The following is a 57671-nucleotide window of genomic DNA, read 5'->3' as shown; positions in this document are numbered from 1 at the left end:
CGACATGCTAAACAAAAGTTAAATTTCTCGTAAACCAATTTTTGAATCACTTTCAGTATATCATCCCAACCAATAAACCCAGAATTAATGCTACAATAGACTCTATTATATACAGCATAGTAACCTACTTATTTCCAATAACATATTGTTTTAAAAAAAGTCTCGTATTATCTTCTTTTTAGACCCTACAGGGTCTACCAGCTCCTTCGTGCTTACCCCCTTTTCCTCCGATTTCTTTCAATGCATATTTAGCCCCAACTTCTTGGCTAACTTCAAATAAGCTTTCTTCTTTAAGAATATTATCGAATCTGTGTCTTTTCAAAAATTCGAACACGATAAATCGTCTCAGTTTGCTTGAAGGTTATTGTTTAACAAGTTCATTTTTTATTGAAGTTTTTCATATGGTTTGCTAAACATTTGTCAAATAAAATATTTAATACTCTAAATAGATCTAACGAAGGAAACTAAATGATTAGTAGTCAAAAGAATACAGTCAAATTTAAGGTGTTATCCTCTAAATCTGAAAGACTATTTTGGTGGGATGTTACGTTTTTTTGCTTCAATTAGGAATGCCTGATGAAAGCTATCTATTTATTGTGGGTGGTGTTCGGAATGATGGTATCTCTTGCATGTTTTGCTGATGATTCAGATACCCGCTTGACAGCAGAATGTGAACCGATAGCAACAGTGGCTGATTGTGTAAATGTTATTTCCGGCGATTACTTCGAAGCCCATGCTGATATCCGATTTAATGATAGTGATTCATGGGGACTTAGTCGCTTCTATGACAGCGGCCATTTAGTGGATCGATCTTTTTTGGGGTTTGGATTCGGCTCTAATTTTCCTTTTGAAGCGAAAGAACCTAAAAAGAACAATAAACATAGCGATGGATGGGTAGAAGAAAGAGAGGGATGCTGTATCCCTTATCGCAGTAGCAAGGGTGTATTATCAACTTATAAGATTGATAAGCGCATTTTACAAAAAGGGTACACGAACCTTTCAAGGCCAGCTCTTAAGCCTCATGTCAATATTGCCAATATGGAAGGGAAATTTAAAAAAGAAGGATGGGAAATCAAGTCGGGAAATGGATCTGAGCGCTTTTATGGAAAGTATAAAATAACGGACTCTGGAAATAATGAGACGACTTCTTATTACGATTTGAGGCAGGAAATTTTGCCCAATGGAAATCGAATGCTATTTAGCTATGCGAACATGGGTGAGATGCATTGGCCTTCTAGGATCGCATTGACAGATCCTAAAGGAGAAGTGATTCTAAGCGAACTTGTTTTTCAATATAGCAAAGACCTTGTTCGTGTTTCAAACGATCGTGGAGATACGGTTGCCTATCTAAAGAGTAAAGAAAAACGTAAATCTGTCACAAAGGCGGGGACAACATGGAAAACCGCTTTTTTTCTAACAGATGTGCATTCTCCCCAGCATACGCCTGTCAAATACCATCTAGCAGATAACAATGATAGCAGCGCTTTTTGTGTTGCAAAGGTCGAGAAGATAGATGGTCGGTATTTGAAAATTTCCTATAACGACCAAAGTAAAGTGAAGTCTTTGGCTGGTCCTTTAGGGGCTCAAGGCGAAGAAAAGATTTTTCAGCGCTTTTTTTATAAAAAACAGCATACACAAGTTTTGGACGCTTTTGATCAATTAACGACCTATCATTTCTGCTCTAATAAACGTTTGACGGCTATTGCTTACTATGACGTGAAAAATGGTAAACAGCCGAATATTGGAAAAGAGGGGGCTAAAGAAGAGAATTTTGATCTATTAAAGGAAGAGCGTTTTTCTTGGAAGACTGAGGAGGGGAAAGAAGGATGGTTAACTTCGAAAACGATTGTCGACGGAGCAGGGCATATTTTACAGAAAAATGCTTATCGTTACGATGATCATGGAAACTGTGTTAAAGAAATCTGGAAAGGCAATTTAACAGGTCGTGGGTTTGACGTTTTTTCAGAAAAAGATGAGCTAACATCTAACGGTGTCGAGAGCTATGAAAAACGGTATAAATATTCTAATGATGGTTTCAATCTTCTACTGGAAGAAACAACACCTGAAGGATTAACGACCCGTTATGCCTATATTCCTCGTACGAATAGACTCATCAGCAAACTTGTTTTATACGATGGTAAGATTCAAGAGAGAACATTCTATGAATACCATCCTTATGGAGTATTAATTCAAACAATCGAAGACGATGGAAGCTCGGATAAAGATTTCGATTTGACGGATGTAACGATCAGACGTGTTAAAAAAATCGAAGCTGATCTCCGCTCTCGCTCTCCCAGTTTTGGAAAGCCTCTCGCTATTCAAGAGAGCTATCAAAATCACCATACAGGCGGCCAGTTAGTCAATTTGAAAACTGTCCGCTTCACTTATAGTCCAAGGGGACTTGTCAGTTGTGAAAAAGTGTACGACGCAGAAGATCAATTCAGATATCAAGTGTTAACTGAGTATGATGAGAAAGATCGTCTCATCTTAAAAGTGGATCCACTTGGTCAACAAACGCGTTATGCTTACGATCACAATGACAATAAGACAGAAGAAGAACTCCTAGGTTCAGGCAAAAAGACGGTCTATGTGTATGATACTGCAAATCGCATGATCCAAAAGAAAGAGAGTCATAAAAATGAGAGAGATGAGGAGATCATTTTTAATCTCTTCTATACATATGACGCTCTTAATCGTCTTACATCTGAGCAAGATGCTTTTGGTAATGTGACTTCCTATACCTACGATAGACTTGGACGCCAAACAGGTTGCATTAAACCGACTGTGTTGGATTCAAACGGACAGGTGTTTTCCCCAACAGTAAAAAGGGTCTATAATCTCCTCAATCAATTGATAGAAGAAACGGATGAAAATGGGCATACGACAAAAACACGTTACACGGTCTATGGTAAACCGACCTATCTTGAACATCCAGACGGGACCGTTGAGCGGTTCGAATACTACTCAAATGGCCGCTTAAAGCAAGCGTGGCAAGCAGACGGAACCTCTTCTCATTATATCTATAATCCGAAAGGACAAGTCACTCTAGAAGAAGCATTTGATGCAGCAGGTATTCTTCTTTCAAAGCAAAGCTATAGTTATAAAGGATCACTTTTACAATCTAGCATTGATGCGATGGGCGTCAAGACCTCTTATTTTTACGACGGGGCAGGCCGTAAAATTCAAGATGTTTGTCGAGATCATCAGGTCACTTATCACTATGACCCTTTGGGGCGTATATACAAAGTCATTCATAGGGGCGAAGAGGGGCAGCAACGCGTTGAATGGACTGATTATGACTATTTAGACCGCATAGTCCTTAAGCAACAATTGGATGAACGCGGCATAGTGTACGGCAAGGAAGCATTCTGTTATGATAGTCAAGGCTATTGTACGAATCATACCATTTATCACCAAGATAACCAGCCTGCTAGTGAAGAGAGTGAGTTTTATCCTTGGGGGGCCTTAGCAAGGAAAAAAGATGCTCTTGGACAGATTACTGAATATACCTATGAGTTTAGCCATTACAATGCCCTCAATCAAAAAGTTCTCAAAAAAACAGTTAAAGAGCCATCAGGCCGTCATATCATTGAGGTAGAGGATGCTTGCCATCGTTTAGTGCAGCAGGAAACTTATCATCCCCATTTAATCGCTTTGACGCAGTTCAGCTATGATGGTAAAGACAATCTAATTGTACAGCGAGAAGCCGTTATCAACAAAGAAGTCATTGAAGGTTATTATACGATTGAGAGAAGCTATAATTCGAGAGACTTGCTTGAAAAGATAGTTGAAAAGCCAGCCTTGAAAACAACTTGTTATCAATATGATGCAAGAGGTCGTTTAGCAGCAAAAATAAAATCGGATGGGGTTCTTTTAAGTTATCGCTACAATCCCTTAGGTCATCTGATAGAGTTGACTGCAAGTGATCGTAGCCTATCCTATATCTATCACTATGATTTGCAAGGCCATTTACTCGGGATCCATGATGCGATTCACAATAAGCAACAAAAACGCTCTTATGATTGCCTCGGACGATTAGTAGAAGAAAATCTAGGTAATCAGTTAATCCTTCGCTATCGCTATGATCCTTTTGACCGGATTAAAAATCTGATTTTTCCCGATGGATCATCGATTCATTATACTTACAATGCCTTTCGACTTACACATGTTGAGCGTTTAAGCAAGGATGAAAAGAGCCTCTATACATGCCAAATCCCTGAATACGACTGGTGCGGCCGAATACGATCACGTCAATTGCCATTTGGCACAGTTGACTATACCTATGATCTCTTGGGAAGGCCCCTTTCTATTCAAGGCCCTGAGTGGAGCCAGCAGATTCATCGTTATGATGGATCTGGAAATTTGCTTTCACAATCCATTCAAGATACAGACGGTAAATGGAGCGAGCAATTTGGGTATGACGGCCTTAATCAGCTCATTTCAGAAAAAGGAGTCTTAACAAATGACTATTGTTACGATTCGCTTCATAATCGACGAGAGCATAATAAGCAGATTAATGAGATCAATTCGCTTAATCAACTTGTTAAAGATGCGGATAGCGACTATGCCTATGATGCCAATGGTAATCTTGTAGAGCAAACTAATCCTAATGCTCTTTATCATTATGATGCACTAGATCGCCTCTCTACTCTTGTTTCAGACGGACAAATCACTCATTTTATTTATGATGGGTTGGGACGTTGTCTTGAAATAAGCGATCAGAAATCTCATCGCTGTTTACTCTATCAAGGCGAACAAGAAATCGGATCTTGGGAGAATGGAGAGTTAAAAGAGCTTTGCGTCACCCATTCTGAAAGCATGCTTCATCCGATGTTGGCAATCGAGTTAGAGGGAAAACCTTTTGTCCCTATTCAAGACCATAGACGCAACCTATGTTGCTTATTGGACTGGAAAGGACATTACATTGAATCGCATCGTTATAGTGCTTTTGGCTTGGTTGCACCAACCTTTAAAAAAGCACAGACCCCTTGGCAATTTTCCGGTAAGCGCACAGTTGCTCATCTCGTTTATTTCGGTCATCGTTTTTATTCCCCACAAATGGGAAAGTGGTTGAATCCTGATCCAAGTGGCTTTGAAGATGGTCCTAATCTCTATGCTTATGTACACAACAATCCTTTAATGCACTTTGATTTGTTGGGGCTATTTGATTTAGATTTGACGGATAAGACCTTTTTAGAAAGAATGCAAGCACTCGATTTTGAAAGTTTTGCTTCGCAAGCAGAGTTTAGTCCGACTTATTTTTCAGGTTATTCAGCACAAGGAATGCGTCAAGGCTTGTGGAATGCTTACCGTTCTCCTTTTATAACCGCTAGCAATAACTACGATAGGTATGTTGATTTTAATGAAGGGGACTTCAATAAACGATTTGAAGGGCTAAGTTCTCAAGAGTATTTAAGTCAGCTTGGATTGATAAGCGGGGAAGCGCTCGGAACTGGAGTGCAAGTTGCTGCTATTCTTGTTTTAACAAAGGAAGTTGCAGCTTTAGCTGGAGCGTCATTGCTTCGCGCTGGAATTGGTGCGACAAAACTCTTTTGGAATAAGGCTATTACTCAAGCGGCGGCTGAAAATTCAACAACTAGAATTACAGAAATTGCCAAATCTCAATTTTCACATTTATCCGAAGCTTTTCTCTCCGCCAAGAAATCCTTGGGAGTAAATCAAGAAGCATTAAAGTTGGCTAGAGAATTAAATTTTACTTCCACAACAATGGAAAGAATGTCCAGGCCTCATAGATACGTCCCTCGACATATTCTTGCTAAAGCTATATTAAGTGGTAAGAGAGGGATCGATCCTCAAGGTTCAAAAAATGCCATTCAAATTGTTGAACAGGTGTTCATCAATAAAAAACCATACAGGCTTGAGATTATTTATAATGAATCAGAAAAAAGAATACTTCACTTTCACTATGAGAAATAAAAATGACTTTAGAAATTGCAGTTATTGAAAATAAAAATATAGAAGATGTCCATAGTAGCTACCAGCAGGGGCAAGCATACTATGATCAAAATGATTACGCATTAGTTTATAAAACTAATTACTACAATTATAATTATTTTGAGTTAGATAAAAATAGTTTTCAAGTTATGCAGGGTACTCTTGCAATAGTCTTCGATGTTAATAGTAAAAAGTTCAATTATTTAGATTCTTTTACTAACAAAGAAAAATGGAATCTTCAAGATGATTTAAAATTTAAAAAAGATGCCAGAGGACAATTGCAAATAGTAAAGGAATTTGATGATGATGATAGATATACTTTTCCTGAAGAACCACAATACTTCTATTCGAAAAATGGGATCTTAAAGATAGCATTAACCGAAAATGAAGGAGATGCCATTTTTTATGAGGTAGCGTCCAATTTGGTTGTTGGATTGCGTGACGGAAGAATAGTGTCTATTTATCTAGATAAAATTAATTTCATCTAAAATTAGAGATGCAAATGTTTCGTTGCCCTTGTTGCGGTTATTTAACATTGCCAGAGCCTGAATCTGGAACATTTGAAATATGTCAGGTGGATGATGATGTCCAATGAAGAAGAAAGCTTGAGAAAAGCTTGTTACAATTATAAGATTTTTGGGGCTTCTTATAGGAGATTTAAAAATGATATCAGACTTCCATTACCAGATGAATTCCTTAATTCTTTTGATATTTCAAAGATGGAAAGAATGCCAGGTCGCATAGGTACGTTCCTCTAGATATTCCGCTAAAGCTATAAAGTGGGCGATCCTGATTAAATTACCAGAAATAATTGAAGATCTGTAGAAATCAAAAAAAACCGCTAGTCTGAAAGATCGCATTCTTTGAAAGGATCTTCAAAGAGTATCTAGGTAATCAGGTTACTTGTTAAAGCAGCCGATCGATACCCTCTCAGGCTAACGGTTACGGATCTTGACCCATGCTTGCTGACCATCTCCAAGTAGGTTTGAAGTGGTTTGTTTTTATTAGTCATTTACGTTATAGCTAGCCTACCCTTTTCGGGTAACATCTCTCTGTTTTTTTCTGAATTCTATACCCTGTTCTTTAGCCATTTCTAGTTTATAATCTTGCGTATCTTTTTGTTTATCAATTGTTTGAGCGATAGCGCCTGGCGCGTTGATTTGGGGCTTCTCGCCAAACGTGGTATAGCGATAGGCCTCGCAAGGCTTGCCTGTAGTGGCATCAATAAGGTCAATGACATTGAATTTTTAAAGGACGATGTTAATTAAATAATTTTATCTGCAAACATTTATGTTTGTAGGCTAATGTTTTGAGATACCCAATTTTCTTTTGTAATACCAAATCCTTCTTCTGATTTTTGAAAAGCATCTTCCAGGGAGTCTGTCAAGTAGTCTTGGTTAGATGTTTCTGAATATGGATCTTTATAAACAATTAAATAAAAACCGATTACATCTTCTTCAATAATAAGTTTAATAAATTCATTTTTGTATAAAAATTTTAACATATTTATTACTCCGTACCAATGGAAATTTCAACTTAAGCAAAAGACCACATTGAAGAATTAGATAAGTTAGTCGTTGCTGGGGCTAGGGAATGAGCTCAGGTGCTATTAAAAAAGAGCTAACTTTTAAATCGATTGTAAACTTGCATCGTGCCAAGGTAATTTATCAAAATCAATCATCGTTATTAAAATAAATGGTCATGAGGGGCGGGGGTACGTCCTTTGATTCCGATGAAAATTACTATAAAAATTTCTTGATATTACCTAAGAGAATTTCACTTTCATTTCAGAAGAATTTACATCATTAATGATTATAATATTCTTCTCGTCCAGTCGTTTTTCTTCTTTATATAGCGCATACGCATTATGCTCTAAGTTAAGCGTTGAGCTGCTCTTTGAAACGGTCTAAAGTTTTAGAAGAGTAATATTACTCTTCTAAATACCTCTTCTTTGCTTTCTCTAAAACTTCTAATGCTACATCTAAAGGAAATTCCCAATAATCATTAACGGGATGAGAGTAAAAGTGAATAATTGGAGTATCTGTTTCTGTCGAAATTTCAACCCATTGAGCATTATTATAATGAATTTCACATACACAGTTTTCCTTATCAGGTAAACTTGCAATAACCACTCTAAAATTTTTTAAAATTTCGTTATTTGTTAGCATAAAATTAGGGCTCCAAAAATCCGATTAAATTGCCTTTTGAAGAAAATCTTGCTCCACCTTGGCCAGGAATTTGAATATCAACCAAGTCTCCATAGGTTCTGCTATTCCAGCTAATAATTTCTTGGTTAGGATGGGTTAAAATATTATCAAGAATGTCTTGTCCTTGAGAATTCACTTGAGAAATATTTCCTTTAGCCTTAGGAAATGCGGTTTTAGGTCTATCTCCATGTTTTTGTAAAGCACGTCCAGCTTTAGTCAGCCCGCCTCTGTCAATAACCTTTTCAGCTTCGGAGAGTTGATCTGATGTTAAATGAGAAGGTAATTTCCCGCTAGAAGTTGCTAACTTTGAATTTGAAGCGGATACTAGTTTTTTTGATTCTTTAACTTCTTGTTTAACTAAGCCTTTTGCCATTCTGGCTTCAAGCATTCCAACCCGCGCAGCTTTGACTACTCCAACTGCTCCTTTGGCTAGTCCATAGCCTCCCATCGCTATTGTAGCAACCTCTAGGGTTGTTGTGGTACCGCTTCGAAAGGCTTGATAGATGGCATTATTAGCATCGACTCCCATAGTTTGTTGGACGAACGCATCAGTTGCTGCTATCTGATTGCTTTGGGAAATCGCAAAGGCTTGCTGAATTTGCAGCCTTTCTTCTAACGAACACTCTAAATCATCACAGCCTGCTGCCAAGGCCAGCGATTGAAAAAGATAAGCATGGCTAGTTAGGAAATCGAAACAACCATGAACACAACCGGCAAAGGCTGCATAAAGGTTCTCTTTTCTTTCTTGCCATTGAACACTAGCCCATGCATCATTACCGGCATTATCGCCAAAAACAGGGGAATATTCATTGGAGATACCATCAAAATAGTTGGGATTGGTTGCTACATTGCAGCCATCGCGGTACGCTTCGCCGACGAAGCCATAGGCATCAAAGGCAGAAAGGGGACTGTGATGCAAGTAGGCATAGAGGTTGGGGCCATCGGCAAAACCGAGGGGATCAGTTGTTGTCCAGCGTCCGTTGCTTGGATCATAAAAGCGTCTGCCGAAGTAGACCCAGCCTGTTTCCGGATCGACCCGCTTGCTGGCAAAGCGCCATGGATTGCCCACTTCAGAGGTTTGAATGATAGCACCTTGCGCGTTGATGAGGGTTTCCTCACCAAACGTGGTATAGCGATAGGCCTCGCAAGGTTTGCCTGTATTGGCATCAATGAGGCCAACGACATGGCCTTGATGGTCATGAGTGGGCGCGAAGGCGCGTGGCGTACTCACTACTTTTACGATGGCAGTAGTTACACCCCCTCCAGCATATGCCCAAATTGGATTCAATGATATCGCTTTCTGGACTCGTTCTGAAGAGCTAGCAAAAAAAACTCTCTTAGAAAAAATTCAAGAAACACCATATCAAGAATATGAAATTAACGAGCTTTTAAATTTAAACATTCCGTATTTTTATCAAATTCCTGGGAAAAAGCATTTGTATAATGGAAATGGGCAAGAATATTCAAATGTTTTCAGTGAAACGGCTGTTGAAATAATTGAAAGTCAATTTCTAAGTCGTTCAAAAAAGAAAAAAGAATTTGATCTTGAGATTATATCTCGTCACTTACCTCTTAATACTGCTTAACAATTTAAAATTGAATGGATTTATTTTGATTAAAACGTTTCAAACAGTTTTTTGGTCTTTAAAGCAATTATGGAAGGCTGCCCCTATAGAATTAATGGTTGTAAGCTCTTTCGTTTTAACCCAAGGATTGACTCCAGCTGCATCTCTATTCGCTATTCAGGGGGTTGTTAATTGGATAGACTCTACCACTTCTTTTCCAACTCTTTTTGTCATTTTATGGGGTGGAATGTTATTTATCGAAACTGTTATGACCCCTATTATTTCTATTTACCGTCTAAATTTAAATGAAAAGATTTTAGAGCGCTGTAATTTACTTCTTATGGAAAAGGCAAATGCTCTAGATAGTCTCGAACCATTTGAAAATCCAAAATTTTACGATGAAATGCAATTTCTTAAAAATGAAAGTTCTCGAAAGCCTTTGAATTTTGTTTACATTATTACGGGATTTGCAAGAGATTTTATTACACTTATATCTATTTTAGGAGTTTTATTTTCAATTGCTTGGTGGATTCCTTTTTGTATGTTATTGGCTGGCATTCCTCATGCCTTATCGACCTTTTGGTTTGAAAAGCAGGCTTGGGATCAAATGCTATTTAACAGTCCTGAATCTCGCAAAATGGCGTGGCTTGCATCATTACCTTTGGACTCAAGAGCTGCAAAGGAGATCAGACTTTTTGATTTTGGAAGTTTCTTATCAGATAAGTATAAGGAAATTGTCAAAAAGACTCATGAAGCGCTTTCTAAGGAGCGATGGGAAAAATCGAAATTATTTATTCTTTTATCAGCTTTAACAGTGATTGGGAATATCGTAGTTTTGAGCGTAGTACTATTACAAACCAAGAATGGTGGACTATTGTTTGCCGGATTCATTGTAGTCATTCAAGCTATTTTTATGACTCAAACGCAATTAGCAAACTGTATTGCCAATTTTGGAATGTTCGCACCGGCACTTCTTTTCTTCTCCAAGCTGCGAAATTTTCTTAAAAATCATCTTAATCAAAATTTAAGAATAAACAAAGAACCTTTGCCAAATTTTATTCACGAAATTCAATTTAAGAATGTGACTTTTAGATACAGCGATGGTAGAGAAGCTCTCTCAAATGTCTCTTTTACGATTAAGCATGGAGAAAAGATTGCCATTGTTGGTGAAAATGGGGCTGGTAAGTCAACTATTGTCAAATTGCTTTTGCGTTTTTACGATCCTACAGAGGGCAGCATTACAATCAATGGGCAAAATCTTTTACATCTTGAAGCCAAAGAATGGCGTTCTAAAATTAGTGGTGTGTTTCAAGATTTTGGGCAGTATCATTTTAGTATTAAAGAAAACATTTCTCTAGCTTTGAGGGATTGTAGCGAAGATTCAATCCTTCAAGCCACCCGAAAAGGAGGCTTTTTTCCCATTCTAGAGCGTCTTCCCTTGAAATTAAATACATTGTTGGGAAAAGAATTTGGAGGCACAACTTTATCTGGTGGAGAATGGCAGCGTTTAGCAATGTCTAGAGCCTTTTTAAAAAACGCAGATCTGCTTATCCTGGATGAACCCACAGCTTCTTTAGATCCTCCAAATGAACAAGAAACGTTTAAGAAGTTTGCGGAACAGGCTGATACATGCACAACCCTTTTAATTACACATCGACTTGGATCCATTAAAATGGCAAACCGAATTCTCGTATTAAAAAAAGGTTGTTTAATCGAACAAGGTACCCATACCTCTCTTCTTAGTTTAAAGGGAGAGTATGCCCATCTTTTTAATATTCAAGCAGATCAATATCTATCGAACTAGTTTGCATTGTCATTCAACAGTCTGATCTGGTGCTAATAATGTGCAGTTTGGAAAGGCCAATACATTGAATCGCCTCGTTATTGTGCTTTTGGCTTGTCTGCACTAACCCTTAAAAAGACTATATGCCTACGTACGCAACAATCCTTTAATGCACTGAGATCTGTTAGGACTATTTGATTTGGATTTGACGGATAAGACCTTTTTCGAAAGTACATTTCCTCGCTGAAACAACTCTTCGGTTGACAATAAGCCGTTCATCAATCTCTTTAAGTATGTCCGAGCTAATCTTTCAGTTTTGTACAACAAAGCTTGCATTTCAATTTTGGTGAAGAATCAAGAGAAGTTCAAGAACATCTTACTATTGGATCGGCCACAGATGCACTTTTGTGGGGCCATCCATAAGACAAATCCTATTATCAAAATAATTTGCCCCACATCATCACTGTGTTCTTAACCTAAGTTCCAACATTTATGTAATTTTGCATCACATTCCTTTAGTTTTGATGGGGTAATGTTGAAAACAGATAGAAAGAATCCAAGAATTAACAATTTGATTTGAAAAAGGCATAACCAATTTGTTTTGATTATTTTCTATCTTTTTCCTGTTGATCTTCTTTGCCATTGTTATATCCCTCAACAACAAAAAAGACTCCTCCCATTGCTAATTCTTTTCCTGTTTGCACACAAACAGGAATTTTTAAAACATTTCCCGCAATGACTAAAAATCCGCCACCTAATATCATTGAAACTCCTACAGCTAAACGCCAAGGTAAATCTTTTAATTCTTTTTCTTCTTCTTCCTTATCATGATGGCCACGTGCTTCGTTATAAATAAATTCGTATTCTTGAAAGCTTAGATTAGGAGCATCTTCAAGGTAAGCCGCTATACATAAAGCTCTATTTTGAGCTTTCTTTTCTTTTTTCTTGATAGCCTTTCGTACTTTATCAAATTCTTTATCAAGATCAATTTTTGCCCTGTATAGTTCTCTACTTCGAGCTTCATTTCCACATTTTTTCGATAAGCTTTTCCATACGAGTCCAGAAAGCGATATCATTGAATCCAATTTGGGCATATGCTGGAGGGGGGTGTAACTACTGCCATCGTAAAAGTAGTGAGTACGCCACATAAAAGTATGCGGTTAACATTAGAAGCATTGAAAAGACTAGCCATGTTGCTGCTCTCTTTATTTTTTTTTCCGGTTTAATTTCTATTTTTTCCAAAAACATAAATATTCGGCCTGTTATTGCAGACGAGAAGATCAATGTAGAGGCGACTAAGATAGATCCATTTAGAAGATTTAACATTCATTTTCCTCTTATTTAACGATTGATTTTCATTCCCTTGTTTTCGATAAGGGATGAGCCAATCCTCTGAAAGCTAAAATAGATTTTAGTGATCTGTAATTTTATTTCTGTTAGTAAATTCATTAGAGTTTTAGAAAGAATTTAGTAGCTTTAATAGCTTTTTGTTGTCAAAAACTGAATTTTTTTGGTCAGCATATGCCCAAATTGGATTCAATGTGGTATGGAAAAGCTTATAAAGAAAATTAAATTCATCTATCATCGATTTTTATTCGATAAAGTGAGATTGTATTTTTTTATCACCTAAATAAAAACCATGTATTAAAAAAAATAGTTTATCACCACTAGACCAAACGAGAAAAATAAATGATCTCAATATTAATTAACTTATTAATATTATCCTTTTTAATTTTTTTTATTCTTTGCTTCTAAACCATAGTATATTTGCATTTTTAAAGATCTTTGGAATTGAAGCCACTAAACAACAAAAAAAGACAGGTCTATACATCTCTTTTGTCTTCCTCGCAAACTTAATCATGCTCTTCTTTACAGCATACTCGGTACTGTTTCACTTTCAATGGTAATCCCACCATCTGCGTATTCTTTTGATTTTAACCTAAAGACGCCAGCTTTGTCATTAAAATGGAAAAGCTGGTTGATAAACTTGTGAAATACAAGGATAAGCTCGATTCCGATAAAGTCATCGATATCATGCTTGATATTAAACATGAAATTGAAAGCTATACTGGAAAAAATATTGATCTAAAGAAAGGACTCGAAAAAAATGTTTGGATGCCCTCTGAACTTCTCTATGGAACGATGAGTAATTGTTTGTTGAAGCAATTCTTTTGATTATCCATCTCCTGCAAAAATTGGCATAATGGAGTATTTTGCAAAGCTTCTGCGCGTCTCGCATACATTTCATGGTATGGTGGAAGCTGAATGGGGAGAGGGTGAATAATCATTTTTTGTTAAATATTTATAAATTGAAAATCAAAAAATTAAAAAGGAAGTTTTTTTATGAGCATTCGTCTTTTTTGATCTCTTATTCTTTCGTGACTTTCTAATCGTCTCCATAGCCTATAAGAATTCACAAAGCCCGATCAGTTGATTCGTGTGTCACAATTACCATTTTGGTTCATAAAATCACCAAATCAGCCTTTAAATATAACAATCGTCTCTTAAATGTTGGCAAAACTAGGGGGTGAAGATAGCGTCCTTTTTCTTCCCTGAGGTTTGTTATGAACATAGTTGGGATTTTTCTGGTTCTTCTTCAATGTCTTAATTTCACCTGATAGTGATTGAATTTTATCATCTTTCTCATCAAGGAGGCTTTGTTGTGTCTGAATTGTGACTTCTTGAGCTTGAATTTTGACTTGGTGTATCTGAATGATTTCTTTTTGTTCCTGCTCTTTATCTTGCAATTCACGAATCCTAGATTTAACACCACCTATAGGCTCTATGAAATTTAGCTTTTCTCCATTTCGCGGAGGCTCTTCTACTTTTTCTTTTGAATCACTCTCTTTTTGTTCATTCTGTATAATGCGGCCACTCTGCTGTATAATCGTTACAGGTCCAAAATTAAAATTAAAGCTGGCATACAAATTGCCACTCTTAATGCATATCCCTGTAAACTTTTTCTCAAAAATTTTAATTAAAGTTTTAAAAAAAGTACACTCCTGCAAATCAATAAAGAAGTACCAGACTTTTCTTACTTTGGATAAACAGGACAGGGATAATCCGGTTGTAGCCAAAGAAATCGATCGGCCCAAAAAAATAACTGAATCACAATTATTTTTTGCTCTTATGTCCTCACGATTTACGGCAGGAGTCATGACCTCTCTTGCAATCAGATTACCGTCGCATCTATTATAATGAATATTTACCATAAATTCATCACCCTTTCGAATTAGTCAGATTATTAAAACACGCCAAATTTCTCTTTACATTTTTCTGCACGAATTTCTTCTATAACCCGGAGAAAAACTTCTGTTACTTTGTGAAACGTGAATTTTTGCATTTCTGGAGAAATAATCAAAGGTTGATATCCGATTTTATCCTTGATTTTATCACTAACAGAATAGTGATGCTTCCTTATTAAAATACAGTACGGTGTTCTATAAGGTACTTTAAAAATCAGTTCTCTAATAGGATCAGTAGAATCTTCATTAAAATCTTCAAATTCGATAGGTTCCGAACAAGGCTCTAGCTCGTCTCTTGGTGTACCAGTCTTCAGCTGGTAGTAATTTCCTATTGCTTCAATACAATCAGTTACCTCCCACAGCGACCGTGCTATGTTATCCTCAAGTGCTTGAAAAAGACCATTCCATCGCTTCTCATCATTACCAAAATATGGATCGACCATGGCTGTATAGCCGAGCTCAGCCAACGCATACCTATTGCAATGATTAATAGCTGCCTCGGTCAATACATCAGACACACGCTTAGCTTTTGAGATTGCCTCAGTCCGTTGTTCTCTCATATATTCTGCAAAGGTTCTTTCTGTTTTTTGTTCAGTCGAATTTCTCTGAGCTGCTTGATTACTACCTGAGAAAAAAAAAGTGGAAAGCGTGCTCAAACCTGAAGACAAATAAGAGATTAATCCCATGTGATTTCACCTAATTAAAAGTTAAAATTTAATTTTGCCGACAATATTCGATATTTTCTTATATAAATCAAGAAAAAATTATCCTATTAAGTTTTTTTATTCCTAAAGAGAATCGGCAAAAAAATGCTATTATTGATTTTGTGAATTGAAAAGGCCGAATGAATCTTAGATTGAGAGAAAAATATTTAAGAGAATAGAAAATAGCCTGTGGGCTACTTCATGAATGGAAGCAACGTTGCTCATATTAAATTAATTTAAAAGAAGACGGACGTTAAAATGGCTGCGCCATTCTTATGAGATATAATTTTCATCCCACAGCTTTATTTAAACAGTATTTTGGGCAAGCCCTAAGGGTTTAAAACTATGCTCAAGACGCATATGATTTTGCTCTGAAAGAGCAATTGCTTCAGATTCATGGCCCGTTTTGATGCGTTCTTGAAACAAATCAAATAGTTTGATGCTTTTTTGAATGATGACGTGTTTTTTATCTAAATTTTTTCTCTCTAATTCGATCTCTTCTTTTTCTTTTACCCTCTCAGCTTCGACTTTTTTGGCAATTATCGACTTGGTTGTGGGAAAAAAACGATCGATTTTTTCTTGCCAACTCTTGAACTTTTGGATCGACTGACTCATTATCCCTTCTTTCAATCTTTTCTTGTGTTGTTATTTTTGTGACTGATTTAAGACATGTTGAAATAAAAGGAGTTCTTTCTTCAGCTGAATCACTCTCTTTCTGTTTTAAAAGTGGAGCTATATGAGTTTGATGGAATTTATCTAAAGCAATCTGTAAGCGATCTTGAGTACTATTATTGATAACAACAAAGCTATAGCGCCTTGTTTGCCCATTTGCATCAACATATGTAAGATTTTTATTTCGAAGCAAACTTAATTGGTCTTGGGTAACAGCTAACGCCAACTCACCATTTTGTTGCTTTAAAACGAGTAATTTAGAATCAATCTCACTTGGATCTTTTTCAAGCAGTTCAGGAGAATCGGCTCTTAAAACCTTGTCACCACATAATGCAGAGTAATTATCATGAGAAAGGCCATTAGAAAAGATCAAATTAATTTTATCCAATAAATACTCTTTATCAGAACCTTCAACTATTACTGCATCTTTTATTTCTTCTTTTTGAATTGGTTTTTTATGTATAGATGAAGCTTTTATGGATTTTTCAGATTGCGTTTGGGGTGTCAGTTTTGCAAATTGGCTATTTATTGAATTTGCGGACTTCGCTACATCTGTACCATTGGTAAAAGTATTTATAATAACTGCTGGCCGGGTGTTTATAGCCCCTGTTTGAGGGCTCGAATGCGCATGTTGATTATCAACTGCTAAATCAAAAGAAGAAGATATTTGGTTATTATTGACATGCATAAATCCTCAAATTTTCAGGTTTGAATATGTTCTACATGTTAATTAGATTATAAAATATTTTTTATAATTTAAACCACAACTTTATTAAGTTGTATTAAGCTAATATGAATATCAACTACAACTTCATCTGGATTCAAAATAGAACCCAGATGAAGAGTAAAAACAGTATGGTTATTTTTTTGAAGAATGTTTTTGAAGCATACTCTCTATACTTGAAGAATGTTTTTCTTTAATCCTACCTTCAATTATATCTAATTTTTCATAGTATTCTGGACCAACACCAAGAATATGAAATTCTTGAGTAATGCCATTTTCATCTACATACTTACGATTCAGTTTTTTTACAGCTTCAACTTCATAATCTCTAACAGCTAAAACTTTTTCGCCATTTTTTCCATCTAGAATAAGAAAAACACGGCCATCGATCAACCTAGTAGTGCCTTGTAAAGGAACTGAAACAGACGGAGTACTTTGTACTGGCTTGCTTTGTAAAGAAGAATCCGTTTTTTTAACCTCTAATTGTGGTTGAACTTTTCTAATTGGACTTTGAGAATTGATACCAAATAAAATAAATTCGCTTTCGCTTTTATTTATTTGTGTGCGGCCTGCAAGAAAAGTCTTTTCATCAAAAGCTATTGTTTTATCTTCATGAAAAGCAGTTGTTAAAGTAATTAGATCGTCTTCATTACCTAACAAAACTGTTAGATCCTGCTTCTCAACAATAAGGTTTTTGATTAGATAAGCATGAGATGGTGTTATGATTGCATCAGCCGACTCTAAAACGAGAGTTCTCGCAAGCGGACTTGTTCTAGCTTTGTTAATACAAAGCTTCAAATTTTCAGTATTAAATGTCTGATTGGGTAGTTCAATCCATCCGGCAGTTGGATATCTAGAAAGAAAATCACTTGCAGAGGCAAGATGGGGGTATTTTTTTAATAAAGCTTCAGGCGCATCTTTAACTTTTTTGAAGAGCTCGGGATTCTTAATGAATTCATCCCTGAAGGGGTCTTCAGTCAAAATTTGCTTTAGCTGCTCATTTAAGAGCTTATACGTTTCTTTATCTAGTTTGCCTTCTTCTTTCAGCTCTTTCCAGCGTGTTTCAAAGAAAGTCACAACTTCTGTTAATTCCTTTGAACCATTGGAAGAGAGAATATCAGCTCTTCTTAGATTTAATAAAGTATCTCTAACCACATTCATATCTAAACAGCTAACACCATCAAGAACCTTTAATAGATAGGTTGCCATTTGTGTAAAACAACTGAAGTAAGCGACTTGCTGCATATAGTTGATCTGATTAAGAGCATCTTCTAAACACGTTTGCCTTCCTGACTCGGAACAAAATAATGATCTTTTTAAAATATATTCAACCAAACGAAACCTAATATTCATCTCTATTTTTATATCAGTCAGGTTCCCATTCAATTTTTGTAAGCACTCAGAAATTTGAGTTTTAACTGCCTCGAGATTTTTTTGTGTTCGTTTGACTTTAAAAAAAGAAGATTTGTAATCATCAGTCCTCTCAAGCATAGTTTCCACAACTTCTTTCTCTACTTTTTTCGTTGTTAAAGAAGAAGAAGTATGAGATTTACCGCTCTCTAAAATTGCTTTAGGAAATAAATTCTCTTTACCAGAGATTGTCGTATTTACATGACTTGGGTTTGTTGGCCAATTTGGCTGCGATGGAACATGAACAGGACCATTGATACTCATCATATTTACCTTTATTTAGTTAACTTTATCAAAAGTTAATGAAATAATAAAAATTAATCACATTTTTGACAAGCTCTTGCGAGGTTAAAACAAGTCTCGATCCCCTCTAAAGTTCATTTTACCCTTTATTTCATTAAAACATCAAAATTTTTTTTATCAATTCAATAACTTTTCGTTTGTATCCGACATGGTTGTTAATATATAATTAAATTATCAACTAATAATACTACTAATTTTTATAGTTGAAAAGGGGGAATTATGTCTTTAGGCATGAATCCACATTTGAACCCACAATCCTTCATAATAGAAGAAGTAGCTCAGAATGAGCTACAGCCAGTCGATCTCTCGACGCAAAACAGAGTAGAGAGTGACCATACGATTATAATTAACGAACGCGATGCTAAAGTAAAACATGTTTCGATAGAAGTCTTTCAAGAATCACCGCCCACGAGTAGTTCAATACTCTTAACTGATAGAACAGTTACAAAGCCGAGTGAAAACACAACTTTATCCAAAACGAAAAGTATAGGCCCCGAAGTACTTTTAGATGATACAATACTTTTAGATGGTACAGATGATAATCTAGGCAATTTTGATGATATTGATGATACAAGCTCCGTTTGCAGTGATGACGAAGACATTGAAGACGCAATTGATCAGGATGACCTCCAAACGATTACTACCCCTCAAAATCCACTGAAAGGAGCAGAAAATCGACTCGAAGGTGAAAATCCACAGCCTGAAGGCAATGAACGCCTGGAAGGTGGAGGAGAGCGAGTTCAAGAACGAAATCTGGATGAAGTGAATCCAGGTCGGGTTGAATTGGGCTTAAGACAGGCGAATGCGGTGCCTTTGAAAGTAGGTGAAGGCGAAGTTAATGATATTGGCCAGCGAAATGATATTGATAGTGATGTAAAGGTACCTCCACAAAAAATTTTAAGAAACGCGATTGCTTTAGCCAAGCAGACACCAGGCTTTGAGAATGCAACCGTTAAGGTTAAATCGAGCTTGGATCAAGAACTGCGTAGCGATGATGCAACCTTTAAGGTAGAAACTGCAGTAAACGATAAGGGGGTCTTGCTCTATAAGGTCAGCGTCGACTATACGATTGAATTGAAGGGAGACAATGACGAAGTCATGACCATGACTTTAAACCGCGTCTTTTATAGCAACGCTGCCAATGAAAAAGAGGCTCTTTTGGCGATCTATAACGTTGCCAAGTCAGTTAAGCAGCAAGCCACAGCCGACAATTTGCCCAATGGCTCTTTGGAACAAGGAGTCTTTAACATTTCCCTGGCGCGCGATCCTAAAACCAAGGCGATAACAGGTATAAGAAGCATTAAGAGTGAGAACGGCATTGATTTCACACCACGTACCTCTGGAAAGACAACTTTTGGTCGCGACATCGATGAAAGAGGACAAGTGAGACTGAGATCAGCTAAGGAAGGCGAAGTAGAAGAGGGACATGCTTTGTCAAAGCAGACTCGCTTACTCAGAGCAAACATTCAATTCACCGATGTACCTATCCTTGATCGCCTCAAAAAACAAAAGATAGACACTAAGAGATATATCGACGATCAAGCCGATCGTACACGTCATTTAAACGATCAATTCAGTACATTAAAAGACCAGCTAGTCAAAGATGATCTCTTAAAATGGATTGTGAAGAATAAAAAGAATTTCAATACGCAAGTCGACAATATCCTGTCTGGAAAGGTTGACCCAAAAGGCCTGCCTCTTTCTGAAAAGATGCAGGAGTATCTCTCGCTAAGACAGCAGCATGTTAAAATTAAGCCCCTTGTCGAAGAGTTTACTGTCAATCATGACACGCAAGAATCTTTGAAGCAGATGAAAGAAGATTTAAGAGCAGGCCGTGAATTAAAGCCTGAAGACAAAAACCTGATTAACTCTATCAAGAATAAGTTGGGTGTAAGTTTAGAGACTCCTTCTGATGCCGCTGCAATCAATGCCTTGATCGATGGTGTAGAGGTCAAACAAAACGCTCTTCGCCGACAAATTGGAAGCCCTAATCCTGAAGGCAAGCTTGTAGAGCTCGAGACGGCTTATGCAGAGGCTAGGGTAGGGGCTCTTAAAGAGCATCAGGACTTATTTGCTAACTTGGGTCAAATGCAAGATATTCAAAGAGAGTTGAAGGACAAAAAAAGTAAGCTCGAAGAGCTGCGTGCAGCCATCAAGGCTGATGGCAACATACCTACAGACGTTGCTCAGTGGAGATTGGCGATGATCGAGGAGACTGTGGGCAAAATTGATAAGCAACTCGAGGCCAATGCGAAAGTTCTCAATGTAGAGAGCCATTTAGGCAAGCTCTTTGAGCAGGAAGTTGTTTCTACTCCGGTGCGTCAAACAGTTGTATCGTCCGCGCCAGATCAGATTGAATAGGTCTGAGCGCTTAACCGTTAGTTTGAGATCATTCTGAAAGGAATAATGTTCGGACTAACGGTTTTTTTATCACTCTTTAAGTCGATTTTCTTTCCTGTATAGCTCTCGACTTCTTTTCTTAGCTCTAACATTGTCTCAATAGCTTTTTCAGAGTCCAACCTGTCTTTGTATTTTTTGAATTTTTCTACAAGCTTCTCTATCTTAATCGCAAAGTTAATATTACCAGGGTTTACTTCAAACGCATAAGCTGGAGAGGGAGTTATGGCAGATATCGAAAAAACAGTAAGTAAACTAGAGAAGAAAAAAGAATTAAGTTTGTTAGAATTGCAAAAAGTATCCATGTTGTACTTATCGTTTGTTGTTTTGTAATTTTAAATCCAAATGCAGACAAATAACTAATAATCCATCTATTCAGTAAAAATGCGTTAAATAATGTAAATGCAAAAAGTAAAATAATATCTATATACCCAGGTCCTTGCATAGTCGTTATTCCAGTCACTAAAAGTTGTTAATTAATATTTTTATAAATTTATTTGCTAAAATTTCAATTTTTTAGCAGAATCTACTAAATACATTCAATATAAATTGATTTTTTCTATAAAGAAGTTAATCAATAACTACATTGAGTTGACAAAAGGTAAGCCAATACAAATTGTATGCTTTTAGCTCAATCTTGAATAAGTTCATTCCTTTAATGCCTCATAGCTTTCTTTAAAAGAAGAACCATCCAGAGAAATTTATCGGTCGGAAAAAAAATTATCGCGCTTGAATCATTTGATAGACAAAGACGACATAGAAATTGGATATACAAAACAGTAGAAGAATTAAAATCGAAGGACTCCCTAAGGTAACAACCATCAAATCTTGACGTGAGAATATTAATAGCAATAAAATCTTTTTTTCTGGGATATAGGTATAGTAAACACGTCTTCCATCGTTTCAATTTGAAAGAAAAAAGTCGCTTAACCTAACGTAGGGTGTGCCAAGTGAGAAAAGTGCACGATTCTTTTAGCAAAAGAAAATCATGCAAGATCTTGATCTAAAATGTTTTATGTGTTGCCCAAAGCCGGATTCAAACCGACGACCTTCGCATTACGAATGCGCCCTATCCAAGCAATGTCAAAGTATCTCACAGTAGCTGACACGAGAGCAGGATAACCCATCTTTTCTTAATAATCTATCGCCATTTAATGCAATTTCAATTGGTTTGTCGCCCCTATTTGGTCCACCGTTGGTCCAGGGAATTCCATCCTTTCCTCTTGCGCAATATATGCTCATTTAAGCATAATAGGATTAGAAAGAGACATAGGACAGTTAATGAAACGACTTTTCTGGATTGGATCGAGCCGCGAAGACCTCAAGCAATTTCCCGATGAAGTTCAAGATGAAGTGGGACATGGTTTATATCTTGCGCAAATGGGCGATAGGCACAACCATGCAAAAACTCTTAGCGGGTTAGGTAATGCTAAAGTTATCGAGCTTCGTGAAAACGACAGATCGGGAACCTACCGCGTGATTTATACGGTTGAAATGGCTGAATTCATTTTTGTACTGCATGCCTTTCAGAAAAAATCCAAAAGTGGCATATCAACGCCAAAACAAGAAATTGATTTAGTTAAACGCCGTTTAAAAGATGCAGAAGCTCTCTGCAAAGAATTAAAAGGAGAAAAGTAGTTATGAAAAAAAAGATCGTATACGAAGAAAGCTCCGGAAACGTGTTTGCGGATTTAGGTATTGAAAATCCTGAAGAAGCTTTAGCAAAATCCGAGCTTGCTCGTCAAATTGCAAAGCTTATTAAGAAGAAAAAACTCACACAAAAGCATGCAGCTGAAATTTTAGGGATCGACCAACCCAAAATCTCCGCTTTGATTCGTGGTAGATTAAGAAGTTTTTCTTTAGAGCGCCTGATTCGTTTTCTAAACGAACTAGGACAAGACGTAAGTATCATGATTAGCCCAGCAAAATCACAAGCTGAGCGCGGTAGTACATGGATTGGTGAATCTCATTCCAACACTCGCATAGCTGCCCTAGGAAGATAAAAAGGAAAAAATGACAGCTGAAGTTTTAAAGAACAAACAAGTTGATTCGGAATTTTACAACATTTTTACTTGTAATTCGAATATCAATGCCCGCAGGCAAGCTCTTTTTGAGTGCTTCGAGATCTTTCACTCTAACGACCCTATTTTTAATGGTAAAAATTGGGTCAACTACTGAACTGTTAATGAGACTTGTTGTAGATTGTTGCTGGTTGCTTTCCTCATTTGGTCCACGGCAGTGGCTTAGCCGATTGGTCCAAAAGTGAAGTGCCAAATGAATCGCTTTTTGGCATACCTCTCAACAATTAAAAATGAATTGCCCAAAGCCGGAGTCGAACCGACGACCTTCGCATTACGAATGCGCCCTATCCAAGCAATGTCAAAGCATCTCACAGTAGCTGACACGAGAGCAGGATAACTAATCAAATGTTGAGAGAATGATTTTCTAAGATACTACCAATGAATTTAGTGGCATCTCAGAATTCGTAAAACCGACTGATGTCTCTATTTAAAATTCGGGATCGCTCTAACCATGAATTCATCGAAAAGAGGAACTGTAAAAGATAGTTCTCCATGAGCAGGGCTATAGATCATTCCCTTTTTGATTAGTTTTGACCTAACAGGAGCGAGACTCGTTATTTTGAAATTCAATATGTCCGCAATATCTCCACTTCTATGAGAGCCTGGGCCTAACTCAGCCATTGCTCTTAAGAAATTCTTTTCACTAGGAATTAGACGATCAAATCTAACTCGGAAGAAATTCTTATCCAGGCGTTGAATGACCATACTTGTGGCTTCTTGAATGACTTTTAGAGTAATTGGACTTGCTTTAGCATGATTCCAAGATTGATAACCCCACTCTTGAAGAAAGTAGGGATACCCTTTTGTCATTCTATAGATTTCAGCTAACGCATCAGGTTCAAAAACTACCCCTTCGACTTGAGCAGGGTCATTTAGAGCTTTGGCGGCATCAGTTTCTGATAATGCTCCAATATTGGGAAAGTTGAAAAGTCTTTCTGCATACGATTTGGAGTCTCCTGCTAATCCCGGTAAAATTGGTAAGCCGGTTCCTAATAGGACTAAAGGAAGTTGACGTTGCTGGATTTTGTGCATCGCCATGATTAACGCGCCGAGCTCTTTTTGAGAGAAATATTGAATTTCATCGATAAAAATTGCAATGGCACTTTTACGGTCCTCAGCAGCCTCCGCAAGAGCTACAAAAAGATTAGGAAGGTCGATTTCCAAATCTCCACTATCCGCTGCCCCTCTTTCAGGTTCAATATCTAAACCAATCGTGACATCATTAACCGTTACGTTAAGAGCTGAAATAAAGCTGCGTAAGACAGATAAGCCACGTTTAACTTTATTACCAAGACCAGCAATTCGATCCAATTCAAAAAGCAACTTCCAAAGATGAGGCGCAATTAATGCTCCCAATGTTTTACCTTCATGAGCTTCGATTAAAATTGTTCGATAGCCTTCTTCCCTTGCTTTGTGTTCAATTTCATTTAGCAAAACGGTTTTTCCTACGCCCCGAAGTCCTGTAAGTAGCATGCTTTTTTCAGGTCGCTTTAGTTTGATTCGCCCTAAAAGAATAGCAGCTTCTTCAAGAATTGGGTCTCTGCCAACCAATTCAGGAGGCGGCGCACCAGCACCAGGGGAGAAAGGGTTTTTGATACGATCCATGCATTTATTCCTGTTTATACTCGTTTATACCTGAAATTGCGAATAAATTGGTATAAATACATTGTTTCCTTGTAAAAATAGGCTTAGTTGCTTGAAGTGGTGTTTTAAAAGCGAAGAAAGATCAGCAGTTTATAAGAAATTATTTCAAGTTGTAAAGTCCTTTACTTCTTAAAAACAGGAAACTTCTTATTGTCATGTTAAATAATATTTTAATTTCCCTCTTAGTGTCTATTCTTATTCCGACTTTTATTAATCTAATCGTGAATAGATCTCGAAAAGAGAAAGTAAAATTCGATCAAGCTTACTTTATAAAAATTGCAATTGTATTTGTACTAGCATTGTTAGCCCTAACTTTATTGGATTACTTATGAAAATCTGATCTCTTAAGGAATAACAGTCATATTCGTCATGGCAAACAAAACTATCGTTGTATTGAATGTGATAGACAATCTTTTCAAGGTTCAGAATCTAATTTAATTTCCTAACAAACGAAAGAATTGGTCAAACGAGATTTATTAGAAAAAGTGTCATTAAAAGCAAAGCGTGAGGGAATCAAAAATGTGGCTGATATGCCTAGAGAAAAGGCTCAGTGGAAGATGGGCCTGATCGACGAAGCTTTAGGCAAAATTGAAGCACAAATCAAAGATAATGCGAAATTTCTTAATGTAGAAAGCCATTTAGGTAAGCTCTTCGATCAGGAAATTGTTATCCCACCATCAGTCCAGCGGACTGGTGTTTCATCAGATCCTGACATCGTTGGACAGGACGCGCCAGCTTAGTACTAACCGTTAGTCTGAGAGGGCATCTAGCAGTTGCTTTAAAAATTAACCTGATTACCTAGATGCTCTTTGAAGATTTTTCCGAAAGGGATGTGATCTTTCAGGCTAACGGTTTTTGATTTTATAAGCTATTCGGGGCAGACAAGCAAGCCAGTCTTTATGGTGCAAGTTACCGGGCTAAGTCAAAGATCTTTACTAACTGCCTTTTGTCGTTTTAAAAAATGCTGTGAAGATTGGTTGTTTTCTCAAACATTTAACCATCAATGACTATGAGTGAAATATCGAAGACTAAGCAAAGGCTATGAATATCACACAGAAAGTGGTAATACCTAACAGGTATATACTGAGGAGAATAAGTTGGTATGCATAAACTTTTCAGAATCTCTTCTCAGCATTACATCTTTAGGACTACCAATATTTCACAAATTCTAATAATTTTGAAATAATCGTGAAATCTTTCATTTTGAAAGCTAAAATATTTTTTAAATTCATATTAGGAAAGCCAGAATTCAACTCTTTTTATAGCATCTTATTTCTGACTTTTTTCAAAGAATAGAGTAGATTTGAAGGTTCCACAAAAATAAATGCTATCGATTGCTAACAATAAAAGTTTATAAATAAAAATAATTGAATTAGGAAACGTTATGAATCCAACCACTTTAGCCACAAACAGATTTGATAATGAAAATAGAGAAATAGTCAGGCTTAAACAAAATAGCTCTTCTGTATGCGCCAAAACAAAGGATTCAACTAAAGGCATATTTTCCAAATATCCTTCAGATTCTAACATAACAAAATTAGATTCAACCTTTGAAATCAAACAAACTTGGCTTTACAGCGAGTGGGCAACAGAATGCCAGTTTTCAAAATTCATCCGCCCAAATTTTCCCAATAGATGTGACCTTGATCCTGAAAACCCAAATCCCAATAAACAATTAATCCTGTCAACTTTTGAGAATGTAAGAGGAAAATGGAGTCTTTGGCAGTCTGAGAGAGAAAATGCAAGATGGAAGAGAGTTGAAGTTACTAATCTTAAATTGGATTGGGTTATCCAAAATGTTGAGGTGCTTTATCCAAGTAAAGAACAGTTTGAAGTTGCTGAATTAAAGGGTATCGTTTTATGGATGGATAAAACATCGAATGCCAACAGTAAAAGGTATAAACTTTATGAAGGCAATCATCGCATTTCAGCATGGTTAGCAACCCAAACTCCAAAAAGCCTCCCAGCAATTATTTATATAGGCAAGCCTTAAATTATCATTTGGCCTAGACGTTAATATCTTTAAGATGTTCAAAAAACTTTTCGATCTTTTTGTTTCCAGAGCAAAACTTTTGTTCTATTTTCTTTGTTTGAGGAAATTGAGACTATTCCCATTTCCGAGAAGAAAAAACATGAGGAATGGATTATGTTTCAATATTTAAACCTCTGAAATTATCCCTATATAGGAAAAAAAACATAATGCTTGTAAACATTATGTTTTTTTGCATAATAATTTACGAGGTGGAAATTATGAAATTTATCGATCGAAAAAAAGAATTGTCGCGTTTGAATCATTTGATAGACAAAGACGACTCTGGAATGGCAGTAGTGATAGGGAGAAGGCGTCTAGGAAAAACCCGTCTCCTACTAGAATGGGCTCATCCCCATAAGCCTATTTATTATATGGCAGATGAATCTTCACCTACATTGCAAAGAAAATACTTTGCATTAGCTCTTCAAGAAGTTTTACCTAATTTTGCCTCTGTCGAATACAATGATTGGCACTCTTTATTTACGAGATTAGCAATTGATGCTTCTTATATTGGCTGGAAAGGTCCACTAATAATTGATGAACTCCCCTATTTGATATCCACCTCCCCGGAAATTGCTAGTATTTTACAGCGATTTATTGATCATGACGCCAAGAAATCTAAAATGGTAATTGCTTTGAGTGGATCAAGTCAACGCATGATGCAAGGAGCTATATTAGATGCTTCAGCACCTTTATTCGGAAGAGCTAAGGAAATTATTAAATTAGGTCCAATTCCTATTGGATACATGCAAGAAGCTTTAGATATCCAAAACTCTAGGGATATTGTTGAAGCTTACTCTGTATGGGGAGGAGTCCCTCGCTATTGGGAATTAGCAGCGAATCAAAAAGCAAGTTTGCTCGAACAAGTTAATCATCTTGTTCTAGATCCACTAGGAGCTTTAAATGATGAGCCTAACCACCTGCTTCTTGAAGAATCTGCAAGCTCATTAAGACCTATTTTAGATGCGATTGGATTAGGAGCTCATCGGCTTTCTGAAATTGCCACAAAAGTCGGGCAACAAGCTACGTCTTTAAATCGTTCAATACAACGACTTATAGAGCTAGATCTCATTGAACGCGAAATTCCTTTTGGTGCCGAAGAATACAATTCTAAGCGTACACTCTATAAGATTAGCGATCCTTTTATGCGTTTTTGGTTCGAATTAGTAGCTTCTCAAAGAAGCTTTCTTACTAAAGCTAATGATAGCCAACGTATTAAATATCTCCACGATTCAATTCAAAGGATATTTTCTCTTTGTTGGGAAGACTTATGTCGATTGGCTGCTCCCATTTTATCCCAACAATTCGAACATGAATTAATCTTCGGTACTGCAAATCGATACTGGCATAAAAGTAATCCTGAGTGGGACATACTATCGGAATCTATGGATAAAAAGGCATTATTCATCGGGGAAGCAAAATGGGTTATCAACCCTCCTAATACAAATTGGATATACAAAACGATAGAAGAATTAAAAGCGAAAGGGCTTTCTGCTTTAGGTAAGGGAACTTACCATCAAACATTTTATGGTTTATTTGTACCAGAAAAACCCCATTCTTTATCACTAAGCTCCAATGTCAAAGTATTTGATGCTAGTGACGTGATAAACGCTTTAAAATAGATGCTAAATTCAAAAATGTGGCTGATATACCTCTTCTACCTAAAGATCTAGAGATAAGTTCGTACAGAGCTTATCAAGAAGGAAACAAAATAATTTTAGAACCGCTAGTGGAAATTTCAGCAGAAACCATTTTTCATCTCCATTTGGGGCTGAAGTTTTTGAATCTTATGCGCAAAATAAAACAGCTGGAGCTTACCGCGTGTTTTGGTGTTATGGCCCCGAAAGAGAATTCTTATATATTATTGCTATTACGCCTCATCCATAATGTATACATACAACCTATCACAAGAATAAAGCACACTCTATAGCGTCGATTGTGCTTTGAATCATCATTGGATGACTATACTTTGCTTTTTTGACTTTCAACTAATTTTTCAAGCAATGTCTTGGCTTTATGCTCATCCCTTTCCAACTTTTCATAGAAAGCCTCTTCAAACCATTTCTTTTTTGAATAGCTATAGCGAAATTTCTTAGTAATTTCGACCTGCCCTTCAATTGCTTTGATTAAAGGGTACTCTAACTTAAAAGTAAGGACTCTTTCGCGTGAAATTGAGCCAGGAGAAACATCTTTCTCTTTCTCCAATTTTTCCTTAACAGCTTCTCTTATCCAGTTTTGTTTAGTAATTTTTTTATCTTCTAAAGATTTTACAACATGAATATATTTATTGATTCTCGTATAAAGGTCTTCTCCCACTCGAAGAGCATAATTCCCTAGCTTGGATAGCTCTGGTGAGATTTTTTCTTCCACTATTTCTTCCATTTTTATCCTCATGATCAGTTCTGTTTTCGGCTTGGACTTTTAACATTTCAGGTGCGTGAAGAATGATTGTTTATAGACAGTTTGAATAGGATTAATCTTAACGGTGTTAATTTCGCTCTGATTTGACTGTGAACTATGTGCAGATGGCTTTAGCTTGATTCAAAACAGCCAATTTCATAAGAAAAATTTCATTCTCACAGTGATTTATACCTGTAAATTCATTTTTACGCTTCCGATTTCAGAGTTTTTTATCTTTTTCATATAAAAATTCTAAAGTCGACAGATACTTTACATGAGAATGTTAAAGGCATGTTTAACGCTATGTTAAAATCACATTAAGACTTTCTAATTGAAGTTTTTCCGCTATTTTGATAGAAATTCTAAAAACTTTAAAAACCAAGCCAGATAAAGTTTTTAAAAAGATAAATGCTAATCACAAAAGCCTAGTGAGAGATTAAAATGTTTTGCCGTTGGATGACCTGTTTTTTTTGTCTATGGAGTCTCGTCTGTTTCGCTGAAGAGGATGAATCTCCTATCGATCCTTTCATCTCTCCACAAATTGAGCTTGCAACGTCTCTCCCGACTGTGACGAATCAATCTGTGTCAGTCATTACAGGCGACTGGCTAGTTTCAGTATCAGATTTTACGGTAGCCGGACCCGAACCTCTCGTTTTTCAACGCTGCTATTCCAAAGAACATCTAAAGAACGATCATTTGGCCTATCATTGGAACTTTATTCAACCGCCAACCGTCTACGTTGATCGGCACAATCCAAAACATGAGCATTCAAACAAGGTCCATGCGCACTTTGCTCAAGTTACGGGTGTAAAAACGCTCCATTACGTTCATTCAAGTGGACCCGTTTTATCGTTTGAACTCACCCCGACTCCAGGCTTGAATAATTGCCGCAATGAACTTAGCGGAAGGACCAATCTACATAATATTGCCTTAGAATTAGATGACGATGCCTCTCATGCCACTTCCCTTTCGGGTGCCGGACATTTGACTTACTTCCGCACAAAAAAAAGCAAGTCTTACATCAAAGGACACTTAAAAGCGGAATTTGAGCGTAAAGCCAATGGTAATTATATCCTTTATAAGGAGAATCGCATCCACACGCTCAATCCAGCACAATCTCTTGAATATAACTGGTTGAAGTGGAGTTCCCCTCAAAAAGAAAGACTTGAAGTCGAAGCAAGCGATGGCAAGTCCGCTGTTTACCATTTCACGTGCTATCAGCATGGCCAAGAGCCTCGTAAAGATGATCCGATGGAAGATCTTGGCAAAGAGGTCGATCCAAATGCTCCTGAAGTCGGCAATGCCCCCAAGCCACAGCCTGCCCCTCCACAGACCAGACGTTATTATCTGAAGCGCGTCGATTACAGTCATAAACCTCATGAGGAATATGAGTACGATCGTGAACCCCCAAAAAAGCTAACAACGAGTCCTGCTAATTTTAAGCTGCTATGCAAGCGAGGGCCTAATGGACGCTTCCTGAAAACGAGCTATGACAGTCATGATCGAGTCAAATCCCAAAAGGCGCCAGTCGGAACAGATGAGACGCCGATTACCACCCATCGCTTCGTTTATCATAAGAACCCTCAGACGGCTAGCGGCGAAAATCGTAGTGGGGAGACAGACGTATTCGATGCCTATGGGCGCAAAACGGTCTATGCCTACAACGAAGATCTTCTTTTAACCGAAGTAAGAACATTTGTTTCCGATCAAATCTATCACACAACTCATTACATTTGGGATGATCACTATATTCACTCAGACAATCATTGGATGCTGCAAACGTGCCATCACATTTTAAAGCACATCTTTCCCCATCTGTATGACAAACCCAAAAAACCTGACACCAGCGTTTTAGATCGCGGCCATGCCCCTCCCCCACCCAATTTAAATGAATTAGCGGAAGAGGTTAAACCCGCTCCTCAGGATGAACCGAAACCTACAACGATTCCTGTCACAAAAGGGCATTTACCACCTCATAAATCGATGCAAACGCTGCTCGATCAGTTGGAACCGCTTGAAAAACCGCCTGTCGCAGATTTTCCAACGCTGGTGAAAGCCTGCTTGAAATCTCACGTATTAAAAGTGTCTGGAAAAGGCAATTTAAAAGGGACTTATAAACAAGATGCCACTGGATACATTGACTCAGCTCGTCTGTTCACCTACGACAAGAAGGGCAATGTGCTCCAAGAGCGGTTATATGGAAACTTAACAGGCACCTGTCATTCTCCACTTCTTTTAACCTATCACAGAAACGTGCAAGAGAATGGAGTAGAGGCCTATTCAAAGACCTTTGCCTATAGCGACGATCAATTCAACCTTCCTGTCATTGAACAAGAAGACAATGGCAAAGGGAAACTTTATAGCTATATTCCAGAGACAAACCTTTTGGCAGCCCAGTATGTCACGAATAATGGCCAAATCGCTTTTAGACGTTTTTATGACTATGACGATAACACTACCCTTGTCAAAATCATTAAGGACGATGGCAAAGGCTTTGACCGCAATGATTTATCTGGTGTAACTGAGCGGCATATCACCTATATGACTCCAAGAACCCAAGCACCATTTGGGCTGCCAGAACGTATAGATGAGATGTACTTGAATGCTCATACAGGGCAAGAACAACTGCTCAAGCGCGTGATTTGCGACTATACGCCTCAAGGGTACTTGTCTCGCCAAGATCACTATGACAATGAAGGACAGTATCGCTATTCTTTAGCATGGGAATATGATAGCCACGGAAATGTGATTTCTCAAACAAATGCGATGGGACACGTCATCATAAAAGAGTATGACGTCAACGACAACCTCATCAAGGAAAAAAATCCCCTTCAAGACTTTAGCACGCATCATACGTATGATTACTCCAATCGCCTGGTTCGTTCTGATGAAATTCACGATGATGGAGCTTCGTTTGCGATTTCTCACCGCTACGATTACATCGGCAATCGCGTCGCAACCATTGACCGCTACGGCCAAGAAACGCTGTATGTATACGACGAGCTCAATCGCTTGGTTCAGACCATTTTTCCTCCCGTTCTCAATGGAGAAGGACAAGTTATCTCTCCCTCCACACAAACAACCTATGATGCATTTAATCGTCCTGTCAGCTCCACCAATGCCAATGGGGAGACTACAACAACGAGCTACAATGCACGCGGTAAACCAGTTTGCGTGTTACATCCCGACGGCACAAAAGAACGATTTGAATACAATTTAGATGGCACCCTTGCCAAATCTATTGCTGTCAATGGCACAGAAACTCGTTATCAAAGAGATTTTCTAGGGCGTATTGTAGTTGAAGAGGTTTGGGCTGATAGCAAGCTTCTCAGTTCGCAGTCTAAGCACTATGAAGGATTCCGCCTTGTTTCCTCAACCGATCCGGAAGGATTGACTACTCATTATCGCTACGATGGGGCCGGTCGACTCATATCAGAAATGAAAGGAAATCAATGCAAAGAATTAGCCTATGATTCTTTAAGCCGTCTTTCAACAGTCACAATCTGGTTTGGCGAGAATCAAACAGACAAGTCCATTCAACAATTTACCTATGATCTGCTCGGCCACGTGATAGAAGAAAAGCTATCCGATGGCAATGGAGCCGTTTTACAGCACACCTCTTATGAATATGACAGCCTCGGTAATCGCATCACTGTTGCACAAATGACAGAAGCTGGCCCGAGCATCACCCATACTGAATATAATAGCGATCGTAAGCCAATTACTTTTACCGATGCAGAGGGAAATAAGTCTTATATTGCCTATGACTATGCCCATCGCAATGCATGGGGTCAACTGGTTTTAAAAACCACTCAAACCGATGCCTTAGGAAAAAGCGTAGAAAGCGTTCACGATGCCATGGGACGAGTTGTCACAGTCACAAGTAAAGATGCATTTGGAGCCGTGATATCCAATCAGCAACGCTATTTTGATCCATCCGGTAACCTAAAAAAAGTCGTTGAAGATGTCATCATTGAAGGAACTGTTAAAAGCCAATACTGCTATGCTTGGCATCACAATGTCATGGGTCAAGAGACAGCGATGATTGAAGCGCTTGGAACTCCCCAGCAACGCATTACACGAACCACGTACAATTCATTTGGTCAAAAAGATCAAACTATCAAGCCAAGCGGCACCAAGATCCTTTACAACTATGACTCTCAAGGACGATTGAGCCACTTTAGTGCAAACGATCGCTCCTTTTCTTACGCCTATAGCTATAACCGCAATCACCTCGTGACCGAAGTTCGCGATCTTAATAATAAAACTGCGACCAAGCGCCACTATGATGAGCTTGGGCAATTGATTCAGGAAAATCTAGACAATGGACTTAGCGTGGGTTATCACTATGATCGTGCGGGACGCATCAGTGTCATTCAGCTACCAGATGGTTCCACTATCGACTATCAGTATGACGCAGCTTACTTGCGCAGCGTGACGCGTCTTAAACTGGGAACTCCTCTTTATAACCATAGTTATGAAACCTACGATCAGGCTGGCAGCCTTCTGCATTCACAACTGATTGGACAAGCTGGTCAAGCAAACTACCAATACGATCTTTCCAAAAGACAGCGAACGATTCAAACACCCGGCTATTCACAAACCATTCCCGATAATGGCTATGACAAAATTGGTCGTTTGAGTGTGAAACACATAGATGATTTGTTAGGACAGCAAGACTATCGCTTTGGCTATACACCTTTAAATCAGCTTCAAAGCGAACAAGGACATCGCAAACATCTTTATCAAGTCGATTCCATTGATAATCGCCTCTCTAAAGATCAAAAGAGTTATACCCTTGATCACCTGAATCAGCTTTTAAAAGATCAGGATAGCTCTTACAAATATGATCTCGATGGCAATTTGATTCAGAAGAAGCAAGGGGGTCAAACAACCACCTATAAGTACGATGCATTAAATCGCCTCATTCAAGTTAAGTCGCCTCAAGGAACGTTTGACTATCGCTATGATTCCTTAAATCGCCGCCTCAGTAAGACGTCAAAAAAACTCTCAGAACGTTACTTCTACCAAGGGCAAAATGAAATCGGCATGGTCGATGCGAAAGGCCAGATTCAAGAATTGCGTATTCTTGGAACAGGCCATGGAGCAGAGCTTGGCGCAGCCATTGCCATCGAAATCAAAGGACGCGCCTTCGCGCCCAATCATGACCATCAAGGCCATGTCGTTGGCCTCATTGATGCCACTACAGGCAAACCTTGCGAAGCCTATCGCTATACCACGTTTGGTGAGGAAACTCTAATCAATGCGCAAGGCGCTATCATTCAAACCTCTGAAGTGGGCAATCCATGGCGCTTTGCCAGCAAGCGGGTCGATCCGGAAACAGGCTGGGTCTACTTCGGCAGACGCTTTTATGATCCAAGCAACGGACGCTGGACAACAACTGATCCCCTCGGTTTTGCCGATGGCCCCAACCTCTATGCCTACTTGCATCACAGTCCCCTTTCTGCCTTTGATGCCTATGGCTTCGTCGGCGAAGCGTACCGCGATGGCTGCAATGTGGCAACCAATCCTAATTATTTTGATGGTATCTCTAATGAATACTCGCCTGTGTTTGGCGATAATGCCGGTAATGATGCATGGCTTAACGTACAAAAACAGGAATGGTTTGAGTCTGCAGTGGCTGGCTTTGTACATGGCTGCGTTAATTTTGTTGCTAATACTTGCCAAGATTTTCACTCTTTATTCTTAATTATTGGCATGGACAATTTAGATGTTTCTATGGAGGAAAAACTACTCATCTATCAAGCCCATATTACCTCACAAAACACTCAAATAGCTGCTCTCGATGGATTTGTGCAAGAAACCATGGGTATTGATGCAAAAAATGCCACTTATCAAGCAGCACGAGATACAAGTTTACTTGGCTTAGAATTAGCAAGTTTGGCTGTAGCTGTTACTGGAACTGTCAAGGCTGTTACTTATTGTGCAAGACTTAGTAGACTAGCGCCTCTTGAAGCCAAAATGGCAAAATGCTTGATGAAACAAGAAGTAAAAAGCGTTTCTAAGACAGGAATGTCTTCTAACCAAGGTGCAACAACTGCTATCAAAGTATCGGAAGCTTCTTCAAGTACCAAAAGTGCAGCTGATGATCGTATCTGGACTTATGCAAGTCCCTTTAAAAATAAGACGGCACAAGAACTACATGACATGTTTGTAAAAAAAGGCTATATTCCTAAAGGTACAGATCCAATGAATGGTAAAGGAAGATATATAAATTCGATAAATAATCGTGAATATCATATCGATCCTCAAAGCAATGGACGTTATCGAGAAATCAACCATGTAGATGTAATGCGATTAGAAAATTATGAAAGTGGTTTGCCTAAAAAACGCATGGCTTACCAACAAGATTAAAAGAGTATTTCATGACTATTGTAAATCAACAAATCGAGCACTTTAGACAATTTTTAATTGCTGCATGGCCCTCTCTAGACAATTTGATGGAAAATCATGATTGGGATGATGATGGTGATTTTATTGATAAATGGCTACAGGTAAATTGGGAGTTTCTTGTAGAAAGAGAACTTTTAGGTCCCAATAATTATTTGAATAGTTATGGCTTTTTTAAAGCATTAAGAGTTACAAACCCAGACGCCAGAGCTAATTATCAAATTATATGTAAACCAAAAAACAACCTCATTTTGATTGATAATAAAACAAAAATACCAATTTCGAAAGAACATGAATTAATTTTTAAAATATTTCTCAGCCAATATGAGACGACTTATGGTCTATACCCACCCTTCGATTACGCATGTTTAAAAAGTATTGGAAACAAAGAACACTTTTATGTTTCGATTCAGGACATCGAATTTAATTTAGAAAAAACAAATTAAAATTACATGTTTTATAATTTATAAATTTAAAACAACTATTAAAATCAGTAATTTCTTTATCGCTTCATTATCAAAACATAAATTATTGAAAACGGCAGTACACACTAATAGGTTAAAATCGAGTTCGCCCAAAAAACATAGACGGACAAAAAATTAATGCGCCACACTACCCACCTACTTACAAAGATAAACTATTAGGATATTAAAAAATGCAAAATAAAACAATTGATGAACAAGTTATTGGAGAAGCATTAAAATCAGAATTAAAAAAAGGTTATGATATTGCAAGGCTTTCTAGTTGGGCTTTTGATGTTTATTCAAATAATATTCGTTCGTTAACTACTTATTCGAAAGAATTATTACAATATTTATTCAGAATGGAAGATGATCCCCAATTTGAATACACAGAGGATGAATTATATGAAATTTCTGAAATGCTGATTAAAGGTAAAAAAGACCCTATTAAAAAGATTCACGATAGGCATCAACAAAAGCCCAAAGTAGAAAACAACGAAAGAAAGTAACAGAATATAACTCTAAAACAGATTCAAAAGATCAAGCCCTCAAGCCAAGCGACAATAAGACCCTTTATAGCTATGGATTGAGTTAATTCACAGCCAGCAACTAAGCATCATTATAATGAATTAGATCAACTGACCCGTGAAGCCCTGGAATGGACTTAACTTAGACTGTCAATATGATCTCAAGGGACGTGTCACCTACATCCAATGACCGGACAGTTCTGGCATTGACTATCAGAAGGAGGCCAGACAATCACCTATAAGTGCGATGCGTTAAATCGCCTCATTCAAGTTAAGTCGCCTCAAGGAACGTTTGACTATCGCTATTATTCCTTCAATCGCCGCCTCAGTAAAACGTCAAAAAAACTCTCAGAACGTTACTTCTACCAAGGGCAAAATGAAATCGGCATGGTCGATGCGAAAGGCCAAATTCAAGAATTGCGTATTCTTGGAACAGGCTATGGAGCAGAGCTTGGCGCTGCCGTTGCCATCGAAATCAAAGGACGCGCCTTCGCGCCCACTCATGACCATCAAGGACATGTCGTTAGCCTCATTGACGCCACCACAGGCCAGCCTAGTGAAGCCTATCGCTATACCACGTTTGGTGAGGAAACTCTAATCAATGCGCAAGGCGCTATCATTCAAACCTCTGAAGTGGGCAATCCATGGCGCTTTGCCAGCAAGCGGGTCGATCCGGAAACAGGCTGGGTCTACTTCGGCAGACGCTTTTATGATCCAAGCAACGGACGCTGGACAACAACTGATCCCCTCGGTTTTGCCGATGGCCCCAACCTCTATGCCTACTTGCATCACAGTCCCCTTTCTGCCTTTGATGCCTATGGCTTCGTCGGCGAAGCGTACCGCGATGGCTGCAATGTGGCAACCAATCCTAATTATTTTGATGGTATCTCTAATGAATACTCGCCTGTGTTTGGCGATAATGCCGGTAATGATGCATGGGCTAGTGTTCAATGGCAAGAAACAAAAGAGAACCTTTATGCAGCCTTTGCCGGTTGTGTTCATGGTTGTTTCGATTTCCTAACTAGCCATGCTTATCTTTTTCAATCGCTGGCCTTTGCAGCAGGCTGTGATGATTTAGAGTGTTCGTTAGAAGAAAAGATCCAAATCCAGCAAGCTTTCGCGATTTCTCAGAGCAATCAGATAGCAGCAACTGATGCGTTCGTCCAACAAACTATGGGAGTCGATGCTAATAATGCCATCTATCAAGCCTTTCGAAGCGGTACCACAACAACCCTAGAGGTTGCTACAATAGCGATGGGAGGCTATGGACTAGCCAAAGGAGCAGTTGGAGTAGTCAAAGCTGCGCGGATTGGAATGCTTGAAGCTAAAATGGCTAGCCAAGCTTTAAAACAAGAAGCCAAGTATATTGCGAAACCTGGCATGTCTATTAATCGTGGTGCAGAAAGTGTTAATGCAGGTATTAATTTAAATAAGAAGCTTTCACAATTAGAACAATCTCAACAAACAGCTGCAAGAATACGTGAATTACCTGATGATAGAATTCGTTATTATGGTATAGAAAAAAAAGCTACAAATTCAGGTCCAACTCGAGGGGCTTGTTATGTGGTTGAATATACTCCTCATAATGGACAAACAAGAGGTTGGTATGAATGCTATGATCACACAGGAAATGTTAATAGAGTTCATCCAAAGAGCATTAATGGGCAAACTGTTACTTCTCCTCATTATCCACTCATAGCTTCGGAACTATAAAATGAAATATACAAGAAAACAATTAGGCATCAAATTAAAAAATGAATTAGATAAAGGTTATGATCCTAAACGAATTGCGAATTGGGCTCACGACTTATTTTATTTTAGTCATAATCAATTCAGTGATGAAGTAGAACAAATATTACAAAATCTATTGCTAATGGAAGCAGGACCCGAATTTGAAGAAAGTGAAGAAAACATAAAAAAGTTAATTGAAAATCTTACAAACGAAGGAAACACTTAATTTAAACCATTTTAAATTATGATTGATATTAATCAATTAAATTAAAATGACACGATTCTTTTAATTTTTTAAATATATAAACAGAAATATTCCTGCTAAAATAATTGTATAACGGCTGTGTTGAATAATTATGGATTGAAGAGGTTAGAGCCTTTTTCATGGCTAAAATTTAAATTTTTACTGGATTCCATTGATAATCGCCTCTCTAAAGATCAAAAGAGTTATACCCTTGATCAGCTGAATCAGCTTTTAAAAGATCAGGATAGCTCTTACAAATATGATCTCGATGGCAATTTGATTCAGAAGAAGCAAGGGGGTCAAACAACCACCTATAAGTACGATGCATTAAATCGCCTCATTCAAGTTAAGTCGCCTCAAGGAACGTTTGACTATCGCTATGATTCCTTAAATCGCCGCCTCAGTAAGACGTCAAAAAAACTCTCAGAACGTTACTTCTACCAAGGGCAAAATGAAATCGGCATGGTCGATGCGAAAGGCCAGATTCAAGAATTGCGTATTCTTGGAACAGGCCATGGAGCAGAGCTTGGCGCAGCCATTGCCATCGAAATCAAAGGACGCGCCTTCGCGCCCACTCATGACCATCAAGGCCATGTCGTTGGCCTCATTGATGCCACTACAGGCAAACCTTGCGAAGCCTATCGCTATACCACGTTTGGTGAGGAAACTCTAATCAATGCGCAAGGCGCTATCATTCAAACCTCTGAAGTGGGCAATCCATGGCGCTTTGCCAGCAAGCGGGTCGATCCGGAAACAGGCTGGGTCTACTTCGGCAGACGCTTTTATGATCCAAGCAACGGACGCTGGACAACAACTGATCCCCTCGGTTTTGCCGATGGCCCCAACCTCTATGCCTACTTGCATCACAGTCCCCTTTCTGCCTTTGATGCCTATGGCTTCGTCGGCGAAGCGTACCGCGATGGCTGCAATGTGGCAACCAATCCTAATTATTTTGATGGTATCTCTAATGAATACTCGCCTGTGTTTGGCGATAATGCCGGTAATGATGCATGGGCTAGTGTTCAATGGCAAGAAACAAAAGAGAACCTTTATGCAGCCTTTGCCGGTTGTGTTCATGGTTGTTTCGATTTCCTAACTAGCCATGCTTATCTTTTTCAATCGCTGGCCTTTGCAGCAGGCTGCGATGATTTAGAGTGTTCGTTAGAAGAAAAGATCCAAATCCAGCAAGCTTTCGCGATTTCTCAGAGCAATCAGATAGCAGCAACTGATGCGTTCGTCCAACAAACTATGGGAGTCGATGCTAATAATGCCATCTATCAAGCCTTTCGAAGCGGTACCACAACAACCCTAGAGGTTGCTACAATAGCGATGGGAGGCTATGGACTAGCCAAAGGAGCAGTTGGAGTAGTCAAAGCTGCGCGGATTGGAATGCTTGAAGCTAAAATGGCTAGCCAAGCTTTAAAACAAGAAGCCAAGTATATTGCGAAACCTAGCATGTCTATTAATCGTGGTGCAGAAAGTGTTAATGCTGGTATTAATTTAAATAAGAAGCTTTCACAATTAGAACAATCTCAACAAACAGCTGCAAGAATACGTGAATTGCCCGATGGTAGAATTCGATATTATGGTATAGAAAAATCAGCCAAGAATGCAGGAACAACAAGAGGAAGATCTTACGTAACTGAATATAACCCCAAAAATGGGAATACTAGAAGCTGGATGGAATGCTATGACCATTCGAGCAACGTAAATAGAGTACATCCCAAACAAATCAACGGACAAGACGTCTCATGCCAACATTATCCTCCAACAGCAGAGGAGCTGAAATTAGGTTACAAGTAAATGGAAAATAAAGTAATAGATGGGCCTCTTCTTGGAGAGGCTTTAAAAGCTGAATTAAAAAAAGGTTATGACATTGTAAAGCTTTCTCGTTGGGCTTTTAGTGTTTATTCAAATAACATTCGGGCTTTGACTCCCTGTACAAATAATATATTGCAATACTTATTTAGCATGGAAGATGATCCCCAATTTGAATACACAGAGGATGAATTATATGAAATTTCTGAAATGTTGATTAACGGTGAAAAAGACCCTATTAAAAAGATTCACGATAGGTATCAAGAAAAACTCAAAGCAGAAAACGACGAAAGAGAGCAACAGAATATAATCTAAAACAGGTTCAACAAAACCATCAAGCCAAGCGACAACAAGATTCTTTACATCTATGATTCTCAAGGACGATTGAGTCAGTTTACAGCAAGCGATCAATCGTTTTCCTATGCCTATAGTTATAACTACAATCATTTAGTTGCGAAGTCCCGCGATCTCAAAAATAAAACAGCAACCAAACGTCATTACAAAGAATTAGGAACCTTTAAACACTGGAAGAAAGCCCATTCCTTTTCAAATTATTATGCCATAAAACTGGAAATAAAACATGTTTGAAGAAAATTACCTAACAAGACTTTCCAATAATAGTTTCAACAATAATACCGTATGTTTAGGTAGGCAAGTTGTTGAAATTATAGAGTTTTTAGAGGATTTTTTACCCTCTCTAATTTGGTATGGTTCAGATATTTCTATAACAGCAAATGCAGACACTATTTTATTGGATGAAAAATTTACCCTTTACACTCCTACTAAAATTGGAACTTCTTACGACTTTAAAAAAGAATCGGATAAAGTTGTCCAATTTCTATCAGGAGTTTTCATAGCCAGTGAAAAGAAAATTCTTTGGCCAAATAATCTAAAAATTGGTACCGAAGATTTATTTAGACCTATAGAAATGAACGATATTATTCTAGAAATTCGGGCATTCGATACATCATATTTTGAAGTTTATTCGGACGACTATGAATTAATAAAGAAAATAGCAACTCATTACAAATCTGAAATTGAAAGTACCATAAAAGAAATCTGACTCACAAATGAGTGATTTTAATTTCAAACAATTAAAATTGATAATTCAAAAAATAAATGACTACAGGAAAGGAAAAATATATCTTGCCTGGTTGATCTCAGATATTGAATCATTAATTAATATACTAGAGGATCCCAATGAAGATTGGAAAGCAGATCTTAGAACTAGTTGGCTTGATTTAGAAGAAGTCTACGCATTTGCTCTTGCCGATGAAAAAGAACATTTAGATCAAAAAGACATTAGAATCATCGATGAAGGCCTTCATAAACTTGAAACGCTTATTGGAGATCAATTAAAAACAATCAAATCTCCTGAAGACGATTGCTGATTTTTCTTTAGAAAATATCCACGAGAATTTCAGTATAGCTTGGCGCTGCCGTTGCCATCGAAATCAAAGGACGCGCCTTCGCGCCCACTCATGACCATCAAGGACATGTCGTTGGCCTCATTGATGCCACTACAGGCAAGCCTTGCGAGGCCTATCGCTATACCACGTTTGGCGAGGAAACCCTCATCAACGCGCAAAGCGCTATCATTCAAACCTCTGAAGTGGGCAATCCATGGCGCTTTGCCAGCAAGCGGGTCGATCCGGAAACAGGCTGGGTCTACTTCGGCAGACGCTTTTATGATCCAAGCAACGGACGCTGGACAACAACTGATCCCCTCGGTTTTGCCGATGGCCCCAACCTCTATGCCTACTTGCATCACAGTCCCCTTTCTGCCTTTGATGCCTATGGTCTTGTCGGCGAAGCGTACCGCGATGGCTGCAATGTAGCAACCAATCCTAATTATTTTGATGGTATCTCTAATGAATACTCGCCTGTGTTTGGCGATAATGCCGGTAATGATGCATGGCTTAACGTACAAAAACAGGAATGGTTTGAGTCTGCAGTGGCTGGCTTTGTACATGGCTGCGTTAATTTTGTTGCTAATACTTGCCAAGATTTTCACTCTTTATTCTTAATTATTGGCATGGACAATTTAGATGTTTCTATGGAGGAAAAACTACTCATCTATCAAGCCCATATTACCTCACAAAACACTCAAATAGCTGCTCTCGATGGATTTGTGCAAGAAACCATGGGTATTGATGCAAAAAATGCCACTTATCAAGCAGCACGAGATACAAGTTTACTTGGCTTAGAATTAGCAAGTTTAGCCGTAGCTATTACTGGAGCTGTCAAGGCTGTTACTTATTGTGCAAGACTTAGTAGACTAGCGCCTCTTGAAGCCAAAATGGCAAAATGCTTGATGAAACAAGAAGTAAAAGCAGCTTCTACCTCAATTAAACCTTCAATAAAAAGCATTGGAAATAATATAACTGACTATGTCCCCAAATCAACAGAAACAGGTAAACCCTTACCTCTGCCAAGAAATAAACATGGAGCAAATATACCGTCATCTAATTCTCCTCATACACAAATTGGTATTAGATCCAGTGATAAGGGAGATTATAAACAGACAAGACAATGGGGATATGACGGAAAAGAAATTAAAACCACTGATTGGACTGATCACGGAACACCCAACATACATCCAAATCCTCATGATCATTTAGCAACGCCCAACCCAACCGGTGGAACACCAGGACGGGGAGATGCCGTTCCTTTTCAAATTATTATAAATCCATGAATCCGACAATATTATCTATGTTTAAAGCTAATTATTTAACAAGACTTTTAAAAAATAATTTTAACAGCAATATCGTATGTTTAGGCATACAACTTGTTGAAATTGTAGAATTCTTAGAGACTTTTCTACCTTCTATCGTATGGTATGGTTCAGATATTTCCATAATATCAAATACAAACAATCTTTTTGTTGATGATAAATTCTCCGATTATATCCCTATAAAAATTGGTAGTTCTTACGAACTAAAAAAACAATCAAGCAAAGTGTTCCAATTTTTATCAGGGGTTTTTATTGCTAGCAAAAATGAAATTTTTTGGCCAAAAACTGCTCAGATCTATACTGAAAATTTAACATTTCGACCTTTAGAGATAAACGACATTGTATTAGAAATTCGCGCATTTGATACAACATATTTTGAAATTTATTCAGATAACATCGAATTAATTAACATTATATCCAAAAATTACAAATCTGAAATTGAGGAGTGTAAAATAAGACATAAATAAACATCACTCTAAGAGTACGACTGATCACTGCTTTGTCCCCGACATATCAAGCGGGTCGATCCAGAAACCGGCTGGATCTACTTTGGCAGACGCTTTTATGATCCAAGCAACGGACGCTGGACAACCACCGATCCTCTCGGTTTTGCCGATGGCCCCAACCTCTATGCCTACTTGCATCACAGTCCCCTTTCTGCCTTTGATGCCTACGGCTTCGTCGGCGAAGCGTACCGCGATGGCTGCAATGTAGCAACCAATCCCAACTATTTTGATGGTATCTCCAATGAATATTCCCCCTGTTTTTGGCGATAATGCCGGTAATGATGCATGGGCTAGTGTTCAATGGCAAGAAAGAAAAGAGAACCTTTATGCAGCCTTTGCCGGTTGTGTTCATGGTTGTTTCGATTTCCTAACTAGCCATGCTTATCTTTTTCAATCGCTGGCCTTTGCAGCAGGCTGTGATGATTTAGAGTGTTCGTTAGAAGAAAGGCTGCAAATTCAGCAAGCCTTTGCGATTTCCCAAAGCAATCAGATAGCAGCAACTGATGCGTTCGTCCAACAAACTATGGGAGTCGATGCTAATAATGCCATCTATCAAGCCTTTCGAAGCGGTACCACAACAACCCTAGAGGTTGCTACAATAGCGATGGGAGGCTATGGACTAGCCAAAGGAGCAGTTGGAGTTGTCAAAGCTGCACGGGTTGGAATGCTTGAAGCCAGAATGGCTAGCCAAGCTTTAAAACAAGAGGCTAAGTATATTGCGAAACCTAGCATGTCTCTTAATCGTAGTGGAAGTGGAGCAGGATCAACAAAAAACTTAGGTTCTCTAGCTTCGAAAGATGTGAATTTTTGTAAAATTAATGCTATAATTGAAGAAACTTTAAACGGATCAGGTCCGATGTCAAGTAAATACAGGGTTTCATCCGATGAAGCCTTAAGAGCTGGAAAAAAATTCCTTGGAACTGATTATAAGCAACTTGGTAAATCAAATAGCGGGGTTTTTAGAAGCGCAGACGGATTAAGAGGTTTTCGAATTGATAACAATTCTTTACTAGGTCTTCATGATCCAAACATTCCACATTTTCATTTAGAAGTTTTTAAATCGGGTGCAAATAAACCTTATATAAATAACCATATATCATTTTATGACTAGAGCAAATATTGAAATAAATAAAATCGGGAAAATATTAAAAGGAGATAATGAAAATTATTACATTCTAATAAAGGAAGATTTTGAAAATACCGGTGGATATTTAATCTATGTATCTGAAGATTTGAATTTCAAATCCGGAAACGGCTTTGATTATTGGGTAGAAAAGTTAGAGAACTTAGTTGGCTTTTTTGAAGAGTCAAAATGGGAAATAAAATGGAACATAAAGTAATAGATGAACGACTAATAGGTGAAGTTTAAAATCCGAGTTTAAAAAAGGCTTCAACATTTTAAGAATTTCCCAATAGGCTCTTAAATTCGAATCAACTCATATTAGAGATTTAAATCCTTATTCAGAGAAGTATTAGTGAATTTATTAAGCATGGAAGACAATTCTCAATGCGCAAGGTGCTATCATTCCAACCTCTGAAGTGAGCAATCCGTGGTGCTTTGCCAGCAAACGGGTCGATCCGGAAACAGGTTGAGTGTATTTCAGAATTGGAACCCTAATTTTATGCTAACAAATAACGAAATTTTAAAAAGTTTTAGAGTGGTTATTGCAAGTTTACCTGATAAGGAAAACTGTGTATGTGAAATTCATTATAATAATGCTCAATGGGTTGAAATTTCGACAGAAACAGATACTCCAATTATTTACTTTTACTCTCATCCCGTTAATGATTATTGGGAATTTCCTTTAGATGTAGCATTAGAAGTTTTAGAAAAAGCAAAGAAAAGGTATTTAGAAGAATAAAATTATTATTATCGAGAATTACTTTTTATTTTGTAAATATCTCACATTATCCACAAGCTAATTGATACAGAACCTATGGGATTTGCTTTTATCAAAGCCGAGCTAGCGATTCGTTAAATTTCAAATTTGCAACGGTTGCAAATTTCAACCTATCTCTTTTAAATGCTAATATCATTATCTAAGGTCTTTTGAGCTTTGAATGAATCAATCGCTGGCTTATTTGAGATATCAATCGATTTAGAGGTTATCTCTTTTTTAATAGACTCTGAACTCATCCCTAAACTCAAAGCAGAGGCTATTAGCTTATCTAATTCTTCAATGTGGTCTTTGCTTAAATTGAAATTCCCATGAGTTAGGATCTGTTTCATTGCATCAATACTCAACCCGTTTTTGCCTTTGTGAGCCTCTTCTAAAACCAGTTGAAAAGAAATACGCCGAGAAAGTTCTGGGTTTTGGCATTCTGATTGAATTTTAGCCTCCAACACTTGCTGATGAGAAACTAAGCGACTAAACTCCTTGTAAATCTCATGCTTAAGATCCCAAATACGCTCCTCATAGCTTTGTTCTAGAGAACTCCAAAGTCTTTCTTCTACTCTCCATAGAATTTCAAGTGCTTGAGATTTATCTAATGTCTTAGAGGTAAGTTGGCCTATTCCAATCGTTTTCTCTCGTGAGAATGAAATTAAATTATGAACATCTTGATCTTTCATTCCATTGGGAAGAGGGTCTGCCAAATCCCATTTATCAGGAAACTTATTTGATAGTTCTTCCTGATTAACAACTTTAATAGATTTAACACCCGTCTTTCTAAGCTCTGAAACAATCGACTCTGCTGCTTTAAAGCCAGCTTTATCATTATCTGGCCAAATCACGATATCTCTTCCAAAAAGAGATGACCAATCAGCCTTTGCTACAGCTCCAGATCCGCCCTGCCAACTGACACATATCATAGACTCTTTTGAATAAAGTTTTTGAGCTGCATCAGCTGTTTTTTCCCCTTCTACAACTAAAATCTTTGCTTTAGGATAATCATTAATCAACTCAAGCTTATATAAGCTTCTTTTGTCAGCTTGATGGGCCTTTAAGCACCAAGAAGCTTCATTTGATCCATTCCACTGCCCATAAGTTAATGGCAATACCATTTTTTCGGAGGGATTCGATTTCTTAACCAAACGCAAAGTGTAGAATAAGAGATCTCCGTTTTGATCGCGGTATGCATGCCGCGCAACTTCATTATAGGTTTTGTTGAAGTAAGGTGAAATTTTTTCTAAATCTGGTGCTGTTTCATTGAATGGTTTTAAGCTTTGCCATTCTCCGGTGTGTTTATCAGAGCCTTTAAAATGATATTGTGAAGGAACACGCATATTTGTTTGGTCATCTACAACCTCATTAATCCATTTTAAAGCGTCCTCACGAGACATACTAAGTACATGTTGAACAAGTTTAACTGGACCTCCTCCTTCCCCTTTTTCAAAATCGTAATAACATCCAGCCTCATCACCTTTACAAATCACCGATAAGGCATGTTTAGATCCAAATCGTAAACCTTTCGCATCTCTCCCTGTTGGCCCATCAGGAAAAAGCCGATACAAAAAGTGGTCAAGTTTTTCTCTGACTTTATCTGATATGGAAACTGCATCGGCTTGTTTTTGAGAGTTGTAACTTTCATACTTTGAAGCTCTATCCTGCAAAATCTGAAAGGCATCCCCGCCCATTGCCTGCTGAACGAAATGCTTTGGAATTGTTTTCATTACTTCAAATGCTTGGGCATTTCGATGAACACAAGATTTTTGCCATTCGTTAAAGTGGGAAGACGTCTTAAAATCTTTACCTGTCATATCAGACCTAACAAGAGTGTATAAAGCAGAGGATTGGTTAAGGGCACTATAATATCCCTTTAAAAGAGAAGATCCTTTGTCATCCAGCCCCTGCCATTTAACACCCAGATCTTTTTTGGTAGCTGGTTGCACCTCTTCCTGGCTTTGTGAATTTCTACTCAACATCTCTTTAAATGAGCTACCCACCTCACTTTTAATAACTGAGTAATCCTTATGTTGATCATCAATTTTTACGACCAGCCCTTTAGAGATGCTTTTATCGATCTTAGGATTAAAAAACTCTTCTTTAGGCTTCAAATCTTTTGATCTTTGATAATGACTCGAGATGCTACTTTTCAATGAATCCCAAAGGCCTAACGAATGCCCTTTTACTTTAGAAACAACAGAAGAGGAGTGTTTCAAATCTAATATGCGCTGCTGCCTTTGCATAGCTGATTGTCTTTCTCCTATTTGCTCTTCTGTCGTGAAATTGAGTGTGTTTTCCCTCTTATCCTTCCGAAACGCCTGCTTTTTAAGATCTGCTAAACAAGAGGTTTCATCTGACGAAACAAATAAAGTAGCTTTATGAACATGTCTAGTCAGACCGACATAGAATTTTTCCTTGTTCATTTGTGGTGAATGTAAGACATAGGCACGGTCTACAGTTTGCCCTTGAGAGCGAAAATAAGTAGTTGCATATCCCAATTGAAAACTATTGTATTCCTCGGGATTAAAAGTCATGCGGCGATTTTGGTCGGATATATAAACGGTAAATTGGCTATTTGAAACATCCACTAGAGTTGCAACAGTTCCATTTACAACACCTAATTGATTATCTTTTTTTCGAAACTCAAGCTTATCTCCAACGCTGACATAAATTTTCCCTGCGCTAGTTTGGCAAGCAAACTCTTCATCAGACAGCTCACCTTTTTCTTTCCGATAAAGCCGCGCCATCTCATTCAGTATGCGTACTTCAGAATTGGAGTGAGCTAAAATCAAAAAACTCTGATTAGGAAAAGCCGTTTGATCACTAGCCCACGCTTTAACAAGTGATTCAATACTTTCCTGTTTTGTCTCTTGCCACTTGATTTCCCCAAAAGAAACTAGTTTATCTATTGCCGCTGCCATTTGGCCGCTTGCCAAACTTTGTGCCATGGACCTTTGATCAAGCTGCTTTTGCCGCTGTATTTCTACCAATTCTTCAGCTCCATAGCGCTCACAAAAAGCTGTAAAAAGGCCTCCTCTTTCAACGGATGGGAGTTGAGAAGTACAACCTGCAAAAACGAGTTGTGCATCATGCTTTTTGGCCAGCTTTAACAATTCAGACAAAGGGCGATTTGCTAGCTTGGAAGTCTCATCGACAATCCAAACTTCATTCTTTTTTACCTCGATTTTCTTGTGATGTTCCAAAAATAAAAAGCGATATACGTTATCTATAGAAGAAAATCCCTTTTCCTTAAGTACCTGTGCTGTTGCATCATCAGGACCTAAAGCTCTAACCAAATAACTTTCTTTCTCATATACATTTTTAAGAGCCCCTAATAAATAACTCTTACCCGTTCCTGCGTGCCCTTCAATACAAGATAATCTCTTCCCTTTAATGATACTTCTAAATGCATCTAATTGCTCTGAGTTGAGCTCGGAAGCTTCGTCTTCGAGTTGTTTGTTTCTTAAATTAAGAGCCTTTTTTTCTTGGATGCTATCCGCTAAACGTAAAATTAACTTTTCTTCTTCAATAATAGATCTAGTGGAAAATTGACCGGTTGAATTTTGTGTTTTTGAATCAATTAAAGGAACGATTTCATTTTGTTCCCAGAAACTTTGTCGAATAACATCTCTTGAATCAAAGGGAACATTTTTCTGTATAAAACGTTCGACATCAGAAAAATTAAAGACACTTCTTGTTTCTGTGATTTTTTTTAAAATAGCCGAAGAATCTTTAGACTCTTCTTGATTCAAAGCGATAAGCAGCTTATTTTCTTCTTCTAAGTCAAAAGCCCTCCTCCGCATACGAACAGGACCTAAGTGGGTTTGAGAAACAATACCATTTTCGTCTACGCGGAGATCAAGACCTTTCGACTCAAAGAATTTATTTTGAAATTGTGTCCATAAGGCACCCCAATTTACCCCATTAACAACAACAGCATTCGCTCGCTGAACAATGGATAACTCATTAGAGTTTACTGTCCGCATCGCGGGCATCAAATCTCTAGCCTTATGATCTTCAAAATCGAGGCCACTCTCATCAAATCGACGGGTTGTTATTAAAAGATGGGCGTGCCAATTGTGCTCTAAATCTTCAACATCTAATGTTTTAGAGGAATAAGATTTAAGTTTTTCTGGTTGATGAATATCAACCTGGACTGCTAATCCTTTGCTTACTAAATGCTCTTCTATAAATGTTTGTATGAGTTCAATTCTATCTTCAATAGAAATAGCCTTATCATCTGGCAAAGCTATCACCATTTCTAAAGCAACTTGTGAATTGATTCTATTCTCTTTCTTCTCTACTAAATTCCATAAATTTTTACCATTTTTAAACGATGGATCAGCTCCTTTTGGCAAAAGAATATCATGGTAAACAGGCTTTTCTTTAAATGACCAATCGTAGGTCATCGGAGGAGAAAAACTTGTACCATTAAAATGAATTTGCTCTCGACCATTATAGGCAGCCTTTGCACAGGCATTTTTTCCTGCTGATCTTTTTACGAATTCTAAGCGTGCAAATCCAATAGCCATACTAAATCCATTATGGATCTAAATTAATTAAAGATTGACCATAAGTCAAAAGGTTTTAAAGTATGTATACAACGGATTATATCTAAGCCATTTAAGTCAATATTTGAAGCAAGCAAACGAAGTTTGCATATTGCGTACATTTATATTCATGGTTATCTTGTTTTTTTCATTTGCTATTATTTTCTTTGATCTTTTTTTGCTTCACTGAAATTCAGCTGTTGGCTAGGATATGGAATTTCCGCAAAAACATAACAGGTATTATTAAACAGAGATTCTATAATGGATAAATTTGAAGAGAAGAAAAAGAGGATCGACGAAAGGATCGAAAAAAATCTACTCAAGAAAAAGCTTCTTTTAGCTAAAGAAAAAAAGAGACGAGCAATCAAATTTTCCGACATCGGAAGAATTGCTTTTAAAGCTAATATTGATTTTTTAGATGAAGATATTTTACTTGGAGCCTTTCTAGAAATTGCAATGAATTCTAACGAATCAAATTTTTCAAAATGGAAAACGCTTGCTAGTGAATTTTCAAGTTCAAAAAGTTCAAATCAAATCTATAGCATAAATTTTTTAGAAGAACCTGAATCTTCGATTAAACAAAAATTAAAAGAAAATAAATTTTCTTGGAATCGTTTTAGAAAAGAATACTACGGAAAAGGTGATAAAATTGGGATTGAAAAGATGTTGCAAGGTTGCAAATTTACTTTAGAAGAAATTTGTCAATAAAACATGACTATTATACCTCTATATCACTATCAAAAATGGAATAAAGATAGTCTATTAATTTGGTTATCTATTACCTCAGCCTTGATTTTAATCTATTCATATTATCACCAGCTAATCGAAAAGATTGATCCTTGCTTTTTGTGCGTTTGGCAACGTTACATTTACTTTGCTGTTTTCTTTACTTCTCCATTAGGTCTTTTCCAAAAATATAATGCTTTTGTAAGACACGTTTTAAGTGCCATTTTTACTTTAGGACTAGGACTTGCAACATATCACATCTTTATACAACTAGGGTTGGTGACAGATCGTTGTGCAATTATACAAAAAATAAATCATATCGATGATTTCATGCATCTGCTCGAAAAATCTAAAGAATCTTGCTCTAAAATCAACTGGTCTTTTTTTGGATTCTCCATTACAGTCTATAATGCTATTTTTTCTCTTTTTGCCATTACAGCCCTAAACTGGAAATATATCAAAAGGCAAATTTATGTCTAAAAAGGAATCAAGAAAACCAATGACCACCACGAAGAAAGATCTAATCACTCATATTTCTTCAAACAACCACATTCACCCTAGTGATGTTCAATTGATCATTCAGGCTTTCTTAGATAAAATTTTAGAAACACTCCGAAAAGGCCAACGCTTAGAATTTAGAGATTTTGGCGTTTTTGAAGTTGTTCGAAGAAAACAAAAAATTGGAAGAAATCCTAAACAATCAGACACCCCTATTGTGATCCCAGCCCATTTTGCGGTTAAGTTTTCGGCTGGTAAGGAGATGAAAAAACGACTTGAACCCCAACAAAATTCTAAAGATCCAAATAGCTCACATCAAGCATAGACTCTTTGAACCGAGAAACACACTAATACTCTTCAAAATTATTTATAATATGCGAAAAGCCTAGTAGAAGAGACTTTTGAATCTATGAAAAGTATTCATAACCCTTTTCAGATTTGACCTATCTTTACAACCCCTTGTAAACGTCTTTCCTTGAATCAACATCAATAATTAAAACAATCAATTCATTGTCTTTGATTTCGTATATAATACGGTATTTGCCACACCTGATACGATAAGAATTATCTTGACCTTTCAATTTCAAAGCCCCATTTGGGCGCGGATCTTCTTCTAGTAAAGTCATTCTTTTTCTTAATAAGACCCCATCATATTTGGGAATTTTGGAAAGAATTTTCTTAAGGTCGCAATCGAATTTAAGCTTGTATCTCTTCATCCCATCCCAGATAATCCCACATCTCTTCGGCGGAAATAGTTTTAGAACCATTTTTAACGAAACGTTCCTGCGCTGCTGCCGCATCTTTACAATCTTGTTCGTATTCTAACGCCGCTAATTTCTCGCGTATTGCGATTGTGGCAAGCTCAGTAACACTCATTCCTTGATCTATTGCGCATTTCTTAAGACAAATATGAATATTTGAAGGAAGATTAAAATTTAATCTACTTGTTTTTTCCATAAATACCCTCCTCTTTCTTACAGAATAGCAGATATGTTATTTTCTGTATATGCAGATGCTGTCAAAAGTAATTTACTTATTGAGTGACTCGCTTCCTAGCCATATCTTAAATAGAGAGGAATCTTAAAGTCCTCAAATCTCTCTTAGAATAAAGAGAGTTAAAAGATTTTCTTTAGTAAATAATCGGTATCGGAGACAAACTCATTTCTAAAAAGGAATCAAGAAAACCAATGACCACCACGAAGAAAGATCTAATCACTCATATTTATTCAAACAACGACATTCACCCTAGTGATGTTCAATTGATCATTCAAGCTTTCTTAGATAAAATTTTAGAAACTCTCGGAAAAGGCCAACGCTTAGAATTTAGAGATTTTGTCGTTTTTGAAATTGTTCGAAGAAAACAAAAAATTGGAAGGAATCTAAAAAATTCAAGCACCCCTATTATTATTCCTGCCCACTTTGCTGTTAAATTCACAGCTGGTAAGGAAATGAAAAATCGATTAGTGGATATGAAGAGCCATTTAAAGCTCTTTTGATTGCAGAAACTTGCTAATCTCTTCTTTTGAGAATAAACCCTTAGCAACTTTACAAACCATCTCCTCGAAATCATCTAGATTATATTTTGCTTTCCTGCCGTTTTGAAGTAGAAAGATCAAAGGTACCGCAGCACCTGTTCTCTTATTTCCGTCTATAAAAGCATGGTTGCAAATGATATGAAAAAGATAGGCAGATGCTTTGTCGAAGATGGATTCATGTAAATACTCGCCATACATCGCAGCTTTGGGCATCTCTAGTGCAGATATAAGCAATCCCATATCTCTTACACCATGCAGACCGCCATATTCAGAAATTAACTCATCGTGGATATGTATAACTTCTTCAACCGATAAAAAAATCATCGATCAGCTAATCTTTTAAATAATGGAGCGTATTCTTTAAATGTTTGTTTCTTGGCTTCCTCAAACTTGCTATTTACTGGCTTTACCGACTGAATCGTAATCCCTGTGTTTGCGTCTACAACGATTTGAAATAAACAATTTTCGTCTAGGCCTGCAGCTTGTAAAACAGATTTTTCTATAATAATAGCCTTGCTATTTCCATGCTGTACTAAATGCTTGACCTGCATAGTAAACCTCGTTTGTTGGTATATACCAATGTTACCACAAAATGTTTTTTTATCTCTACCGAATCAAAAATATTTAAATATTCTTCCAATTAATTTGATTTTGGTAATATTTTTCAATTCCTTTTTAAAATTTATTTACCACTTTAAGTTTAAGCACCTCTTTTTAATCCCATTCCTTTTCAGAAATCATCCATAGATTCGTAAGAATCTCTCCTCTAAAGCTTCTTCATGCGCCCTGGATGCTGGGAGATAAAAAATCATGCTTATTTCTCCTCGCGCTCCTCCTCACACATTGATAAAGCAATTGCTTTGACTGTATTAATTCCATGTTTGAAACCTACAAGACGCATCAAATGATCTATATTTGAAAGCTCTGTCGATAAATAATCATACTCCGACTCTAGTCGGGCAATTTTTCTCTTAAGATTCACTATTTCCATTTTTTAATCCCTCATGTTAAAAAAGCCCCTCTGGAGGGGCAAACAAGATCTAATTTAACAAGCAAGCTAGATTTTCAGTTAACGCCCATAATTTAGTATTTACTCTCACATTTTCCTCGATGGACTTAATTGCTCGAGTATGGCGCTTTACTCCTTTCGAAGTTCTGTATCTGAGTCCTCCTTTAAATAGGTTTTCTTGAACAACGTTGAAGGTTGTCCAGACATCATTCCCCTCATCTTGTCCTCTACTTGGAATAAGTAGCTTTTCGGGATCTATAGGAATCTCACCACCCCATTTGATCTTTGGAGCCTCAAGAGAATATGCAATTTTTTGATGATCGTTTAATTGGATTAATTGCCATAGATTGGTCATTTCAAGAGAATATGGTACAAGTTTTAACAAATCTTTGGCTGAAGCAACTACTTTTTGCGTCACATCCCCTTGATGTCGCACTCTTCGGCAAAAAAGTTCATTGCCAATGATAAGCCCATTTGCACAAATAAACCTATAAATTCCGGCTCTTAATTGATAGCTAGAGGTTCCATCATGAGCATTTGTTAATATAATTTCAGGGACCATTCCCCCCGCTTCTTGTAAAGAGCGATGGCGTAGTCTAATCATATGCTTTGTGTAACCGATCTTATCTTTAAGTCGAGTTCTAGACTGTGACGCCATTACAGGTAAAAAACCAGCCTCTTTTAATCCAAGAAGACACTCATTTGTTGAAATAAACTCATATCTTTCACTAGTCCAGCTTGCCCTGCAATCCGCAAAAATGCTAGGAGCAAATTTTCTTAACTTAACTTCATCTAAAAAGTAATTCATAAAAACCCAATTGAATTAAACAATTAATCTAATTATCTTATGAATGTGACCGCAACACCCTGCCCGGTGTCACGATCAGTTGATTTCCTTAAAAGCTGACGCTGCGGTCGCACTCTTCTTTGTCTAGCCACTCATAAAAGGCGTACTCTTCTCTCTCTATATTAAGAGAATTAAGCTCGTACTTTGACCGCTCATTCTCTTTAAACAAGCTATCCATCAAATAATACCCTTCCAGCTCATAAGCTATACTTAGACGAGCTTCTAAAGCAGTGAACATTTACTCTCCTTTTCTTTCATACTTTCCTTTACTAACAAGGAAGCCGCTAATGACTTGCTTGAAAATTTAATTTTAAATAAAAAATTTATGCAACGCAACATAAATGTTGCGTTGCATAAAAATAAACACAAACATTTAATTATTAGTGGTTTACAATCAATTTTAAGAAAAATTTATTTATTGAAAATATAATAGTGGAATATACAGGGCTAACTTTAGATCTAAGTGACTAAAGCTTCAAGACTAGATTAGCGTAGCAAAATTGGATATTGGCAAATGAATCAATTCGATCTAATTTAATGCTCGGGTAGTACAAAACCTCTAGGCAGCTTACGTTTACAGCAAGGACAAATTTCAACTTGCTTAGGAATTAAATCATCCATCTGCACCTGATCATTCGTAAGTTTTATAATTTTTATCGCTAAATCTAAACTAGGAATTCGCCTTTTATGAATTATTCCAGAAATATGATTGCGATGAACTCCAAGCTTTTTAGCAAGATCATCAATCTTGATTTCAGGATTTAATTTTAGATAATCTTTTAAATCCATTCGCAACTCTTAGTTTTTACATTTATGTATTAAACGAAGCTAATATAGCTTCTAAATTATAGAAGATAAAATAACAAGAAAAGAATTCTTATTACTTATTTTTATAAGTAAACAAGGCTGTTTATTTTGTCGTGTAGAAAGATTCACAGCGTTTTATACTCGTTAGTTTCATCTATCCCATCCTCTACACATGAGTCCCAAATTTCAAATTCTGCATTTAGGTCTTCGTCTTCAACTGCCCATCTAAACTCGTGCACCAATTTCTTTTCTTCACTCCTTAAGTCATTTTATAAGGCTTGAGAATCAAATTTGCTTATCAACTCTTTAGAAAGGTAAAAGTGTGGTTTATTTTTTAATATAAACCAAGTTTAAAATCTAAAATTCAGCCCAGCCCAACAAACGAACTTAAGCTATAAACACTAGCCTTTCTTCAAAAGTACAAGAGTTTTCGTAAAAGGTTTTAAGACTATCTTGAAACAAACTTTCAGGCATATGATAATACCACTCCTTTCCAGACCCTTCCACTCTGCAATAGCGTTCTGTAATCGTTAAGTCACCCCATCGATAATGCCTCTTAAAGCGTTCAGCAAATGACTTGTTTTTTAAGTCCCCCTCACGACATGGCTGAATAGCGTTGTCTAACGCATTTCTCACATAAGCACCAATGCTTGCAGGCATAGGCACAGATTGATTTTTCTTAGCTTTTTCAACTTGCTGCCAATAGACCTGAAGAGCTGTTTTGATCTTGGCAATACCAAAGTGTTTAATCCACCAAGTAGCGTGCTTTTCTTCAATCAAGGATCCCTTTTCAGGGATAATTTTAAGCAGGTAAGCAAGAAATTTTTTTTCTTCCACAGAAAAGTTTTCACTCCAATTAGGAGCCGAATTTTTCTTCTTAGAATTAAACTTTTTCTTTTGTTGAACAATTTCTACGTGTGTCTTGGAAGTAGAAGTGTGATCTGCCTTGTCAAAAGAGGTCACCGAGCTTTGCAAATCATTGACCTCATTTACAGGCAGAGACAACAAAGAAATCTCTGTATTTGTCTTCTGATTTTTTTGTACTCCTCCTTCAAAATTTTTAACCCCCTGTTGTGAATTTTCTGAATAGGGGAAAACAGCAGTAGAGTCTTGCTCTGCGATTGATTTGACTGGTGCTTCTGTAGATACTTGAGATGATGAGCTTGTTGTTTGATTGCTTGCCTGAGTTTCCTTTAAAACTTTATTAGGCACATAACCATCATTGAGAGCTTTGCGTACGTATTTTCCAATACTTTCAGGCATAGGCACGTCACTATCATTTTTAGCTTTTTCAACTTGCTGCCAATAGACTTGAAGGGCTGTTTCGATCTTTGCTATACCAAAGTGCTTGATCCACCATGTTGCATTATTCTTTTGAATAGGGTCACCATGCTCTGGTTTAATTGAGAGAAGGTATTGCAGGAATGTTTTTTGGTCATCGCTGAATTTTGAAGACCAGTCTTTTACTTTAGGGGTGAACGGCTTAATCGGCTCACCAACAGTTGAGAGGCTTCTTGATTGAGATTGGTGTGTTTCTGTGGTGACCAGATTTGTTTTTTCTTGGAGTCCTGTTATTTCTTGAATTCTCTGGGGGCAGATATTGATGAACATGACATTGTTGAGTGCATGCTTTTCTACGATGATATCGCGAAACTCACGGAAAATAAGCCCTTTTTGTTCTAAGAAAATAATTGCACTACGGCTCTGACTTGTGGTGAAGCCGAATTTTTCGCTGAAATATGTATAATTGAGTTGAAGAAGGTCATCCTTGAATTTCTTTCCAAACCCAGTTTGTTGGCCTGTTTTTATGTCATAAACAGGTACTGGTCTATACCAGTATAAAATCTCGGCTAAAATAATAGCAGAGTTGATCTGAATTTTACCTTTGTCATTTCTTAAATGAGTATACCATTGATCAGGGATAATGTTGCCGCGAATTGAAATCTCACCAATTTTGGTGACAATTTCCGAGATAGGATAAGACATCTTTTATTCTCTTATTCTTAATAAGTTAAGAACAGAGAGGATTTGATCAAGAAAACGTTTTATACAGTAGACTTAAAAAGTCTTGCTGTGATAACATAAGCCTAGAAACCACTACGAAAAATTGAGTGGCTTCTGGTGTATATGTGAACACGTCATGTTCAAATTCATCTCTGCCAACTTACTAGGTTAGTTACCGCCAAGTAGAAAAACTTAGTAAGTTTATTCGTTATAGCCCGAGTCTTTACTCGGGCTTTGTTTTTTTACAAGATCAGA

General features: G+C 37.4%; 52 protein-coding genes. 31 read left to right on the top strand and 21 right to left on the bottom strand.

All coding sequences use genetic code 11. From position 1 onward, the window contains the following. Positions 1-576: 576 nt before the first annotated feature. Genes PNK_RS12475 through PNK_RS14075 form a run of 3 tightly spaced genes read left to right on the top strand, consistent with a single transcriptional unit; the run spans position 577 to position 6550 of the window. The gene (locus PNK_RS12475) at positions 577-5937 is read left to right on the top strand and encodes an RHS repeat-associated core domain-containing protein (protein WP_059062529.1); all 5361 of its coding nucleotides are present in this window, start codon (positions 577-579) and stop codon (positions 5935-5937) included. Positions 5938-5939: 2 nt separating this feature from the next. After that, positions 5940-6443 carry a hypothetical protein gene (locus tag PNK_RS12470; protein WP_059062526.1) on the top strand — a complete coding sequence of 168 codons (504 nt, stop codon included), beginning with the start codon at positions 5940-5942 and terminating at the stop codon, positions 6441-6443. An 8-nt stretch (positions 6444-6451) separates the two neighbouring features. Then, a complete protein-coding gene (locus tag PNK_RS14075; RefSeq protein ID WP_079992969.1) occupies positions 6452-6550 on the top strand; it encodes a CPCC family cysteine-rich protein in 99 nt (32 codons plus the stop codon). 693 nt (positions 6551-7243) lie between these two features. Here PNK_RS14075 and PNK_RS12465 read toward each other — a convergent pair. From PNK_RS12465 to PNK_RS12455, 3 genes are all read right to left on the bottom strand, one after another. Continuing rightward, positions 7244-7459, bottom strand: a complete 216-nt coding sequence (locus PNK_RS12465; RefSeq protein ID WP_059062524.1) for a hypothetical protein — start codon at positions 7457-7459, stop codon at positions 7244-7246. Between the two features lie 424 nt (positions 7460-7883). Then, positions 7884-8123, bottom strand: a complete 240-nt coding sequence (locus PNK_RS12460) for a hypothetical protein (RefSeq protein WP_059062522.1) — start codon at positions 8121-8123, stop codon at positions 7884-7886. A 4-nt stretch (positions 8124-8127) separates the two neighbouring features. Then, a complete protein-coding gene (locus tag PNK_RS12455; protein ID WP_059062520.1) occupies positions 8128-9393 on the bottom strand; it encodes an RHS repeat domain-containing protein in 1266 nt (421 codons plus the stop codon). 10 nt (positions 9394-9403) lie between these two features. Here PNK_RS12455 and PNK_RS12450 point away from each other — a divergent pair, with 10 nt between their 5' ends. Then, positions 9404-9748, top strand: coding sequence for a hypothetical protein (locus PNK_RS12450; RefSeq protein ID WP_059062518.1), 345 nt, complete (start codon positions 9404-9406; stop codon positions 9746-9748). A 226-nt stretch (positions 9749-9974) separates the two neighbouring features. Beyond that, positions 9975-11531 (top strand): ABC transporter ATP-binding protein, encoded by a 1557-nt coding sequence (locus tag PNK_RS12445; protein ID WP_158021833.1) that lies wholly within the window; start codon positions 9975-9977, stop codon positions 11529-11531. A 584-nt stretch (positions 11532-12115) separates the two neighbouring features. Here PNK_RS12445 and PNK_RS12440 read toward each other — a convergent pair. Next, complete coding sequence (locus tag PNK_RS12440) at positions 12116-12586, bottom strand: hypothetical protein (protein WP_059062516.1); 471 nt, start codon at positions 12584-12586, stop codon at positions 12116-12118. An 889-nt stretch (positions 12587-13475) separates the two neighbouring features. Between PNK_RS12440 and PNK_RS12430 the strand changes: the two genes are divergently transcribed. Next, complete coding sequence (locus PNK_RS12430) at positions 13476-13685, top strand: hypothetical protein (RefSeq protein ID WP_059062512.1); 210 nt, start codon at positions 13476-13478, stop codon at positions 13683-13685. Positions 13686-14014: 329 nt separating this feature from the next. Here PNK_RS12430 and PNK_RS12425 read toward each other — a convergent pair whose 3' ends face one another. From PNK_RS12425 to PNK_RS12405, 4 genes are all read right to left on the bottom strand, one after another. Then, positions 14015-14722, bottom strand: a complete 708-nt coding sequence (locus PNK_RS12425; protein WP_059062510.1) for a hypothetical protein — start codon at positions 14720-14722, stop codon at positions 14015-14017. 32 nt (positions 14723-14754) lie between these two features. After that, a complete protein-coding gene (locus PNK_RS12420) occupies positions 14755-15441 on the bottom strand; it encodes a hypothetical protein (RefSeq protein ID WP_059062509.1) in 687 nt (228 codons plus the stop codon). A 535-nt stretch (positions 15442-15976) separates the two neighbouring features. After that, positions 15977-16819 (bottom strand): hypothetical protein, encoded by an 843-nt coding sequence (locus tag PNK_RS12410; protein ID WP_059062505.1) that lies wholly within the window; start codon positions 16817-16819, stop codon positions 15977-15979. A 171-nt stretch (positions 16820-16990) separates the two neighbouring features. Further along, a complete protein-coding gene (locus tag PNK_RS12405) occupies positions 16991-18532 on the bottom strand; it encodes a hypothetical protein (protein WP_158021831.1) in 1542 nt (513 codons plus the stop codon). Between the two features lie 255 nt (positions 18533-18787). Between PNK_RS12405 and PNK_RS12400 the strand changes: the two genes are divergently transcribed. Then, positions 18788-20929, top strand: a complete 2142-nt coding sequence (locus tag PNK_RS12400; RefSeq protein ID WP_059062501.1) for a hypothetical protein — start codon at positions 18788-18790, stop codon at positions 20927-20929. 17 nt (positions 20930-20946) lie between these two features. Here the strand turns inward: PNK_RS12400 and PNK_RS12395 are convergent, their stop codons facing one another. After that, positions 20947-21270, bottom strand: coding sequence for a hypothetical protein (locus PNK_RS12395; protein ID WP_059062499.1), 324 nt, complete (start codon positions 21268-21270; stop codon positions 20947-20949). A gap of 976 nt (positions 21271-22246) precedes the next feature. On the opposite strand from PNK_RS12395, the gene PNK_RS12390 reads away from it, so the two are divergent. Together PNK_RS12390 and PNK_RS12385 are read left to right on the top strand one after the other, a co-directional pair. Further along, complete coding sequence (locus PNK_RS12390; protein ID WP_059062497.1) at positions 22247-22603, top strand: type II toxin-antitoxin system RelE/ParE family toxin; 357 nt, start codon at positions 22247-22249, stop codon at positions 22601-22603. Between the two features lie 2 nt (positions 22604-22605). Then, entirely contained in the window at positions 22606-22968 is a 363-nt protein-coding gene (locus PNK_RS12385; RefSeq protein WP_079992966.1) for a helix-turn-helix domain-containing protein, read from the top strand. Between the two features lie 501 nt (positions 22969-23469). Here PNK_RS12385 and PNK_RS12380 read toward each other — a convergent pair. After that, positions 23470-24651, bottom strand: coding sequence for an AAA family ATPase (locus PNK_RS12380; RefSeq protein ID WP_059062495.1), 1182 nt, complete (start codon positions 24649-24651; stop codon positions 23470-23472). 560 nt (positions 24652-25211) lie between these two features. Here PNK_RS12380 and PNK_RS12375 point away from each other — a divergent pair. The 3 genes from PNK_RS12375 (at position 25212) to PNK_RS12365 (ending at position 28344) form a co-directional block, all read left to right on the top strand. Next, positions 25212-25430, top strand: coding sequence for a hypothetical protein (locus PNK_RS12375; RefSeq protein ID WP_162264047.1), 219 nt, complete (start codon positions 25212-25214; stop codon positions 25428-25430). A gap of 644 nt (positions 25431-26074) precedes the next feature. Continuing rightward, positions 26075-26683: a hypothetical protein gene (locus tag PNK_RS12370; RefSeq protein WP_059062491.1), complete on the top strand. Its 609-nt coding sequence runs from the start codon at positions 26075-26077 to the stop codon at positions 26681-26683. Between the two features lie 257 nt (positions 26684-26940). Further along, positions 26941-28344, top strand: a complete 1404-nt coding sequence (locus tag PNK_RS12365; RefSeq protein ID WP_059062490.1) for an ATP-binding protein — start codon at positions 26941-26943, stop codon at positions 28342-28344. Positions 28345-28684: 340 nt separating this feature from the next. On the opposite strand, the gene PNK_RS12355 is transcribed toward PNK_RS12365, so the two are convergent. Next, the gene (locus PNK_RS12355; RefSeq protein ID WP_059062486.1) at positions 28685-29104 is read right to left on the bottom strand and encodes a hypothetical protein; all 420 of its coding nucleotides are present in this window, start codon (positions 29102-29104) and stop codon (positions 28685-28687) included. Positions 29105-29578: 474 nt separating this feature from the next. On the opposite strand from PNK_RS12355, the gene PNK_RS12350 reads away from it, so the two are divergent. The 15 genes from PNK_RS12350 to PNK_RS12280 all read left to right on the top strand — a co-directional run bounded on the left by PNK_RS12350 (position 29579) and on the right by PNK_RS12280 (position 45416). After that, a complete protein-coding gene (locus PNK_RS12350; protein ID WP_162264046.1) occupies positions 29579-35497 on the top strand; it encodes an RHS repeat-associated core domain-containing protein in 5919 nt (1972 codons plus the stop codon). Positions 35498-35508: 11 nt separating this feature from the next. After that, on the top strand, positions 35509-35979 hold the full coding sequence (locus PNK_RS12345; RefSeq protein ID WP_059062483.1) for a hypothetical protein: 471 nt from the start codon (positions 35509-35511) through the stop codon (positions 35977-35979). A 209-nt stretch (positions 35980-36188) separates the two neighbouring features. Then, positions 36189-36503: a hypothetical protein gene (locus tag PNK_RS12340; protein ID WP_059062481.1), complete on the top strand. Its 315-nt coding sequence runs from the start codon at positions 36189-36191 to the stop codon at positions 36501-36503. 249 nt (positions 36504-36752) lie between these two features. Then, positions 36753-38234, top strand: coding sequence for an RHS repeat domain-containing protein (locus PNK_RS12335; RefSeq protein WP_478209999.1), 1482 nt, complete (start codon positions 36753-36755; stop codon positions 38232-38234). Between the two features lies 1 nt (position 38235). Continuing rightward, complete coding sequence (locus PNK_RS12330) at positions 38236-38478, top strand: hypothetical protein (protein ID WP_059062478.1); 243 nt, start codon at positions 38236-38238, stop codon at positions 38476-38478. A gap of 117 nt (positions 38479-38595) precedes the next feature. Next, entirely contained in the window at positions 38596-40299 is a 1704-nt protein-coding gene (locus tag PNK_RS12325) for an RHS repeat domain-containing protein (RefSeq protein WP_059062476.1), read from the top strand. Beyond that, entirely contained in the window at positions 40300-40629 is a 330-nt protein-coding gene (locus tag PNK_RS12320; protein WP_059062475.1) for a hypothetical protein, read from the top strand. It begins immediately after the preceding gene. Between the two features lie 265 nt (positions 40630-40894). Next, positions 40895-41377: a hypothetical protein gene (locus PNK_RS12310; protein ID WP_059062472.1), complete on the top strand. Its 483-nt coding sequence runs from the start codon at positions 40895-40897 to the stop codon at positions 41375-41377. A 7-nt stretch (positions 41378-41384) separates the two neighbouring features. Then, entirely contained in the window at positions 41385-41705 is a 321-nt protein-coding gene (locus PNK_RS12305) for a hypothetical protein (RefSeq protein ID WP_059062471.1), read from the top strand. 56 nt (positions 41706-41761) lie between these two features. Beyond that, a complete protein-coding gene (locus PNK_RS12300; RefSeq protein ID WP_079992964.1) occupies positions 41762-43009 on the top strand; it encodes an RHS repeat-associated core domain-containing protein in 1248 nt (415 codons plus the stop codon). 17 nt (positions 43010-43026) lie between these two features. Beyond that, on the top strand, positions 43027-43515 hold the full coding sequence (locus PNK_RS12295; protein ID WP_158021830.1) for a hypothetical protein: 489 nt from the start codon (positions 43027-43029) through the stop codon (positions 43513-43515). 27 nt (positions 43516-43542) lie between these two features. After that, positions 43543-43824 carry an RHS repeat-associated core domain-containing protein gene (locus PNK_RS14070; RefSeq protein WP_079992963.1) on the top strand — a complete coding sequence of 94 codons (282 nt, stop codon included), beginning with the start codon at positions 43543-43545 and terminating at the stop codon, positions 43822-43824. Further along, entirely contained in the window at positions 43796-44665 is an 870-nt protein-coding gene (locus PNK_RS12290; protein ID WP_059062468.1) for a hypothetical protein, read from the top strand. The genes PNK_RS14070 and PNK_RS12290 overlap by 29 nt, the downstream gene beginning before the upstream one ends. Next, on the top strand, positions 44658-44894 hold the full coding sequence (locus tag PNK_RS12285) for a hypothetical protein (protein ID WP_059062467.1): 237 nt from the start codon (positions 44658-44660) through the stop codon (positions 44892-44894). Before PNK_RS12290 ends, PNK_RS12285 begins: the two co-directional genes overlap by 8 nt. Positions 44895-45176: 282 nt before the next feature. Further along, a complete protein-coding gene (locus PNK_RS12280; RefSeq protein WP_059062466.1) occupies positions 45177-45416 on the top strand; it encodes a hypothetical protein in 240 nt (79 codons plus the stop codon). A 158-nt stretch (positions 45417-45574) separates the two neighbouring features. Here the strand turns inward: PNK_RS12280 and PNK_RS12275 are convergent, their stop codons facing one another. After that, positions 45575-49972 carry an AAA family ATPase gene (locus tag PNK_RS12275; protein ID WP_059062465.1) on the bottom strand — a complete coding sequence of 1466 codons (4398 nt, stop codon included), beginning with the start codon at positions 49970-49972 and terminating at the stop codon, positions 45575-45577. 279 nt (positions 49973-50251) lie between these two features. On the opposite strand from PNK_RS12275, the gene PNK_RS12270 reads away from it, so the two are divergent. The 3 genes from PNK_RS12270 to PNK_RS12260 are packed head-to-tail and all read left to right on the top strand — an operon-like array spanning position 50252 to position 51539. Next, entirely contained in the window at positions 50252-50698 is a 447-nt protein-coding gene (locus PNK_RS12270) for a hypothetical protein (protein WP_059062464.1), read from the top strand. A gap of 3 nt (positions 50699-50701) precedes the next feature. Beyond that, positions 50702-51196 (top strand): disulfide bond formation protein B, encoded by a 495-nt coding sequence (locus PNK_RS12265; RefSeq protein ID WP_059062463.1) that lies wholly within the window; start codon positions 50702-50704, stop codon positions 51194-51196. 19 nt (positions 51197-51215) lie between these two features. Beyond that, entirely contained in the window at positions 51216-51539 is a 324-nt protein-coding gene (locus PNK_RS12260; RefSeq protein ID WP_231909319.1) for an HU family DNA-binding protein, read from the top strand. A gap of 124 nt (positions 51540-51663) precedes the next feature. Here PNK_RS12260 and PNK_RS14065 read toward each other — a convergent pair whose 3' ends face one another. Together PNK_RS14065 and PNK_RS13550 are read right to left on the bottom strand one after the other, a co-directional pair. Continuing rightward, complete coding sequence (locus PNK_RS14065) at positions 51664-51930, bottom strand: type II toxin-antitoxin system RelE family toxin (RefSeq protein ID WP_059062461.1); 267 nt, start codon at positions 51928-51930, stop codon at positions 51664-51666. After that, entirely contained in the window at positions 51911-52171 is a 261-nt protein-coding gene (locus tag PNK_RS13550) for a hypothetical protein (protein ID WP_059062460.1), read from the bottom strand. The genes PNK_RS14065 and PNK_RS13550 overlap by 20 nt, the downstream gene beginning before the upstream one ends. A gap of 230 nt (positions 52172-52401) precedes the next feature. On the opposite strand from PNK_RS13550, the gene PNK_RS12245 reads away from it, so the two are divergent. Continuing rightward, on the top strand, positions 52402-52710 hold the full coding sequence (locus PNK_RS12245) for an HU family DNA-binding protein (RefSeq protein ID WP_059062459.1): 309 nt from the start codon (positions 52402-52404) through the stop codon (positions 52708-52710). Here the strand turns inward: PNK_RS12245 and PNK_RS12240 are convergent. The 7 genes from PNK_RS12240 to PNK_RS12215 all read right to left on the bottom strand — a co-directional run bounded on the left by PNK_RS12240 (position 52696) and on the right by PNK_RS12215 (position 57398). Next, a complete protein-coding gene (locus tag PNK_RS12240) occupies positions 52696-53073 on the bottom strand; it encodes a type II toxin-antitoxin system death-on-curing family toxin (RefSeq protein WP_059062458.1) in 378 nt (125 codons plus the stop codon). The two genes, PNK_RS12245 and PNK_RS12240, sit on opposite strands and share 15 nt — an antisense overlap. Continuing rightward, positions 53070-53300, bottom strand: coding sequence for an AbrB/MazE/SpoVT family DNA-binding domain-containing protein (locus PNK_RS12235; RefSeq protein ID WP_059062456.1), 231 nt, complete (start codon positions 53298-53300; stop codon positions 53070-53072). Before PNK_RS12235 ends, PNK_RS12240 begins: the two co-directional genes overlap by 4 nt. Before the next feature lie 263 nt (positions 53301-53563). Then, positions 53564-53740, bottom strand: a complete 177-nt coding sequence (locus PNK_RS13660; protein ID WP_173636877.1) for a hypothetical protein — start codon at positions 53738-53740, stop codon at positions 53564-53566. A gap of 49 nt (positions 53741-53789) precedes the next feature. Continuing rightward, positions 53790-54566 carry a DUF932 domain-containing protein gene (locus PNK_RS12230; protein ID WP_059062454.1) on the bottom strand — a complete coding sequence of 259 codons (777 nt, stop codon included), beginning with the start codon at positions 54564-54566 and terminating at the stop codon, positions 53790-53792. Between the two features lie 88 nt (positions 54567-54654). Beyond that, positions 54655-54843, bottom strand: a complete 189-nt coding sequence (locus tag PNK_RS12225) for a hypothetical protein (protein ID WP_059062452.1) — start codon at positions 54841-54843, stop codon at positions 54655-54657. A gap of 296 nt (positions 54844-55139) precedes the next feature. Then, positions 55140-55394 (bottom strand): helix-turn-helix transcriptional regulator, encoded by a 255-nt coding sequence (locus PNK_RS12220; protein ID WP_059062449.1) that lies wholly within the window; start codon positions 55392-55394, stop codon positions 55140-55142. A gap of 405 nt (positions 55395-55799) precedes the next feature. Continuing rightward, complete coding sequence (locus PNK_RS12215; protein ID WP_059062447.1) at positions 55800-57398, bottom strand: hypothetical protein; 1599 nt, start codon at positions 57396-57398, stop codon at positions 55800-55802. Between the last annotated feature and the right edge of the window lie 273 nt (positions 57399-57671).

Source organism: Candidatus Protochlamydia naegleriophila (assembly GCF_001499655.1).
GTDB lineage: Bacteria > Chlamydiota > Chlamydiia > Chlamydiales > Parachlamydiaceae > Protochlamydia > Protochlamydia naegleriophila.
The sequence above is the reverse complement of the archived record's forward strand: the minus strand, read 5'-3'. Positions and strand labels throughout refer to the sequence as shown.

Bases quoted from the DNA above. Each gene is read 5' to 3' on its own strand.
- PNK_RS12475 (WP_059062529.1), top strand. From the start codon at position 577: ATGAAAGCTATCTATTTATTGTGGGTGGTGTTCGGAATGATGGTATCT.
- PNK_RS12470 (WP_059062526.1), top strand. From the start codon at position 5,940: ATGACTTTAGAAATTGCAGTTATTGAAAATAAAAATATAGAAGATGTC.
- PNK_RS14075 (WP_079992969.1), top strand. From the start codon at position 6,452: ATGCAAATGTTTCGTTGCCCTTGTTGCGGTTATTTAACATTGCCAGAG.
- PNK_RS12465 (WP_059062524.1), bottom strand. From the start codon at position 7,459: ATGTTAAAATTTTTATACAAAAATGAATTTATTAAACTTATTATTGAA.
- PNK_RS12460 (WP_059062522.1), bottom strand. From the start codon at position 8,123: ATGCTAACAAATAACGAAATTTTAAAAAATTTTAGAGTGGTTATTGCA.
- PNK_RS12450 (WP_059062518.1), top strand. From the start codon at position 9,404: ATGGCAGTAGTTACACCCCCTCCAGCATATGCCCAAATTGGATTCAAT.
- PNK_RS12445 (WP_158021833.1), top strand. From the start codon at position 9,975: ATGTTATTTATCGAAACTGTTATGACCCCTATTATTTCTATTTACCGT.
- PNK_RS12440 (WP_059062516.1), bottom strand. From the start codon at position 12,586: ATGATATCGCTTTCTGGACTCGTATGGAAAAGCTTATCGAAAAAATGT.
- PNK_RS12430 (WP_059062512.1), top strand. From the start codon at position 13,476: ATGGAAAAGCTGGTTGATAAACTTGTGAAATACAAGGATAAGCTCGAT.
- PNK_RS12425 (WP_059062510.1), bottom strand. From the start codon at position 14,722: ATGGTAAATATTCATTATAATAGATGCGACGGTAATCTGATTGCAAGA.
- PNK_RS12420 (WP_059062509.1), bottom strand. From the start codon at position 15,441: ATGGGATTAATCTCTTATTTGTCTTCAGGTTTGAGCACGCTTTCCACT.
- PNK_RS12410 (WP_059062505.1), bottom strand. From the start codon at position 16,819: ATGCATGTCAATAATAACCAAATATCTTCTTCTTTTGATTTAGCAGTT.
- PNK_RS12405 (WP_158021831.1), bottom strand. From the start codon at position 18,532: ATGATGAGTATCAATGGTCCTGTTCATGTTCCATCGCAGCCAAATTGG.
- PNK_RS12400 (WP_059062501.1), top strand. From the start codon at position 18,788: ATGTCTTTAGGCATGAATCCACATTTGAACCCACAATCCTTCATAATA.
- PNK_RS12395 (WP_059062499.1), bottom strand. From the start codon at position 21,270: ATGGATACTTTTTGCAATTCTAACAAACTTAATTCTTTTTTCTTCTCT.
- PNK_RS12390 (WP_059062497.1), top strand. From the start codon at position 22,247: ATGAAACGACTTTTCTGGATTGGATCGAGCCGCGAAGACCTCAAGCAA.
- PNK_RS12385 (WP_079992966.1), top strand. From the start codon at position 22,606: ATGAAAAAAAAGATCGTATACGAAGAAAGCTCCGGAAACGTGTTTGCG.
- PNK_RS12380 (WP_059062495.1), bottom strand. From the start codon at position 24,651: ATGGATCGTATCAAAAACCCTTTCTCCCCTGGTGCTGGTGCGCCGCCT.
- PNK_RS12370 (WP_059062491.1), top strand. From the start codon at position 26,075: ATGAATCCAACCACTTTAGCCACAAACAGATTTGATAATGAAAATAGA.
- PNK_RS12365 (WP_059062490.1), top strand. From the start codon at position 26,941: ATGAAATTTATCGATCGAAAAAAAGAATTGTCGCGTTTGAATCATTTG.
- PNK_RS12355 (WP_059062486.1), bottom strand. From the start codon at position 29,104: ATGGAAGAAATAGTGGAAGAAAAAATCTCACCAGAGCTATCCAAGCTA.
- PNK_RS12350 (WP_162264046.1), top strand. From the start codon at position 29,579: ATGACCTGTTTTTTTTGTCTATGGAGTCTCGTCTGTTTCGCTGAAGAG.
- PNK_RS12345 (WP_059062483.1), top strand. From the start codon at position 35,509: ATGACTATTGTAAATCAACAAATCGAGCACTTTAGACAATTTTTAATT.
- PNK_RS12340 (WP_059062481.1), top strand. From the start codon at position 36,189: ATGCAAAATAAAACAATTGATGAACAAGTTATTGGAGAAGCATTAAAA.
- PNK_RS12330 (WP_059062478.1), top strand. From the start codon at position 38,236: ATGAAATATACAAGAAAACAATTAGGCATCAAATTAAAAAATGAATTA.
- PNK_RS12320 (WP_059062475.1), top strand. From the start codon at position 40,300: ATGGAAAATAAAGTAATAGATGGGCCTCTTCTTGGAGAGGCTTTAAAA.
- PNK_RS12310 (WP_059062472.1), top strand. From the start codon at position 40,895: ATGTTTGAAGAAAATTACCTAACAAGACTTTCCAATAATAGTTTCAAC.
- PNK_RS12305 (WP_059062471.1), top strand. From the start codon at position 41,385: ATGAGTGATTTTAATTTCAAACAATTAAAATTGATAATTCAAAAAATA.
- PNK_RS12295 (WP_158021830.1), top strand. From the start codon at position 43,027: ATGTTTAAAGCTAATTATTTAACAAGACTTTTAAAAAATAATTTTAAC.
- PNK_RS12290 (WP_059062468.1), top strand. From the start codon at position 43,796: ATGAATATTCCCCCTGTTTTTGGCGATAATGCCGGTAATGATGCATGG.
- PNK_RS12285 (WP_059062467.1), top strand. From the start codon at position 44,658: ATGACTAGAGCAAATATTGAAATAAATAAAATCGGGAAAATATTAAAA.
- PNK_RS12280 (WP_059062466.1), top strand. From the start codon at position 45,177: ATGCTAACAAATAACGAAATTTTAAAAAGTTTTAGAGTGGTTATTGCA.
- PNK_RS12275 (WP_059062465.1), bottom strand. From the start codon at position 49,972: ATGGCTATTGGATTTGCACGCTTAGAATTCGTAAAAAGATCAGCAGGA.
- PNK_RS12270 (WP_059062464.1), top strand. From the start codon at position 50,252: ATGGATAAATTTGAAGAGAAGAAAAAGAGGATCGACGAAAGGATCGAA.
- PNK_RS12265 (WP_059062463.1), top strand. From the start codon at position 50,702: ATGACTATTATACCTCTATATCACTATCAAAAATGGAATAAAGATAGT.
- PNK_RS12260 (WP_231909319.1), top strand. From the start codon at position 51,216: ATGACCACCACGAAGAAAGATCTAATCACTCATATTTCTTCAAACAAC.
- PNK_RS14065 (WP_059062461.1), bottom strand. From the start codon at position 51,930: ATGAAGAGATACAAGCTTAAATTCGATTGCGACCTTAAGAAAATTCTT.
- PNK_RS13550 (WP_059062460.1), bottom strand. From the start codon at position 52,171: ATGGAAAAAACAAGTAGATTAAATTTTAATCTTCCTTCAAATATTCAT.
- PNK_RS12245 (WP_059062459.1), top strand. From the start codon at position 52,402: ATGACCACCACGAAGAAAGATCTAATCACTCATATTTATTCAAACAAC.
- PNK_RS12240 (WP_059062458.1), bottom strand. From the start codon at position 53,073: ATGATTTTTTTATCGGTTGAAGAAGTTATACATATCCACGATGAGTTA.
- PNK_RS12235 (WP_059062456.1), bottom strand. From the start codon at position 53,300: ATGCAGGTCAAGCATTTAGTACAGCATGGAAATAGCAAGGCTATTATT.
- PNK_RS13660 (WP_173636877.1), bottom strand. From the start codon at position 53,740: ATGGAAATAGTGAATCTTAAGAGAAAAATTGCCCGACTAGAGTCGGAG.
- PNK_RS12230 (WP_059062454.1), bottom strand. From the start codon at position 54,566: ATGAATTACTTTTTAGATGAAGTTAAGTTAAGAAAATTTGCTCCTAGC.
- PNK_RS12225 (WP_059062452.1), bottom strand. From the start codon at position 54,843: ATGTTCACTGCTTTAGAAGCTCGTCTAAGTATAGCTTATGAGCTGGAA.
- PNK_RS12220 (WP_059062449.1), bottom strand. From the start codon at position 55,394: ATGGATTTAAAAGATTATCTAAAATTAAATCCTGAAATCAAGATTGAT.
- PNK_RS12215 (WP_059062447.1), bottom strand. From the start codon at position 57,398: ATGTCTTATCCTATCTCGGAAATTGTCACCAAAATTGGTGAGATTTCA.